We start from the raw sequence: 57,671 nt of genomic DNA on the forward strand, positions 1-57,671 counted from the left end.
AGGGCCAAAATGGTTAGTACGTAAGGAGCAATTAATAAGTAAACTGCCGGGATGTCTTCCAAAAATGGAATACTGGATCCGACAATACTTAAGCTTTGGGCGAATCCGAAGAAAATGGCAGCTCCCATTGCTCCTAGTGGATGCCATTTCCCGAAAATCATGGCTGCGAGAGCCATGAACCCTTGTCCAGTAATCGTCGCATGACTGAAATCGAGTGAAATAGACTGGGCATATACTCCGCCGCCCAAACCACCAAGAAGACCGGAAATGAAAACAGCAATATAGCGCATCTTTGTCACGTTTACACCCATTGTATCTGCTGCCATCGGGTGTTCCCCTACAGCTCTCAAGCGAAGGCCGAATGGAGTTTTAAATAGCACATACCAAGAAACAAAAGCCAAAGCAATGGCCACAATCGCTGGGTAGGAGATATTTGAGAAAATCAATCGACCGATTACTGGAATGTCACTTAACACTGGAATGTCTACTTTTTTAAAGTTCTCTTTAATGATATCTGTCTGGCCTTTATCATAAAGCATTTTCACTAAGAACAGTGATACGCCTAAAGCCAGGAAGTTAATTGCCACGCCGCTAACGACTTGATCGGCACGAAATGTGATGGAAGCCACTGCGTGAAGAAGTGACAATAACCCTCCGACAAGCATAGCCGCAATCAAAGCGACCCAAGGAGTAGCTGCGCCAAAAGTTGAAGCGAATGTTAGGTTAAACACAATAGCTGTAAACGCCCCAATGATCATTAATCCTTCAAGGCCGATATTTACTACACCGGAACGCTCGGAGAACACACCGCCTAGCGCAGTGAAAATAAGCGGAGCTGCTGCGAAAAGAGACGATGAAATAATAATGGATAAAACCGTTAATGTATCCACTTATTTCTCCTCCTTTTTAAATCGGCTAAGAAGCCATTTTATCATATAGCTAGAAGCAACAAAGAAAATAATCAAAGCAATCACAATTTCAACCAGTTCGTTTGGTACGCCTGATTCGATTGGCATATTTAAAGCCCCTACTTTTAAAGCACCGAATAGTAAGGACGCGAGTACAACACCAATGGCTGCATTTCCACCGAGAAGTGCAACGGCAATGCCATCAAAGCCTACGCCGGAAAATCCAGAGTGCAAGAAAGCATTTCCGAATGTCCCCAGCCCTTCCATTGCTCCCCCAAGGCCGGCAAACGCGCCGGAAATCACCATTGAGAGAACGATGTTGCGGTTCACATTCATACCGGCATATTGAGAAGCGTGCTGGCTGAAGCCAACCGAACGAAGCTCATATCCAAGCGTTGTTTTTTCAAGAATAAACCACATAATAATAGCTACAATTAAGCCAAGATAAATTCCATTATGAAGGGAAGAGTAATCTGTAACCGATTCGAAGAACGGAGATTTTAAACTAGCTGTTTCCTTTACTGCTTCCGTTGCATCAGCCTGATCGCTAATTACGTTTCGGATCAAATGATTCGTTACATGCAATGCGATATAATTCATCATAATCGTAACAATAACTTCATGGACGTGCAGGCGAGCTTTTAAAAATCCCGGGATAAATCCCCAAAGTGCGCCCGCGGCTGCGGCTGCCAAAAGAGATAGCGGCAAATGAATGACTTTTGGCAAATCAAACGCCACGCCAACCCAAACCGCTGCTAGCCAGCCTACCAATAGCTGACCTTCCACACCAATATTGAACAAACCTGTCCGGAATGCAAAAGCAACGGCTAGACCAGCAAATATATAAGGGGTCATTTGCCGAAGCGTTTCACCGAGATAGAATGTATCCCCAAAGGCCCCGTTCCAGAGTGCGGCATAGCCATTAATTGGGTTGTAACCGCTGATTAACATAATAATAGCCCCGGCAATTAATCCTAAAAGCACCGATACAACCGGTACGGCTATATTAGAAAACCGTTTAGACATTCATCTCACCTTCTTTCTTTCGTTTTGAACCAGCCATCAACAGTCCGAGTTCTTGTTCGGTCGTTTCTTTCGGATTCACGATCGCGACGATTTCTCCTTCATAGATAACGGCAATTCTATCGCTAATATTTAAAATTTCATCTAACTCAAAGGAAATTAAAAGCACCGCTTTCCCCTTATCTCGCTGTTCAATAAGCCTTTTATGAATAAATTCAATCGCTCCAACATCTAATCCACGAGTTGGCTGAGCCGCAATTAGAAGATCCGGATCGCGGTCTACTTCGCGGCCGATAATCGCTTTTTGCTGATTTCCTCCAGATAAGGCTCGAGCAGGTGTATATTCTGATGGTGTCCGTACATCATACTCCTTTATTAAACTGGCAGCCTTCTTATAAATTTCTTTGTAATTTAAAACACCAGCTTTAGAAAATGGCTGCTGATAGTATGTTTGCAGCACCATATTTTCACCTATCGGAAAATCAAGAACGAGTCCGTGTTTATGCCGGTCTTGAGGAATGTGTGCTACCCCCCGTTCTGTTACTTTTCGAGGTTTGAGATTGGTGATATCCTGGCCGCTAACAAGAATCGAACCGCTTTCTACCTTTTGAAGACCGGTGATCGCTTCAATCAGTTCACTCTGTCCATTTCCATCTACGCCACAAATCCCCACAATTTCTCCAGCATGGACCGCTAAATTCAATCCTCTAACAGCTTGGATGCCTCTTGAATCCTTCACGAATAAATCTTTAATTTCTAATACATTGTCTTTCGGCTGGGCTTCCTTCTTTTCGGTTTTAAACGTTACTTCCCTTCCGACCATTAAGCTTGCCAAATGATTCGGGTCCGTTTCCGCTACATTTACTGTGCCAATTCCTTTTCCTTTACGGATAACCGTAACACGGTCACAAACTTCCATAATTTCCTTTAGCTTATGCGTAATGAGAATAATAGATTTGCCTTCTTTAATGAGCGTTTTCATAATTTGAATTAACTCTTTAATTTCCTGTGGAGTTAATACAGCCGTCGGCTCATCAAAAATTAAGATCTCCGCCCCTCGATAAAGTGTCTTTAAAATTTCAACACGCTGTTGCATGCCAACAGAAATATCAGCCACTTTTGCTGTCGGGTCTACAGACAGCCCGTATTGTTCAGAAATCTCCCTAACCTCTTTTTCTGCCCTTTTAATATCAATTTTACCGCCTGATTTAGGCTCTTTTCCGAGAATAATATTTTCCGTAACAGTGAAGGTATCGACGAGCATAAAGTGCTGATGCACCATACCGATACCAAGTTCATTCGCCACATTTGGATTTGTAATGTGAACTTTCTTGCCATGTACTTTGATTTCACCTTTCTCGGGCTGATACAAACCAAACAAAACGTTCATTAGGGTGGATTTGCCTGCGCCGTTTTCACCAAGCAACGCGTGGATTTCTCCTTTGCGCAATTGAAGTGTTATATCATCATTGGCAACAAATCCGTTGAACTCTTTACGAATGCCGAGCATTTCAATAACATATTCCACCTGACTCACTCCTCGTATAAGGTCTTTTCTTGCCATACAGGCGATCGTATGAATGAACGACTAATGATTGCAAGTAGGATGTCTGACCTTCTATCCCTAGGACTTTTTGCAAAACACAACGCTTCTAAGCGTCTTTAGAAAAGCAAGAGTGCCAGCTTAAAAATCCTAACAAGCACGCACTCTTTGTTGCGTCCTTGTTACCATTTTTAAGCCGGGGCAAATCGCACTACTGTGGATTTACCCCGGGAGTAGATCTATTTGCTAGCTTTATAGCAAATTATTTTTCAGGCTTTACTGGAACGTCCACTTCACCTTTTTTAATCTTTTCTGTCCATTCTTGAACAGCTTTTTTCACTTCATCACTTAGGTTATCTTGTGTTGGAGCAATGCTTACAGCATTATCTTCAAGCCCGTATTCAAGCAGCTCGCCACCTGGGAAGTTGCCTTCTTTTGCTTTAGTTGCTAAATCTTTTACAGCGATGTCTACCCGTTTAACCATAGACGTTAATGTAACATTTTCTTCTTTTCCGTTAACCGTTACTTTTCCTTCGTCCGCTTGGTCACGGTCAACACCAATTACCCAAATATCTTTTTCAGGATTTTTTTGTTTTTCATTTTTCGCTTCTGTAAATACTCCGTTACCAGTAGCTCCTGCTGCGTGGTAAATAATGTCAACTCCTGAACCGTACATAGCAGAAGCCATTTGCTGACCTTTGTCTGCTTTATCAAATGCACCAGCGTATTCAATTTTCACAGTTGCTTTAGGATTAACCGCTTTCACACCAGCCTGGAAACCTGCTGCGAATTTGTTAATCAAGTCACTGTCTGTTCCGCCAACGAAACCAATTTTGTTCGTTTTTGTAGTCAATCCGGCAGCTACCCCAACAAGGAAAGAACCTTCATGCTCTTTAAATGTAATGCTTGCTACGTTGTCTTGACCTTTAATCACATCATCCACGATAGCAAAGTGGCTGTTTTTGCGTTGTTTAGCTACTTCTTCAATAGCTGGTTTCAATTTATAGCCAATTCCGTAAACTAGATCAAATTTATTACGAACAGCTGTATTTAAGTTCGTTTTATAATCGGCATCAGATTTTGACTGAATATAATCGAAGCCGTCTGTTCCTCTTTTCAGATCATTTTCCTTACCGAACTCCTGAAGACCTTCCCAAGCAGACTGGTTAAAAGATTTGTCGTCTACTCCGCCTACGTCAGTAACCATCGCTACAGTAAACTGATCGTCGTTCTTTTTACCATCACCTTGACTTTTCTCTTCATCACCCTTACCGCCGCCACATGCACCAAGAATCGTGCCGGCTGCTAGCACAAGAGACATGGTTAGACCAAACTTGCGTTTTGTCATTAAGATAACCTCCTAAAAATTAAAGTTAGTAGAAATGTTGGATACAAGCCTAGGACCGCTTTCTTAAGACGTGGAAACTAAATTTATCCGCTTTGAAGTAATTAACTGAATAAAGAATCGGTTGATCCATTTCATCATAATGTAACTGTTTTAAGATGAGTAAGGCGGTTTCAGGCTCACATTGAAGAATGGGTGACACTTTCTCATGATAGCCAAATGGCTCAATCTGAGCGACCGCATAGGAAATTTTTCGACTGCTTGTCCGATCGAGCAATGAAAAAAGTGATTCATCACTATAATTATAGTTTTCTGGATAATATTTTAGCGGAATTTTATCCAAACAATAAACAACAGGTTCTCCATTAGCTGTGCGTACTCGCTCGATTACAAAGAATTCTTCATCAGGACTGCAATCAAATCGGCGGCTATCTTCTTCAGTCGGACTTTGTATACCCGAATTTAGAAAGATGGTTCCCGGTTCCATATTCGCTTGAATGATCATGTCTGTCACGCTCTTCAACTGTTCAATGCCTGAAGTAAATAGCGGTCTTGCATTTACAAATGTTCCGACTCCATGCCTACGGATAATGACATTTTCTTCTTCAAGAATGCGCAGCGCCTCTCTTAAAGTGGCGCGGCTGACACCGAGCTGTTTAGCGAGCTCAAATTCAGACGGAAGCTTTTCTTTCTCTTTGTAAATCCCTGCTTCAATGTCTCTTTTTAATCGGTCAATTACTTGAAGGTATAAATGTCGGCTATCCGACTTTATTGTCATATAACCACCCACTTTCTTACAACGTCAGACCTCTGATGTATAACATTTCTACTAATTTAAGTTTAAGATAGCATTTTTTGTTCTGAATGAAAAGATAAATTCGTCTATTCCTATGATTTGTTTTGTACGTATACCATTCCCTTGCATAATTATGAAAAAACCCCAGATTTACCCTATAAGCATTTTTATAATTATTTAATTATATGTGAGAAAACTTTGAACATGGCCTACATAAAGAAGCCGCCTAATATAAAAAATTAGGCGGCCTTCCCTTATTGCATATGTTCTTCTGCCTGTTTAGCGATTAAAACTGTTCTTGGTTTACTGCCCTCATATGGACCTACGATTCCCCGCATTTCCATTTCATCAATCAAGCGGGCTGCCCGACTGTAACCGATACGAAATCGTCTTTGTAACATAGAGACAGAGGCGGTTTGCATATCTGCTACGAGTTGAACGGCTTCTTCGTATAGTTCATCTTCTACCTCAGTCGTCGCTTCCGGTGTATCTTCGGGGATCATGTCCTCTTGATATTGTGCTTTCTGTTGTGAAATCACATAATCAACAATCTCTTCTACTTCCTCATCTGATAAAAATGCTCCTTGAACACGAACTGGCTTGGATGCACCAGAAGGGAAGAAGAGCATATCGCCTCGACCGAGAAGTTTTTCCGCTCCACCCATGTCTAAAATAGTTCTCGAATCTGTCATGGAGGATACAGCGAAAGCAATTCTTGATGGAATATTTGCTTTAATGACCCCGGTAATAACATCTACAGATGGGCGCTGAGTAGCAATAATTAAATGAATCCCTGCTGCCCGCGCCATTTGGGCAAGCCTAGTAATCGAGTCTTCCACGTCGCTTGAAGCAACCATCATTAAATCTGCTAACTCGTCGACGATAACAACGATATAAGGAAGCAGCGGCTGCTTTTCGCCTGTCTCTTCATTGTGGCGCTTAACGTGTGTGTTATACCCCTCAATGTTCCTTGTTCCGCTATGAGAGAACAAATCATAGCGGCGCTCCATTTCTCCTACTACTTTCTTTAATGCCTGGGAAGCTTTTTTCGCATCTGTTACAACGGGAGCTAAGAGGTGGGGAATGCCATTATAAACGTTTAGCTCAACCATTTTTGGGTCAATCATCATCAGTTTCACTTCATGAGGCTTAGCCCTCATCAAAATACTCGTAATAATCCCGTTTATACAAACACTCTTTCCACTTCCTGTAGCTCCAGCTACGAGCAAATGGGGCATTTTATTTAATTCGGCCGATACTGCTTCTCCTGTAATGTCGCGTCCAAAGGCGATCAATAACTTCGAATCCGGCTTTTCGTTCGCGTTGGCTTCCAATACCTCCCGCAGCGAGACCATCGCTACTTCTGAGTTCGGTACTTCAATACCAATCGCTGACTTTCCTGGAATTGGCGCTTCCATTCGAATGTCCTTCGCAGCTAAAGCTAGCGCAAGATCATCACTTAAACTAACAATCTTGCTGACTTTTACTCCTATATCAGGATGCACTTCATATTTAGTCACTGCTGGTCCAAGATGGACTTGGGTTACTTTAGCTTTGACACCAAAGCTTTGAAATGTTCTCTCAAGCTTAGCTGCATTTGCATGAATTTGTTTATACTCTCTGCTTTGGTCCGTTTGCTTCGGTCTTGTTAATAGGTTAATAGAAGGAAGCTGATAATCTTTGTTTTCGACCTCTGTAAAAGTCATCGCAGGCGCTCGATCCTCTCCCGCCTCTTTTTCAGCATCCGGCGCTGCTGGCTTTACTGCCTCTTTCTGCTGTTCTTGTACAGGCTCTGGCTCTTCCTGATAGGCCCGCTCCGTGAAGCTCGAAATAATTGGCTCCGGAGCCGAGTAACTTCTCTCGTCTTTTTCCACGTGAGAAGGCGGCTCATCTAGCACATCAGATGTCCTTGCATCGTGATCGGCCCTTTCTGTCCGTCTCGATTTTCTTTCACTCTTCCAATCTCTCATATCTTGAAGAAAAACAGCCCACTGTTTTTTTAGATTTTTCCCTCCTGATGACAGCAGCTTTCCAAAAATTTCTCCAAACGACCGGCCCGTAATTAAAATCAAACCAATCATCACAAGAACAAAACTCAAAATTTTTGTACCTAGCGTATCAAAAAGAAAATAAGAGACAGCAAACAGGACGGCGCCGATCATTCCGCCTCCAAGATCATCGTTATCTGTTATACCTTCCTTTAATTCCTCTCGATATAATTCCCACGTGTTAACCATTACGCTCGGTTCTTTAAACGCTCGGCCGTTCCCGAGCTGTTCAAACAACTCCACGTGATTAAAGAGTAAAAGACTAATTATAATCACGTAAAGACCGACTTGCTTTCTCCGAAATAAAAGAGGTCTTTTGCGCTTTACCATTATGTACATACCGTAAGCAATTGCTGCAATAAAACCAATCATATACCATTGACCAAAGAAAAACCGAAAGAAATAAACAAACGCTGTGCCTACCACTCCAAGTCTGATGATACCAATTAGACTTAAAGCAATAATAATAATACCGAGTAACTCCAGCTTAACCGCTTCTTTGATTTGTGCTGATTTTTTTGTCCGCTTGGACGATTTCTTCTTCTTTTTATTTGCCATAGCTCCCACCTAATCATTGGAATAAAACAAAAAGCAAGAAAGCAGCCTATGTGGCTGCTTTCTATATTATAGCATATTTGTTCGCATCTATCTAACGATGTTTATAGAGAAATGAACTGTCCAGGCGCTACTTGCTGATTGAGATAATGAGCTGGATCTGTACTAAGAATGCGGACCACCTTATATCGATTGTCTTCACGCTCTGCAAAAAGCGGAATGCCATTCCAAGAAATCAGCTCCATATTGCTAGCTTGAGCGTCTTCCGGGTAAATGTGCTCATATGGCATGATTGTATATAAAATCATTGGATCATCGTCCCACTCTGCTCCTTGGCAGTAATTAATTCATTTAATTTCTTCATCGCTTCTCCAATTCCGCCTACTTCGTTAATTAACCCATATTCTACGGCGTCTTTTCCAACTACATTTGTTCCTATGTCCCTTGTCAGATTTCCCTTTGCCAGCATTAACTCCTTAAACTTTTCTTCAGAAATAGAAGAGTGCTGTTTAACAAAATTCACTACACGCTCCTGCATCTTATCTAAATACTCAAAGCTTTGCGGAACTCCAATCACAAGACCCGTCAGCCGAATTGGGTGAATGGTCATTGTGGCAGTCGAAGCAATAAACGAGTAATCACAAGAAACAGCAATCGGCACACCGATAGAATGGCCGCCTCCCAACACTATAGAAACAGTTGGTTTTGATAAAGAAGCAAGCATTTCAGAAATAGCGAGTCCGGCTTCTACATCTCCTCCTACCGTATTTAAAACAATCAGCAGCCCTTTGATAGATGGGTTTTGTTCAATCGCCACAATTTGTGGAATAACATGCTCATATTTGGTTGTTTTATTTTGCGGAGGCAGCTGCAGATGCCCCTCAATCTGTCCAATGATTGTTAAACAATGAACAGGAGAATCGTTTGAAAGCTGGGGAACGTTCGTCTGTCCAAGCTGCTGAATTTTTTCCATTAAAGCCGATTGATTTTTTTCCGTCTGCTCTTCCTGCTCTGTCTCTTCCATCGTTTTCTTTTCTATATCCATATCCCATTGCTCCTTTCAAAGATGGCACACTCTGACACCTAGCTTGTATATGCATATTCTTTTCATCCGTGCTGATATTATGCAAAAGGAACTTAAGAGTGTAAGACATAAAAAAAATAAGCCCGAGGGCTTATTTGAGAATGGAAATAAATGCTCATTTTCTTTATTGGACATTAGCATGCTTTCTTTTGAGAAGCTTGCCAGACACTAACGGCTCGAGATCATAAGCCATTCCGTCCAGAAAGTTAAAGAACAACCTTCCTGCCGGCTTGTCTTATGCTTGTCGCCGCTTAGCGAGCGCCCTCCGCTTTTCTATTGTCTAGCTGCGGACGCTAGCGCATACGGCGGCTTCAAAATTTTTATCGGAGTCAAAGCACGACTCCAACAAAAATTTCTCCAACCACCTATTGCGCTGGACGAGCGCCCTCCGCTTTTCTAAACTTCCATAATGATGGGCAGGATCATTGGGCGGCGTTTTGTTTTTTCGAATAGGAAAGAATTAAGCTGGTCTCTTATATCCTGCTTAATGCTTGACCAATCGAAAGATTCGCCAGCCATATTTTTTTCTACGATGTCGGTAATCAATTTTGTTGACTGCTCCATTAACTTTTCTGATTCTCGGACATAGACAAACCCGCGAGAAATAATCTCTGGACCGGATACGATTCGTTTTTGTTTTTTGCTTAAAGTGATGACAACAATGAAAATCCCGTCTTGGGAAAGAAGTTTACGATCTCTTAATACGATATTGCCGACATCGCCTACTCCGATTCCATCAATAAGTACATTGCCGGCAGTCACTTTTGAGCTCACACGCAATTTACCATTTTTATATTCAATGACATCCCCTTTTTCAGGGATATAAATATTCTCCGCTCGCACTCCCGTTTGTGAAGCCAGCTTGGCATGGGCTTTGAGCATACGGTATTCTCCCTGAACAGGAATGAAATAGCGCGGCTTCATTAAATTAAGCATAAATTTTAAATCTTCTTGAAAACCATGACCTGAAACATGGACTTTGCGATTGCCTGTTACAACATTTGCTCCAGAACGATAAAGAAGATTCACCGTTTTAGCCATTAACAGCTCTAATCCCGGCGAAGGTGTAGCCGTGATTAAAACGGTATCTCCTTCTTTAATTCTCACGTGCTTATTTGTGCCTTTGGCCATTTTTTGCAGGGCTTCGATCGGTTCTCCTTGGACACCAGTTGTTAAAATGACAATTTCATCTTCAGGATATTCACTAATTTCTTGCAAACTCACGAGGATATCTTCTTGAATATTCAAATAACCTAGCTTGATCGCCACGTCGTTCACACGCTGCATGCTCTTACCACTGACAGCTACTTTTCGGCCATTCTCATAAGCTGCATCGAACACCTGCTGGATACGAATGAGGTTGGAAGCATACGAAGCGACAATGATCCGTCCTTTAGCCATATGAAAAGCATCCGATAATTGGCTGGCAATGACTTCTTCAGAAGTTGTATGGCCTGGACGCTCTGCTTCAGTAGAATCAGACAACAGCATAAAGACGCCACTTTGACCGATTTGCGCCATCTTCCCAATATCCGGTGCATACAGTCCTTTGGCTGCCTGGTCAAATTTAAATTCACCTGTGTGCACGATCGATCCTTCTGAAGTATGGATCACGACACCGACAGAATCCGGAATACTGTGAGTTGTACGGAAGAAAGTGACCTCTACCCCATCAAAACGAAGCTTTGTATCTGAATGAACCGTGTAATACTTTACTTCTTCTTTCACATTCTCTTCACGGAGCCGCATTTTGGCTAAAGCAATCGTCAGCTTTGTTCCGTAAACAGGCGCTTTAATTTTTTGCAATACGTAGCCTAACGAACCGATCGCATCTTCATGGCCGTGTGTTAGAAAGATGCCTTTAATACGGTCCTTATTTTCAATTAAATATGAAATATCTGGGATGACAATATCGATGCCGAGCATTTCATTTTCTGGAAACATTAAACCGCTGTCTACCACGAAAATTTCCTCGTCCACCTCGATAACAGTCATGTTTTTCCCAATTTCCCCTACTCCGCCAAGCGGAATCACTTTGATCGTTTCATTTTTCTTCTTACTCACTATAAATTTCCTCCTATACTTAAGAACACCCGCCCCACATCACATTATGTTTATTATAAAGGATGAAGGAAAGTAAAGCCAATACTATCTATCCAGTAACAACTTTTATCTACCTTTCATAATAAAAAATTCCCGCAAAGCAGCTCCTTGCTGAAATCAGAACAGAAAGAGCTTTCTGCAGCTGCCTCAGCCGGGAGACCGAACTTTTCGGGAATTTTTTTATGCTATATTAATTTTTGTAAAGCAGCACGCTCAGCTTCCGTAAGCGGAACGAGCGGCAAACGAACAGACCCCACGTCCATGCCTTTTAGCTGCAAGGCCGTCTTGACTGGCACTGGACTCGGAGCAGCAAATAATTGTTTAATCAGCGGTAAAAGCTGTTGGTGCATTTTGGCTGCTTGTTCGTGGTCACCGCTTAAGAAAGAAGAAACCATTTGCTGCATTTCATTGCCGACGACATGTGAAGCAACGGAGACAATACCGTCTCCTCCAACAGAAAGAATCGGAAGCGTTAGACCATCGTCCCCACTATACACTTGGAAGTCGTCAACTGTGCCTGCAATAATTTCTGTTACTGCATCTAGATTGCCGCTTGCTTCTTTCACCGCGACAACATTAGGCAGTTTAGATAGCCTGATGATCGTTTCAGGCTCAATATTGACACTTGAACGCCCTGGAATATTATAAAGCATTACCGGTAAAGAAGTTGCTGCTGCTATCGCTTTAAAATGCTGGTATAGCCCTTCTTGATTCGGTTTGTTGTAGTAAGGAGCAACGAGCATGATAGCGTCTACCCCTGCATCTTCAGCTCTTTTCGTTAATTCAATGGACTGGCGTGTATTATTGCTGCCGGTTCCTGCCACAATAGGTACTCGTCCATCGGCTACCTTAACTGTATGACGAAATAACGCAACTTTTTCTTCTGCAGTTAAAACAGGAGATTCTCCAGTTGTCCCTGCTACAACGAGTGAGTCTGTTCCGTTGTTGATTAAGTAGTTCACTAATTGAGTCGTTCTCTCAAAATCAACATTCTCTTTTGAGTCAAACGGCGTCACCATGGCGGTTGACACCCGACCGAAAGAAATCATACTCATTTTCCTCCTTCAAACAGCCGGCTTAGTTATTTTCGTATTCAAATTGATCCTCATGTAAAAGAAAAGCGTCGTGAAGCGCATTAACAGCCGTAACGAGCTCTTCATCTTTTACGAGCACCCATATCGTTGTGTGACTATCAGCAGATTGCAAGATGCCGACGCCTTTCTCAGCTAGAGCAGTAACAATTTTGGACGTTACACCTGGTACGCCTGTCATGCCAGCCCCGACAACTGATACTTTTGCACAGTTTTTCTCTACTTCAGGCTCATAACCCATTTCTCTTAAGACGACAACGGCCCGGTCCACTCGATCACCAGCAACGGTATACACAACACCCGTCGGAGAAATATTAATAAAGTCGACGCTGATCTTCTCATTCGCCATTGCTTTAAATACTTCTGACTGTAGGTTATATTGATCCTTTTTCGCCTGTACTTTAATTTGAGCAATATTGCTTACATGGGCGATTCCTGTCACAAGACGCTCACGGATATCTGGTCCCTGATCCGGCTTTGCAATAGACGTAACAAGCGTACCAATTCCATCAGAATGAGTAGAACGAATACGCATTGGCACTTTTGCCTGCATAGCGATTTCTACTGCACGAGGATGAATAACCTTCGCTCCTTGATAAGCCATGTTACACACTTCATTATAGGTCACAACAGAAAGCGGCCGCGCCTTAGTCGCAATGCGCGGATCAGCTGTCATAATCCCTTCCACATCGGTAAAGATATCTACCCATTCTGCCTGTAAAGCAGCGCCGAGAGCAGCAGCCGACGTGTCGCTCCCCCCACGTCCGATGGTAGTCACGTCCCCCGTCTTAGCCGCTCCTTGGAAACCGGCAACGACGACAACATCATGTGAGTGGAGAGTTTTCAATAAGCGGTCACACTTCATTTCAAGGATCTTAGCATTCGTATGGTCATCATTTGTTACAAACCCTGCTTGAGCACCCGTCATAGCACAGGCTTTAATATTATGTTCTAACAACATGTTTGTAAAAACGAGACTTGATATAACTTCACCACAAGAAAGAAGCATATCTTGCTCTCTCGTTGTCAATTTCATCTCTGTTCCGTTTACTAGAGATAAGAGAGTATCTGTTGCGTAAGGATCACCTTGACGTCCCATCGCAGAAACAACAACCACAACTTTGTACCCTTCTTTAATCGCTGATTCAATATGCCGCTTGGCATGGTGGCGCGATTCTTCATTGCGAACCGATGTGCCTCCGAACTTTTGTACGATAACTTTCACTATAAACACCTCTGCATTTCTGTGGTGAGATCATCCAACGATTACTTTTCCTTTACGATCTCCATCTCAATCAACGTTTCAGCAATTTGAACAGAATTCCAAGCAGCGCCTTTGAGAAGATTATCAGAAACCACCCACATATGGAAGCCTGTATCTTGATCTAAGTCTTTACGCACACGTCCAACGAATACTTCTTTTTTACCGACACATTGTGCAGGCATTGGATATACTTGTTCATCTGGATTATCTTGCAGGACTACTCCTGGTGCATCCTTTAATTTACCTTTAATATCAGCTGCAGTTAATCCTTGAGTCTCTACTTCAAAATAAACAGACTCTGAGTGACCAGTTTCTACAGGAAGACGTACACACGTAGCCGCTACACTAAGCTCAGGCATATGCATAATTTTCTTTGTTTCATTGATCATTTTCATTTCTTCGAATGTAAATCCGTTTTCTTGGAATTTATCAATTTGAGGAATAGCATTAAAAGCGATCTGATAATGCTTTTTGTCACTTCCTACTGGCAATAGTTCTGGTGTTACTTCTTTGCCATCAAGAAGAGACTGAGTTTGGCTGTACATTTCATTGATAGCTTGTGCTCCTGCGCCAGATACCGCCTGATAAGTAGAAACAATCACTTTTTTCAAGCCATATGATTGACGAATTGGCTCAAGTGCCGCTACCATTTGAATCGTTGAACAGTTTGGATTAGCGATGATGCCATTATGCTTTCTTAAATCCTCTTTATTTACTTCTGGCACAACAAGCGGGACATTTTCATCCATGCGGTAAGCGCTTGTGTTATCTACAACAACCGCTCCTCGTTTTACTGCTTCTGGAGCAAGCTGTTTTGAGATGCTGCCTCCTGCACTAAATAAAGCAATGTCGACCCCTTCAAAACTCTCCGGCTTTGCTTCTTGTACAATAACTTCCTCACCTTTATAAAAAAGTGCTTTTCCTGCCGAACGCGCAGATGAAAGCAATGTTAATTGACGGATTGGAAACTCTCTTTCTTCTAATGTTTTTAGCATTTGTTGGCCAACTGCGCCAGTTGCACCTACGAGAGCGATGTGAAACCCTTTTGTACTCATTTTTCTTTTTCCCCTTTCAAATTCCCTATGAACAAATAAACTTGTGCATATGTAATAGTTTTTAAACAATATTAAATAGTTAAAAAAATGGAATAGCCTTTTAATAGCTACTATTTTATCACATTAAAGTTCGAAAAGAGCAACAAAATGCTGAGTTCTAAAAAAAAGAGAAAAAAGGGGGAGAAATTAACTCCCGTAACGGAATCGCTCAATAATAACTGGCTGTAATTGTTTTCCTCCTAAGGCTGCTTCAATCGTTTCTGGCAGACTCTCCATTCTTGCCACCATAGAATTTGGTTTTTTCTCTGGATCATCCTGACCAAACGGGATAAAGAAAATATTTTTTACTGGCATCAGCCTCATAATATTCATGCCATTTAATCCGAGAGCATCATTCGTTGAAATACCGAGAACCACTGGTCTTAAATTTCGCAGCGTTGCTTTAGCAGCCATTAAAACCGGGGAATCTGTCATTGCATTCGCTAATTTACTAAGCGAATTTCCCGTGATCGGGGCAATCACCATACAATCGAGCGGCGTTTTCGGACCGAGCGGCTCAGCTTCTACAATCGAATCAATGACCTTTTTTGCTGTTGCCTCTTCGATTTTCTTCACCCATTCGCCGGCTTCACCAAAGCGCGTGCCGGTTCCTTTCATCGTCGCTGTTACAATAGGCACTACATCCGCCCCAAGCTCTACTAGCTTCTTAATCTGTGGAAACACTTCTTCATACGTACAATGAGAACCCGTAATCCCAAATCCAATTCGTTTCCCTTTTAGTGACATCGTTCAATCTCCTTTCATCATGTCGATATCTTTTAACAGGTCTGTTATGACACCTGCTAAAATCTGACCTGCTGTTTTTGGGGCGACGATTCCTGGCAGCCCTAGAGCAAGGATCGATTTTATGCCTCTCTTTTTAGCAAATTGAAAATCGGTTCCACCCGGTTTGGAAGCTAGATCGATGATGAGGGTATGTGGTTTCATTTTGGCAATGGCCTGTGCTGTGATCACTAAAGAAGGAATCGTATTAATAATAATGTCGAGAGACTCTGCTTCTTTAGGAAGCTCATCAATCGAAAATGGTGTCAGCCCCATTTCAATAGCTCTTGCTAAATGTTCACTTCTCCTTGCACCAAGCTTTACATTCGCTCCTAAGCTATCGAATGTTCTCGCTACGCTCATCCCCACTCTCCCCATGCCAAGAACAGCCACAGTCGAACCGTGTATCGTAAAATCTGTATGCTGGATCGCCATCATAACCGCCCCTTCAGCTGTAGGGATGGAGTTGTAAATGGCTACATCATCTCGATCAAGCAGCCGAATCAGTTTTTTTCCTGTCTGCTCGGCTAGTTTTGTCAAAGCGGTCGGACTAATTCCGGTAAATACCACACAGTGATCCGGTGTTCTCGCAAGCATATCTTTTGTTAAGCGGAGATGATGAGGTGAAAAAACCGTTTCGACTTCACCTGTCGACTGCAAGCCAGCTACAGGCAAAACAATGACATCTAATTCATTAAAGGGCAGCTCTTCTAGCTTTTCTTTCACAGCACCGGCAAAGCTTTGTTCTAGCTGATCAAATCCCACCAGGTAGACTTTTGCATCTAGTTCCGTTAATTTACGAATGATTTCAAGCTGGCGGGCATCTCCGCCTAATACTGCCACTTGGAGTCCAGTAAGCACCGTTTTCACCTTCCCTTTCCTTCTCGCTTCTACATTGTATGAAAAAATAAAATTTCGGTGAAATGAATAAAAAAATCCCTTGCAAAATGCAAGGGATTTAGAGTGTTATATCGTAACGGCAGCCGGAAACTTACCGGCGGGACTAATAAGGGCAGCTGAATAGTCACTGCTAAAGATTTTACGGCCTAAATCATTTACTTTATCCATCGTGACTTCATCGATTAAACTAACAATCTCATCGAGTGAACGATGTTGTTTCAATAATAGCTCATTTTTGCCATTGCGGCTCATCCGGCTATTCGTGCTTTCCAAACTTAGCATTAAATTACCTTTTAATTGTTCTTTACTGTTATGAAGCTCTTTACTGCTGATTCCTTCTGCTTTTAATGCAACAAGCGTCATCTGAATCGTTTCAAATAGTTCATCTAACTGATCGGCTCCAGTGCCGCCGTATACCGTTACAAGCCCACTATCTTTGAATGAAGAATGATAGGAAAAAACGGAATAAGCCAACCCTCTCTGCTCCCGAACTTCCTGGAACAGACGGGACGACATGCTTCCTCCTAAAATATTATTTAAAACAATTAGGCTATATACATCCTTATGGCCAATCGGCAGCCCTTCAAATCCGAGACAAAGATGTGCTTGCTCTGTCTCTTTTTTTCGGACTATTTTCTCTGTAAATGTTTGAAGAGGCACGTTATAGCTTGGACGTTCTCCTCCCTCATAAGATCCGAAAAGCTTCGCAGCTTGTTTCACTAACTCATCTGAAACGTTACCCGCAATCGAAATAACAACACGATCCGGTGTATACATATCGTGCATGTACTGTTTTAATTTTTCACTCGTAAAAGAAGTAAGCGTTTCTTCCGTACCGAGAATCGGATATCCGAGCGGATGGTTTTTATAAAAGGCTTTGCTCAGTAAATCATGAACAATATCATCCGGTGTATCTTCATACATTTTAATTTCTTCGAGCACGACACTTTTTTCTTTATTCATCTCTTCTTCAGCAAAAGCTGAGTTAAAAAACATATCAGCCAGTGTATCTAAAGCATAGGCTGCATGATTATCTAACACCTTCGCATAGTAGCACGTATATTCCTTTGAAGTAAAAGCATTCACTTGACCGCCAATGCTATCAAAGCTTTCAGCAATCTCTTTCGCTGACTTCGTATCTGTGCCTTTAAAGAACATGTGCTCTAGAAAATGGGAGATACCGTTGTTTTCTGGCGTTTCATCTCTCGACCCTGTGGCAATCCAGATGCCAATCGCTGCTGATCGCACAGTTGGTATTTCTTCCATTATAATTCTGACCCCATTGTCGCAAGTAAACTTTTTTATCAATGTAATCCTCCTATTTCAGCCGCCGTAACAAGCCGAAGTTCGTTAATGACTAGATGATGATGTATGAGAAACAATTCTAGTTTCGGTTAGCAGGTTGGATACAGTATCTATTTTCAATTGTTTAGCTTTTATCTCTTTTATTAATGTATCTAAAGAAGCAGATGAGGCCTCCGTTGGATGCATTAAAATAATAGCTCCCGGATGAATACGACTCATGACCCTATTGATGAGAGCGTCAGGGGTCGGCTTCTTCCAGTCAATCGTATCTACTGTCCATAAAATGGTTTGCATTCCAAGCTGATGCGCAACTTCTACCGTCGCATCAGTAAAGCTGCCGCTTGGCGGTGCAAACAGCTGTGGGCGCGTTCCTATTGCTGATTCTATCACACTGTTTGTCTTTTCTATCTCTTCTTTAGCGCGTGCCTCACTTAGACGTGCCATGTCTGGGTGAGTATAAGAATGATTTCCTCCTTCATGACCGGCATTTATAATCAATTTTGCTAGGTCTGGGTGCTTTTTTACCCACTGTCCTTCGAAGAAAAAGGTAGCATGAATTGAATGCTTTTTCAACACTTCTAACATTTCCGGCAAGTACTCTTCTCCCCATGCCACATTAACAGCTAAACTTACCATTGGCTTTTCAGGGTGACCGCGGTAAATCGGGGCAGGAGGCAAGTCCTTTAAATGAACTTTAGGCGGTACTTGTTTGTATAGTAAACGACTTTCTTGAAATGTTCCCTCTTTTTTCATCCATTGATAGGATTTTTTCTCATCCACCTTGAGACCATTATAACCCGGTATCGCTTTCCATACTCGGTCAATTTTAGCATCTTTAGGTGCAATAAAGCGATCTTTTGCTTCCTGTTTAATTTGCTGGCGTAATGATGGCCCGCTCTGATGGACAAGCTGCGACTCATATTTTAATTGTTCAAGATAACTGCTGACCATTTTACTCTCAACGAAAAATAACATAATTATTCCAATGACTAATACACTAATCATATGTTTTATTTTTCTCATTGTCCATGCCTCCCTCCATAGTTTTAAAATTATGAAAAATGGAGGAATTATAGAACATACGAAAAAACCAGAGGGGATATCCTCTGGTTCTGTCATTAAGATTGCTGTTCTTGTTTTTCTGCTGCTTCTTTTTGTTCTTTTAATACGGTTTTGCGTGAAAGGTTTACCCGTCCTTGATCGTCAATGCCAATTACTTTAACGAGTAACTTATCGCCAAGTGAAACAACGTCCTCCACTTTGCGGACACGCTCTTCCGCGAGCTCTGAAATATGAACGAGTCCGTCTTTTCCAGGGAAGAGTTCCACAAACGCACCAAACTTCTCAATGCGTTTTACTGTACCATCATACATCTGTCCTACTTCCACTTCACGCACAATGTCTTCGATAATTTTCTTCGCAGCATTGTTTTTCTGGGCGTCCACGGAAGAAATGAAGATCGTGCCATCTTGTTCGATGTCAATCTTAACGCCTGTTTCTTCAATGATTTTGTTAATCTGCTTTCCGCTCGGTCCAATGACATCACGGATTTTATCTGGATTAATTGTCATTGTCAAGATTTTCGGTGCATAATCAGACAGCTCGCTGCGTGGTTCAGCAATAACAGATACCATATGATCTAAAATATGCATACGGCCTTTTTTCGCTTGCTGCAGCGCTTCTTCTAAAATTTCACGGCTTAAGCCTTCAATTTTAATATCCATTTGTAGGGCTGTAACACCTTTTTCGGTACCGGCCACTTTAAAGTCCATATCTCCAAGGTGATCTTCCATTCCCTGAATATCAGATAGAACAGTGTAATGTTCACCAGATTTCACAAGGCCCATCGCAATACCGGCTACTGGCGCCTTAATCGGAACACCGGCATCCATCATCGCCATCGTGCTGGCACAAATACTCGCCTGAGAAGAGGAACCATTTGATTCTAATACTTCTGATACGAGGCGAATTGTGTATGGGAAGTCTTTTTCACTTGGAACGATCGGCTCTAAAGCGCGTTCTCCTAAAGCTCCATGACCAATCTCACGGCGGCCTGGTGCCCGTAATGGACGAGTTTCACCCACGCTGAAGGAAGGGAAATTGTAATGATGCATAAAACGTTTGGACTCTTCAACGCCAAGTCCATCTAAAATCTGCACATCACCTAATGCACCAAGAGTACAAATACTTAGCACCTGTGTTTGGCCTCGTGTGAACATAGCCGAGCCGTGCGTGCGCGGCAATAAGCCTACCATAGAAGATAACGGACGAATCTCATCGATTTTCCGGCCATCTGGTCTTACTTTTTCCACTGTAATCAGACGACGGACTTCTTCTTTGACAATCTTGTCCAAGATTTGCCCGATTTGCTTCATTGTTTCTTCTTCTGCTTCTTCAGCCTTAAATTTCTCAACGACAGTCGCTTTTACCGCATTGATCGCATCTTCACGTGCATGTTTTTCCTGCACTTGGATCGCTTCGATCATTTCCTTTTCACAAAGTGAGCGAACTTGCTGTTCAAGCTCTGCGTCAACCTCATATAAAGAAATTTCAATTTTTTCTTTTCCAACCGCTTTGACGATTTCCTCCTGAAACGCAATGAGACGCTTAATTTCCTCATGACCGAACATGATCGCTTCAAGCATCACTTCTTCAGGCACTTCGTCTGCCCCTGCTTCTACCATGTTCACCGCGTCCTTTGTTCCGGCTACCACGAGATGCAGATCGCTTTTTTCCAGCTGTTCAACAGTTGGATTAATCACAAATTCTTCATCCACACGGCCAACCGTTACGCCGGCAATCGGGCCCTCAAATGGGATATCGGAAATGCTTAACGATAAGGAAGAACCGAACATCGCTGCCATTTCAGAGGAACAGTTTTGATCAACACTCATGACGATGCTGATTACTTGCACCTCGTTACGGAAGCCATCGGCAAATAGCGGGCGGATTGGACGGTCAATTAAGCGGCTGGCAAGCGTTGCTTTCTCACTTGGACGGCCTTCTCTCTTAATAAAACCACCTGGAATTTTCCCGACAGCATACAAACGTTCCTCATAGTTAACTGTTAGTGGAAAAAAATCAAAAGGCTTTGCTTCTTTTGAAGCAGTGGCTGTGCTTAATACAACTGTATCTCCATAGCGGATCAACGCCGCTCCATTAGCTTGTTTAGCGACCTGGCCAACTTCAACAGTCAGCTCACGGCCTGCCCATTCTATGGAAAATGTTTGTTTCCCTTGCTCCATAAATGAACCCCTCTCTATACCAATAAAATATTGTGTTTGCGTATCATCCTAACTATTAGCATAACATTCGGAATGATTCATGCAAAGTTATATCGTTGAATTTATCTATCTTATATATTTTCCACGGAAAAGGAGAAGTTACTCAATTGTCTTCTCATTTTATTTTGGAATTAAATACCAACCGTTTTTCTCCTAATAAAAAAGCGGGAACGAATCCCGCTTTCTGAACGACTTAGCGACGTAAGCCAAGCTTTTGAATTAATTCACGGTAACGTTGAACATCTTTGTTACGAAGGTAAGTTAAAAGGTTACGACGACGTCCAACCATTTTTAACAAACCACGGCGTGAATGATGGTCTTTTTTATGAGTACGTAAATGCTCGTTAAGTGTGTTGATTTGCTCTGTAAGCACAGCGATTTGTACTTCCGGAGAACCTGTATCACTTTCGTGAGTTTTGTATTGATTGATAATTTCATTTTTACGTTCTTGAGTTAAAGCCATTGTAATTCCTCCTTAGTTTTATAAAATCCCCTGTTACCAAGCATGCGTTGGAGCGGCGCGATGCTGAGCAAAGGTTCAAATAATGCATTTTTAATCATAACGTATGTTGCAAAAAAATGCAACTCTTTACTTCTCTTCTGCAAAATAAGCGACAGCAGCCTGCTTATCTTTGTTAATTTGAGAAACGAGAGCCTCAATGCCGTTAAATTTCTGCTCACCGCGAAGCCGGGTATACCACTTGACCGCCACTTCTTCTCCGTATATCGAACGCTCAAAGTCAAAAATATGGACTTCCACTGATAGAGTGCGCTCATCAGGATTCTTAAATGTCGGCCGATAACCAATGTTACACACGCCGTTATGCCATTCTTCCTTGACTTTCAATTTCACCGCGTAAACGCCGCTTTCGGGAATTACATAATCTTCCTCCACCTCGACGTTGGCAGTAGGAAACCCGATTTTGCGGCCGCGCTTATCACCATGAATCACAGTTCCTTTTACTTCGTAGGGCCTTCCGAGCAGACGAGCCGCCGCGTCGACATCCCCCTCGCTAAGCAGCCGGCGAATTTTCGTGGAACTGACTTTTTCCTCATCGCATTCCCATTTATTTACTGTCGTTGACGTAAATACATCACGTGAGTGAAAAGGCATCGTTTCCATTGTTCCTTTCCCTAATCGCCCATATGTATAGTCAAAACCGGCCACCACATGCTGCACGTGAAGACCAATAATATAGTCATCCACGAATTGCTGCGGCTCAAGTGCCGCAAAATCAGAAGTAAACCGAACAATGAATAAGCAGTCTACTTCTAAAGCTTCTATTCTTTTGATTTTTTCATCAATTGGGGTAATGTACTTTATTTGTTTATGTGTGTTTCCAAGAACGACGGACGGATGAGGATCAAACGTCATCACCGCACTTTTTATGCCTTGATCCCTTGCTTTTTCTACCGCCGCACGAATCACTTGCTGGTGCCCGGTATGGACTCCATCAAAAAAACCAAGAGCCATCACTAAAGGAGGCAAATCGCTTTTCTCTAAGTTATGGGGATGATGCAACATATACACTTTCACCGTTTTCACCTGTCCTCCTGTCAATCAGCTAATACTTTAACAGGCTTTACTTTTCCCGGTTTATCGGGATGCAGCTTGTAAATCGCCAGTAAAGTCCCTTCTTCAAACACTGCTGTTTCTTTTGCGTGTTCGGGCCAGCTAGCCGGAATATCCAACACCGAGCCGTTCATCACTTTCTTTGCTAATGTATCATTTATTGTCCATTTCGGCAAATGATCGACTCCTCTTTCAAATGGCTGAAGGATAGAAGAGACTGCTTCCTTTTCTTGAAGCTGCCGAAGTTCATCTAACGTGACACATTGCTTTTCACTAAACCCCCCGGATGAAGTACGGACAAGCTTTGACATGTGCGCTGGATAGCCAAGCCGTTCACCGATCATCACGGCCAGTGTTCGGATATAGGTCCCTTTGCTGCAAGCCGCCCGGAAAGAAAATTGAATGGTTTCTCCCGCAAACGATTCTCGATCATCTAACAACTCCAGCTCATGGATCGTTACCTTTCTGGAAGGCCTTTCTATTTCAATTCCTTGACGAGCATATTCATACAGGCGTTTGCCATTTACTTTCACAGCGGAATACATGGGAGGCGTTTGCGTAATTTCACCTGTGAGCGATTGCAGTACAGACAAAATGTTTGCTCGTGAAATGCTAGATTGCACTGGCTGTTGTTCTAAGATTTCACCTGAAGCATCTTCAGTAGTCGTAGAAAAGCCAATTGTGACCTCCCCTTCGTATACCTTCCCTGAATTCATAATATATTCTGCAAGCTTCGTTGCCCGCCCGAGACAAATCGGCAATACGCCTTCCACATCGGGATCAAGCGTCCCGGTATGTCCGACCTTTTTCATTTTTAAAATTTTCCGTACTTTAAATACGCAGTCATGGGAGGTCATCCCCTTTTCTTTCCAAAGCGGAAGTATTCCATCCATACAGATTCGCTCCTTTTTCAGGCATAAAAAGGCTCTGACCTCTTAAGAGGAAATGAATATAGCGCAGGAAAACGTCTATATTGCATTCACTGAAGAGGCCAGAACCTTATGATCCTTCTTATTTATCAGTGGTCTGTGGAAGGGCTGTTAATTTCTCTTAACAACGTATCGATACGGTTGCCGTATTCGATCGATTCATCCATTTCAAAGAGCAGCTCCGGAGTTTTACGCAGACGAATTCTCTGGCCAACTTCCGAACGAATAAAACCTTTTGCTTTCGTTAAAGCTTTCAAAGTGCCCTCGCGCTCTTCTTCGTTGCCCAACACTGTAATATATACCGTTGCTTGTTGAAGATCACCTGTCACTTCAACGTCTGTTACGGTAATAAAGCCAATGCGCGGATCTTTTACTCTCCGGTTTAATATATCCGTCAGCTCTTTTTTCATTTGCTCACCGACACGATTTGAACGAAGACTCATTCTTCTCACCTCACTATAGCCATTCATAGGAAACAGCGAGCCGTTCCCACTCAGGGAAAGAGTCAAGAAAATGCAAGGCATTCGCCAGCTCCCTTTCCGCCGCTTTTCTGGACGAAGCGACAGTGACAACAGCTAGTTTCGTACGCTGCCAAACATCTTGATGATCAATTTCTGCCACGGAAACATTTAATTTTTGCTTTAAACGCGTCACAGTACGCTGCAGCACTGCCCGCTTTTCCTTTAAGGAGTGCGAGTCATAAATTAAATATTCTACCTCAGCATAACCAATCATTTACGCTCAATTTCTTCCTCGATAAAGGCTTCGATAATGTCGCCCTCTTTCACATCATTGAAGTTTTTAATCGTAATGCCGCACTCATAACCTTGACTGACTTCCTTCGCGTCATCTTTAAAGCGTTTAAGCGCATCGACTTCCCCTTCAAAAATAACAATGCCATCACGGATTAAGCGAACACCGCTATCGCGGGTAATTTTTCCTTCTGTTACATAAGAACCAGCAATGGTTCCCACTTTGGACACTTTAAATGTTTGGCGCACTTCTGCCTGGCCAATAATTTTTTCTTGGAACTCAGGATCGAGCATACCTTTCATGGCTGCCTCGATCTCTTCAATTACTTTGTAGATAATGCGATGCAGACGAACATCAACCTCTTCTGTCTCAGCTGCCCGTTTCGCATTCACATCTGGACGAACGTTAAAACCGATCACAATGGCATTCGATGCAGAAGCGAGAATAATATCGGACTCAGTAATCGCACCGACTCCGGTATGAATAATTTTCACATTTACGCCTTCTACTTCTAGTTTTCGAAGAGCTGCCGCAACCGCTTCAAGTGACCCTTGAACGTCAGCTTTTAAAACGATATTTAAGTCTTTCATTTCCCCTTGTTTCATATGTTCAAACAAATTATCAAGGCTAACGCGAGATTTCTCGCTGCGCTGTGCCTGTAATGCTTCCTGAGCACGAGCTTCACCAATTTGTCTTGCTGTTTTTTCATCTTCAAATACAACAAAGCGGTCTCCAGCTAATGGAACGTCATTTAAGCCAGTAATTTCAATTGGAGTAGAAGGACCCGCAGTTTTAATACGGCGTCCAAGATCATTCACCATTGCCCGGACACGGCCAAATGTATTTCCGACAACAATAGGATCTCCAATGTTTAATGTGCCGTTTTGCACAAGCAGTGTAGCAACAGAGCCTCGGCCTTTATCAAGCTCAGCCTCAATCACTGTACCGATTGCCCGGCGGTTCGGATTAGCTTCAAGTTCCGCTACTTCTGCTACAAGCAGAATCATTTCAAGAAGCTGTTCAATACCTTCACCTGTTTTCGCGGAAAGAGGAACAAAGATCGTATCGCCGCCCCAGGCTTCTGGAACAAGACCTTGCTCCGTTAATTCCTGCATGACGCGATCCGGATTAGCTGTCGGCTTGTCGATTTTATTCACCGCTACGATAATCGGCACTTCAGCCGCTTTCGCATGATTGATCGCTTCGATTGTTTGCGGCATAACGCCATCATCTGCTGCCACAACAAGGATCGTAATGTCTGTAATTTTCGCTCCGCGGGCACGCATCGTTGTAAACGCCGCATGTCCAGGCGTATCGAGGAAAGTGATCTTCTTGTCATTGGCCTCAATTTGATAAGCACCGATATGCTGAGTAATCCCCCCAGCTTCTCCTTCGGTTACCTTCGTATGGCGAATCGAATCAAGCAAGGTTGTTTTTCCGTGGTCAACATGCCCCATGATCGTCACAACAGCCGGCCGTTCTGTTTTTTCGCTTTCCTCATTTGCTTCTTCAAAGTAAACTTCTAAATCTGCTTTATCAATTAAAATTTCTTCTTCTACTTCTACGCCGTATTCGCTTGCTATGAGCTCAATTGCATCTTTGTCAAGCTCTTGGTTAATCGTTGCCATTACTCCTAGCATAAACAGCTTTTTGATGATTTCAGATGGCTCTCGATGTAGTTTCTTGGCCAATTCTGAAACCGTCAATGAGCCTGAGAACGTAATTTTTTCAGGGAGTTCTTTTACCTTTGGCGGCTGTGGAGCAGCAACTGGTTTTGCTTGTCGCTGTTTGTTTCCTTGCTGCTTGCCTCTCCCTTGATTTTTATTATTCCCTTTTCCTTGATTAAATCCTTTTTGCTGAGAATTTTTCTGTCCACCTGGCCCTTTGTTTCCTGGCTTAGCCGGCTTGTTCGGTTTAGATGGATTAGATTTAGTTTGTTTATTTGCGTTTTCGAAAGATTTTTCCAATTTTTGTATAGCCCCCTCGTCAATAACAGTCATATGGTTAGAGACTTCTACATTCAACTCTTTGAGTTTTTCAATGACTACTTTACTTGACACGTTTTTTTCTTTTGCATATTCATGTACTCTTTGCTTACTCATATGTTCACCCCCGCATAGTATGATCGAGGAGAGTGGAAAGCTTTTTAGCAAACCCTGCGTCTACAACAGCTACGACTACCCTCGCCTCTTTGCCAATGGCCTGGCCAAGGACTTGCCGATTATCAACCCACCTTAGCGGTACTTGATAATAGGCTGCTTTGTCCTGTACTTTTTTCTTTGTGTTGGGTGATGCGTCCGCTGAAAGCAGAACCAGCTTTGCCCGGCCTTTTTGAATTTCCTTTACTGTCAGCTCTTCGCCTGAGATAATTTTGCGTGCTCTGTTGGCTAATCCCAGCAGTTTTGCCCACTGAGGTTTATTCATCAACTAGTTCGTCTCCTTTTCTACATAAGAGAGGAGTTCTTCAAATACACTGTCTGGCACATCGGCATTTAATTGTCTTGATAAAATGCCTTTGTTTTTTGCCAATTCCACAGCTTCTTTTGTTTTTGATACATACGCGCCGCGGCCGGATTTTTTTCCGGTTACATCCACTGACACTTCTCCTTCTTTTGAGCGTACTACACGGACCATTTCTTTTTTTGCCTTCATTTCACCTGTAGCGACACATTTTCTTAATGGAATCTTTTTTGGGCGGGTCATTTTCTTCACCTCTTATTCAATTTCTTCGGAGGAAAAGTCATAAGCACCTTCGTCTTCAACAGGAGATGCCACGTGGTCACGAGGATAAATTCCAGCTTCCCGGGCGTCTGTTTCACTCTTAATATCAATCTTCCAACCTGTTAATTTTGCGGCCAGACGAGCATTTTGTCCCCGCTTGCCAATAGCAAGAGACAATTGATAGTCTGGAACGATAACAGTTGTCGCTTTTGCCTCTTCATCAACTTGTACATCAACGACTTTTGACGGGCTTAAAGCATTGGCAACGAAGACGACCGGATCTTCCGACCATTTTACGATATCAATCTTTTCACCTTTCAATTCATTGACAATCGCCTGTACACGGCTTCCTTTTGGCCCTACGCAAGCGCCAACCGGATCGATTTCAGGGTTTTCTGCATATACAGAAATTTTGGAACGATCGCCTGCTTCTCGGGAAACGGAACGAATTTCTACTGTACCATCAAAAATTTCTGGTACTTCAATTTCAAATAACCGCTTTAACAAGCCTGGATGAGTTCGTGAAACAAAGATTTGCGGGCCTTTCGTTGTCCGCTCCACTTTTGTGATGTACACTTTTATACGGTCGTGGGGTTTATAGCTTTCATTGGGCATTTGCTCAGAAAGCGGTAAAAGCGCCTCGATTTTACCAAGACTAACGTAGATAAAGCGGGAGTCTTGCCGCTGGACAATTCCTGTCATGATATCTTCTTCGCGGTCGATAAACTCTGAGTAAATAATGCCTCTTTCCGCTTCTCTTACACGCTGAGTCACAACCTGCTTAGCTGTTTGCGCAGCAATACGGCCGAAATCCTTTGGTGTTACTTCAAGTTCAACAATGTCCCCCAATTCATAAGACGGGTTGATTTCGCGAGCATCCGCTTCAGAGATCTCAAGGCGGGAATCGAATACCTCATCTACCACTTCTTTACGGGCAAAAACACGCATCGTTCCTGTCTCAAGATTTAAATCAACACGGACATTTTGCGCTTGATTGAAATTTCGTTTATAAGCAGAGACAAGCGCCGCTTCGATCGCCTCAATAATTAAATTGCGTTCGATCCCTTTTTCTTTTTCCAAATATAAAAGAGCATCATACAGTTCAGTGCTCATCGGACTTTCCGCCCCCTTACATAATAATAAACTGTCAGCTTTACTTCGTTACGTCAAACGAATGTGCCGAAAGCTCGGCTGTACTCACTTTCCCTTAAGAAAAGGAGACAGCCAGACGAGCTTTCGCTATTTTTTCCAGCGGAATGGTCACTTGCTTTTTTCTCGTTTTAACTAAGTACTCAATCACAAGCTCTTCTTGTTCAAACGACAGCAAAGTGCCTTCAAATGTTTTTTCTCCGTCAATCGGTTCGTATGTTTTAACGTGCACACGCTTTCCAACCGCACGTTCATAATCCCGGATTTTTTTAAGCGGACGTTCTGCACCCGGAGAAGAAACTTCCAAAAAGTAGTTATAAGGAATAGGATCTGTCTCATCCAGCTTTTCACTTAGCCGCTCACTGACCATTCCACACTCCTCAATATCTACTCCTGTTTCTTTGTCAATGTAAACGCGAAGGAACCAGTTCTTTCCTTCCTTCACATATTCGATATCGACCAGTTCTAAGTCCAGCTCTTCAGTAATTGGTGTTACTAACTGTTCAACTGTTTCAACTACTTTGCTCATATATACCCCCTGGTTGAATAAAATCCCTGACCAAGAATGAAACTCCTTTACAAACACGAAAGAGTGGGGATGCCCCACTCTTTCAAAGAGAGTTATCAATTAGTATTTCCATTAAAAATATACCATATCCCTTTATTTTATGCAACCGGGCGCCCATTCTCCTTAAAAAAGCGAGAGCTGATTCTGATCAGGCAGGGAGGCGAGACAGCCATGATTGTCTAAATACTCGATAATCGTTTTAGATACTTTCCCGCGCTGCTGCAAGTCTTCTTTTGACAAGAATTCCCCTTCCTCCCGGGCTTTTACGATGTTATAAGCCGCATTCGTACCCAGTCCTGGTATAGAGTTAAAAGGCGGGATCAGTGAGTCGCCGTCAATGACAAATTGATCAGCACTCGAGCGGTATAGATCTACTTTTTGGAAGGTAAAGCCGCGTTCACACATCTCAAGCGCTAACTCTAATACTGTCAGCAAGCTTTTCTCTTTAGGAGAAGCTTCCAAGCCTTTAGCGTTAATTTCCTCGATAAGAGACCGGATAGCCGCTGATCCTTTTACCATCGAATCAATATCAAAGTCTTCCGCCCGTACAGTAAAGTAAGCAGCATAGTAGAGAAGCGGCAAATGGACTTTAAAGTAAGCAATCCGCACAGCCATTAATACGTAAGCGGCCGCGTGCGCCTTCGGGAACATGTACTTAATTTTTTTACATGAATCGATATACCATTCCGGTACTTTTTTGTCCCGCATTTCCTCTTCCATTTCAGCCGTTAATCCTTTACCTTTTCGGACAGATTCCATAATTTTAAAAGCGAAAGCCGGATCGAGCCCCTGGTAGATTAAATATACCATGATATCATCCCGACAGCCGATTACCTCACTTAATTCGCAAATGCCATTATGAATGAGTTCTTGAGCGTTTCCGAGCCACACGTCTGTACCGTGAGAGAGCCCTGAAATCTGCACAAGCTCAGAAAACGTTGTCGGTTTTGTATCTTCAAGCATTTGCCGCACGAAACGTGTTCCAAATTCAGGAATACCCAGGGTGCCGGTCTTGCACATAATTTGTTCTTCTGTCACACCTAATGATTCTGTACCGCTAAATATTTTCATCACTTCTGGATCATCCGTCGGGATGGTTTTCGGGTCGATGCCGGATAAATCCTGCAACATCCGAATAACGGTCGGATCATCGTGCCCGAGAATATCCAGCTTTAGCAAATTATCGTGGATAGAATGGAAGTCAAAATGTGTCGTTCTCCATTCTGATTTGTCACTATCTGCAGGGTATTGGATCGGTGAAAAATCATAAATGTCCATGTAATCAGGGACAACGATAATACCACCGGGATGCTGACCTGTCGTCCGTTTTACGCCAGTACATCCTTTTGCCAGGCGGTCTACCTCCGCTCCCCGCAACTGCAAATTATTATCTCCTGCATAACCCTTTACATAGCCGAAGGCTGTTTTATCCGCTACTGTGCCGATTGTTCCGGCACGATAGACGTACTCTTCTCCAAAAAGCACCTTCGTATAGTTGTGGGCAATCGGCTGGTATTCACCAGAAAAGTTCAGGTCAATATCTGGCACCTTATCCCCTTTAAAGCCAAGGAACGTTTCAAACGGAATATCATGTCCATCTTTTGTATACCTGATGTCACAATCCGGACAATTTTTATCAGGCAAGTCAAAGCCTGAACCGACCGAACCATCATTGAAAAACTCTGACTTTCGGCATTTCGGACACACATAATGCGGCGGCAGCGGATTTACCTCTGTAATCTCCGTCATAGTTGCGACAAAGGAAGAACCGACTGATCCCCGTGAACCAACAAGGTAACCATCATCCAAAGATTTTTTTACGAGTTTATGAGAGATGAGATAAATAACAGCGAACCCATGGCCGATGATGCTCTTTAACTCTTTCTCTAACCGTGCTTCAACGATCTCCGGCAATTCCTCACCGTAAATGCTTCTTGCCCTGTCGTAGCTCATCTTCCGGATCTCTTCATCGGCTCCTTCAATCTTTGGTGTGTACAGATCATCCTTAATAGGCTTAATTTCGGCAATTTGATCTGCCAGAGCATTCGGATTCTCAATGACGATTTTTTCTGCTGTCTCTTTTCCTAGAAAGCTAAATGCATCCAACATTTCATTTGTCGTCCGAAAGTGGACATCAGGCAATTCGTGACGGTTAAGCGGATTCGCTCCCCCTTGAGAGCTGATTAATATTTTACGGTGAATTTTATCGGTTGGATTTAAATAGTGAACATTACCCGTAGCTACTACAGGCAGCTTCATTCTTTCTCCAAGCTCTACAATTTTTTTGATAATGTCTTCGAGTGCCTGGTTATCACGAACAAGCTCTAATTCAAGCAAGTGGCTATATACTTCTTTTGGATGAACCTCAAGATAATCATAAAACTTAGCCGCTTTTTCCGCCTGCTCCATCCCTTTTTGCATCATGCTCTCGAATACTTCACCTTTGTCACAGCCAGACCCGATAATTAGTCCCTCCCGATGCTTTTGCAGCACGGACCTTGGAATTCTCGGCACACGGTAAAAATAATCAATATGTGAGATGGAAACGAGCTTAAACAAATTCTTTAACCCTACATCATCTTTTGCGAGGATGGTGCAGTGATAAGGACGGGCTCTTTTGTAGGCACCTCCGTCTCCCATATGGGTGTTTAACTCATCATGATACGTAATTCCTTTTTCATTCGCATCTTTTAGCATTCTCAAAAACAAATAGCCTGTCGCTTCAGCATCGTAAATCGCCCGGTGATGCTGAGTGAGTTCTACATCGAACTTTTTCGCCAGCGTATTCAGCCTGTGATTTTTCATTACAGGGTACAAAAAACGGGCCAATTCCAGCGTGTCAATGACTGGATTCGAAGACTTGCCAAGGTTATACCGGACATAGCCAGCATCTAAAAAGCCCATATCAAAAGAAGCGTTATGAGCGACGAGAATGGCATCCCCTGTCCAGTCTTTAAATTTCTTTAGTACCTCTTCTACTTCAGGCGCATTTTGAACGAGGTCGTCCGTAATCCCTGTCAGATTAATAGTCGTTGCAGAAAGAGGATGATGCGGATTAGCAAAGGATTCAAAGCGGTCAATAATTTCCCCATCTTTAATTTTAACCGCAGCCAATTCAATAATCGTGTCATAAACGGCTGACAACCCTGTCGTTTCTACGTCAAACACAACATATGTTTCCTCCGCAAGCAAGCGGTGAACGTCATTGTAGGCGATCGGCACCCCATCGTCTACCAAGTTCGCTTCGAGACCATATAATATTTTTATTCCATGCTTTTTACCCGCACTGAACGCATCCGGGAATGATTGGACAACCGCATGATCCGTAACGGCAATAGCCTTGTGTCCCCATTTAGCTGCCTGGGCGACCAAATTACCAATCGGCGACACAGCATCCATTTGGCTCATCGGTGTATGCAAATGAAGCTCGACGCGCTTTTCCCCTTCAGGAGCGGTATCCTGGCGCATAACAGGGGCGATTTCATTTACGTCATTGGCAATCATAACAAGATCGCGGACAAACGTATCGTTTTGTACAGTCCCTCTCGCTCTGACCCACATGCCTTTTTTCAAGCGGCCGAAAAGAGCGGCATCCTCTTTATCACGAGAAAACATTTTAACTAATATAGAATCGGTATAATCGGTAATTTTGAACGTCAACAGCGTACGGCCGCTTCGAAGCTCTTTCGTTTCGGCATCGAACACATAGCCTTCAATCGCGATCCGGCGTTCTTCATCTTGAATTTCTTCCAGCTTTTTAAATTCGGCATCGTCTTTAATCGTTAACCCGATCATAAGCGGACCACTAGCAGTCTCTGCCTCTTCCCCTGCATTCTCTTCCCGCTTCTGCATTTCAGCAACCGCCTGCATGGCTCTTTCCGCGTCTTCTTTTTGTTTAGCTTCTAAAAACTGTTGAAATTCATCATTCGTTTCTTTCTCTGTAACCGCTATATCAAACACAAGCGCAGGAAAGCCATAATTTTGATAGGTACGGCAAACCCAGTCACCGTATTTATTTTTTAACGTCATGCCTTCCGCATCATTGCCGACCGTGACGATTACTTTATTTCCTTTCACAACAGGCGGACGCCCACTTAACAAGGCAAGCATCGGAGGAGAGATACCTTCGAGCTGGCTAATGCAAAAAGTCCAATAGTCATTAATCAACTCTTCTGTGAGAGCTGCATTTCTCACTTTTATGGAAAACGAAACGTGTGCAATTTCTTTAAATGCCATATCTAGTGCATTGGCAAAAGTTTTTAACAATGGACACGGAATGATGCTTTCTGTGACAAAAGAAAAATGCCAGCGTTTTGTTTGCCGCTCCACCGTTAATTTTGCAATCTCAGCTCCCTCAAAATGTCGAACGACTGCGTCTTCCGTTAATTTCAATTGTTGCAAGAGCAATTGGAACCGCTGTCGTCTTCCCTGGGATTCTTCACTCATTTACATGCCTCCCAATTTATTGTTCTCTTCTATTTTAACAGAAAATCAGAAAGAAAAAGGCACCTGTTTTAGGTGCCTTCAAACAATTAGAAAAATACTTACTTTCTTCATTGCTCATCTGTATGGGAACGTCTAATCGACTTGGCCGTGTCGCTTGTCAACAGGTTTCTCACCCGAAAGGCAAACATGCTCACTAGCCTGTCGTTACTAAAAAGACTTCGCCTCTATTGCCAATGTCTTTACCGACTTTGTTCTCTTTTAACCACCGCCAGGGAAGCTATCATTTATATACTATTGCTTTCTCCTAGCAAAATGATGATTAGATGGTTTGGAAAATCTCATACAGCTTGGCTGCAAGCTCATTTCTCTGAACCTCTAATACTTCACCTGTTTTACGAACCTTTACCTCGACAATTCCCTCTGCTGCCTTTTTACCAACGGTTACCCGAATCGGCAATCCAATTAAGTCACTGTCAGCAAACTTTACACCTGGACGTTCAGCACGATCATCCATTAATACATCATAACGATTTTCCCGAAGCAGACTATACAGTTCTTCAGCAAGTGTACGCTGACTCTCATCCTTCATATTGATCGGCACGAGATGAACGTCAAAAGGAGCCAGTGCCTTAGGCCAAATAAATCCTTGTTCATCGTTAAACTGTTCTGCTACCGCAGCCAATGTCCGGGACACGCCGATTCCATAACAGCCCATGATCATTGGTTGTGTACGGCCATTCTCATCAAGGTATGTGGCATTCATCGCTTCACTGTAACGAGTTCCTAATTTGAAGATATGGCCTACTTCGATCCCTTTAGCAAATTTAATTCTGCCTTTTCCATCTGGAGACGAGTCGCCTTCTTGAATAAAGCGCAGGTCGGCATATTGATCGACACGGTAATCTTTTTCCGCATTGACGTTGATGAAATGGAAGCCTTCTTCATTTGCTCCACACACACCATTCGTAATGGCTTTTACAGCATGATCGGCGATAATTTTCACGCCTTCTTTTGCATGGACTGGACCAAGTGAACCAATTGTGCAGCCAAGTACTTCATTGACTTCCTCATGCTCAGCAAGCTCAACGACATCTGCTTGAAATAAATTTTTCAATTTAATTTCATTTACTTCGTGGTCTCCACGAACGAGAACAACAACATACTCACCGTCCACTTTAAAGAGAAGCGTTTTTAAACATTGCTCTGCAGAAACATTTAAAAGTTCTGCTACGCTGCTGATTGTTTTGGCATCTGGGGTAGCCACTTTTTCAATCTCGCGTTCTGCTTCTCCACTCTTTTCATACGTTGTCACGACTGGTGCCATTTCAATATTAGCCGCATAATCAGATGAATCTGAGTAAGCAATCGTATCTTCACCAATTTCAGAAAGCACCATGAATTCGTGGGTGTCTTTACCGCCCATTGCCCCTGAATCTGCAATGACTGCCCGGAAGTCTAAGCTGCAGCGGCGAAATACATTTGAATAAGCGGTATACATCCGGTCGTACACTTCTCCCAAGCTTTCATGCGATGTATGGAAAGAATAAGCATCCTTCATCACAAACTCTCTTCCACGCAATAAGCCGAAGCGCGGCCGCTTTTCGTCACGGAATTTTGTTTGGATTTGATATAACGTTAATGGCAAACGCTTGTACGATTTCACTTCATCACGAACTAAGCTTGTAATGACCTCTTCATGCGTTGCACCGAGGGCAAATTCCCGTTCATGCCGGTCTTTCAAGCGCATTAACTCTGGTCCATACGTATACCAGCGTCCAGATTCCTGCCATAATTCTGCTTGCTGCAATGCAGGCATTAACAATTCTGCCGCTCCCGCATTGTCCATTTCTTCGCGAACAATTTCTTCTACCTTGCGTAATACCTTTTTGCCAAGCGGTAAATAGCTGTACACTCCGCTCGCATTTTGACGGATAAATCCTGCTTTTAACAATAGCTGATGGCTTTTTACATCCGCATCAGCCGGTACCTCTCTTAAAGTAGGGATTAACGTTTGGCTTTGTTTCATCACATACACCTCAGACTAGTTTATTGTAAAAAGAATCGTTGAATATCATTCCATGTCACAACGATCATTAAAAGCATCAGCAAGGCAAATCCAACAAAATGGACCATTCCTTCTTTTTGACGGTCAATCGGCTTGCCTCTTAACGCTTCTACAAGGAAAAATAGCAAGCGGCCACCATCCAATGCTGGAAGCGGTAATAAATTCATAATACCTAAGTTTATGCTTAACACACCTGCCCACTTCATCAAGTTCATAATACCTGACTTAGCTACGGTATCAGTCGATACATAAATACCGACAGGGCCGGAAAGCATATCAATGGAAAATTGTCCGGTAACAAGCTTGCCGAGCAATCGAACAATCTCTACCGTCCAGAAATAAGTTTCTTTCGCTCCGTATACAATGGAGCCGAAGAAGGATTTCTCTACTGGACTATGCACACCGATAACGCCAATCTTTTGATTTTCCACTTCACGTACTTGCGGAGTCACCGGAATATCCAGCGTTTTTCCGTCTCTTTCTACTGTAAAGGCAATTTCAGACTGTGGATTCTTTTGAATAATCGTGACGATGTCATTCCAGCTCGCTACGCCTTGTCCATTAATGCTGATAACTTTGTCGCCTTCCATTAATCCAGCTTCCTTAGCTGCTCCATCAGAGGTCAGCTTGCCAAGCTCTGGCTCATTCGTCGGCATTCCCTGCATGATAGCGATTAAAATGAACACAACAAAGGCTAAAATGAAGTTAAAGAGCGGACCGGCAAAGATCGCCATAGAACGCTGGCCGAGTGTTTTCGAAGCAAATTGCCGATCCCACGGTGCGATTTGGCTTTCAATTCCGTCTTCTAACATAACAGCTTCGCGGTGGATCGGGAAGGTTTTCAGTTCTTCTTCCCCATCTTCGTAACCTCTGATAACAAGCTGATGTTCCAGATCTGCTGTCTCTACCTCAATCACCCGTGCTTCGGGATAGCGATCTTTACCAGTGACAATAATTTTAACGATTTCCTCCTGTTCATTGAACAGGACACCGATGCGATGACCCGCTTTTAAATCAGCCATCTCCGGATCTTCACCAGCCATGCGGACATATCCTCCTAATGGAAGAAGGCGAAGCGTATAAATAGTTTCTCCTTTTTTATGAGCGAAGACCTTTGGGCCGAAGCCAATAGCGAACTCTCGGCAGAGAATCCCAGCCCTCTTGGCAAAGATAAAATGGCCTAACTCATGAAAAAAAACGAGGGCGCCAAATATAACGATAAACGCTATAACAGTATTCAATATAAATAACCACCTTTTTTATAAAAGTGAGTGGACGAAGTTTCGTGTTTCCTTGTCGGTTTGCTGAATGGTTTCTAAGTCAGGTTGTGAAATAGACTGATGTTTTTCAAGAGCCCGTTCTACCATTTCATCAATTTGCAGAAAGGTAATCTTCCCGTCAAGAAAAGCAGCAACCGCCGCTTCATTAGCAGCATTCAGCACAGTTGGAACTGTGCCTCCAGCCTTGCCCGCTTGATAAGCGAGTGCAAGCATCCGAAATCTCTCTTGGTTCATCGGCTGAAAATGAAGATGGCCTGCTTCCAGCAAGTTCAAACGCCGGGCAGTGGGCAGCGGCAGCCGATCCGGATAAGAGAGCGCATATTGAATCGGTACACGCATATCAGGAGTGCCAAGCTGGGCAATTACCGAACTGTCGTGAAATTCGACCATCGAATGAATAATACTTTCTCGATGTAAAATAACATCAATTTGTTCATATGGCAAATGAAAAAGCCAATGGGCTTCAATTACTTCCAGCCCCTTATTCATCATTGTAGCCGAATCAATGGTAATCTTTGCTCCCATTGACCAATTTGGATGGTTTAATGCTTCCTGTACCGTTACATCCTTTAATTCTTCTCGTGTACGGTCGCGAAAACTGCCGCCTGAAGCGGTTAAAATGAGCCGCTCAATATTTTTTTTTCTCTCTCCCTGCAAACATTGAAATATAGCTGAATGCTCGCTGTCTACAGGCAAAAGCTCAACGTTATGTTTCTTTGCGGCCGCCATGACGAGATGCCCCGCCGTCACAAGTGTTTCTTTGTTCGCAATCGCAATTTTTTTGCCTGCCTCGATTGCTTGTAAAGTTGGACGCAGGCCGACGCTGCCAAGAACGGCATTCACTAGCATATCAGTTTCTTCAAAAACAGCCGTTTCAACAAGGCCCTCTTCTCCATACATCACTTTCAAGGAGGGAAATTCTGCTTTTAGCTTTTCTGCATCCTCTCGAAGTTCTACTGATACTAACTTAGGCTGAAAATCACCAATAATCTTTCTCGTTTCTTCTATGTTCCGGCCAGCTGAAAAAGCAGCCAATGAGAAGTCCTCACGATGCTGTTGGATCACATCTAATGTCTGACGACCGATGGAGCCAGTTGCACCTAAAAGACTTAATTTCTTCATCTCTTTCATCTCCTCAAACAAACTCTGCTATCACACTAGATGCAGTAAGTGAACAAGCGGGAAAACAAACAGCCAGCTATCTGTCCGGTCTAAAATACCTCCATGGCCTGGCAGCAGCGTTCCTGAATCCTTTACTCCATAGTGACGCTTTAAAGCCGACTCTGCCAGGTCACCAAGTTGTCCAAAGACAGATAATACAGCCGTAGCAATTAATAGCTTAGGCAAAGGGATATTCATATCGGTGAGCAATGCCATAATCAAAGCCACGACAATGGCGATCACCACACCGCCAATAGATCCCTCTACTGTCTTTTTCGGACTGATTTCTGGCCAAAGTTTGCGTTTCCCTAGAGACCGTCCTACAAAATAAGCACCAGAGTCGGTTGCCCACGTAATAAGAAGGGCAAAAAAGACAAATACGGCCCCCGCCTCTCTCGTTTCGATAAAATAGTAAAAACCGAAGCCGACATACATGGCAGCTAAAACTGTAAATCCGGCTTCTTCAAAATGGAACCTATTTTTAGAAATAACAGTGTACGCCAAAAGCAGCAATACAAATAAAGCAACAAGCTGCAGCTTATCATAGCCCAGCTGTTCAATCGTATTGGTTAAGCGTTCCGGCATCAATACGATACAAAGCAGCAAAATAGAAAGCAGCCCAGGCATTGAAGCAGGAGCAATTTTTTTCATTTTCAATGCTTCGATTAAGCCAATAATGGCCATTACATAAGCCAATATAATAAAAGGCCACCCGCCATAAAGCACAACCGGCAAAAATGCGGCCGCAGCAATAACAGCGGTTATTATACGTTGTTTCATCTCTCATACTCCTAACTCTAATGCTGATAAATGTTACGACAAACCGCCAAACCGGCGGGAACGCCGTTGAAAAGCTTCTATCGCTTCAAGCAAATGATTTTCTTTAAAGTCTGGCCAATTCACATCCGTAAACCAAAACTCTGTATAGGCCAGCTGCCAAAGCATAAAATTGCTTAAGCGAATTTCCCCACTCGTTCGAATCAGCAAATCCGGATCTTTCAAATGCTTCGTCATAAGATAGCGAGAAAAGAGCTCTTCGTTTAAATTTTCCTCTAATAGTATATCATTTTTTGCATCACGGATAATATTTTTTACAGCCGTTAAAATTTCCGCCCGGCTTCCATAATTTAAAGCAAAGTTTAATATTAAGCCATCATTATCACGTGTTTTTTCCATCGCCTTTTCTACAGCGCTCAACGTATGCTTCGGAATCTGACTTTGCTCACCCATCATTTGTACTTGAACATTTTCTTCAATGAGCTCCGGCAAAAAGGTGCCGAGAAATTCCTCAGGTAATTTCATAAGAAAATCGACTTCATGTTTCGGCCGTTTCCAGTTTTCTGTAGAAAACGCATAGAGCGTTAACACCTTTACACCGAGTTTGTTAGCTAGTTTCGTGATTCTCTTAACCGTCTTCATTCCTTCATGGTGTCCAGCAATCCTAGGCAAAGCTCTTTTCTTCGCCCATCTGCCGTTGCCATCCATAATAATTGCAACATGTTCCGGAACAGGTTCTTTTTTAATTGTTTCTATTCGATCTTCAGCATTATGGTTATCTGTTGTCTTCCATAATTTCTTTTTATTGATCATAAAATATCCTCCACGATGTAGCATCACCAAATTATAAATAAATCATTACCTATTATAATACCAAAATTACTCATTGATTACTTCGTAGAATTGGATGTATTTTTTTATTCAGCTCAAAAAAAGAAACCCTCTTGCAACGAAGAGGGTTCATACATTAAACTTCCATAATTTCTTTTTCTTTATCTTTAGCAATGCTGTCAATTTTACTAATAAAATCATCTGTTTGCTTTTGAACATCATCTGTCAGGCTGCGAAGCTCATCTTCAGTAATGTCACCAGCTTTTTCTGCTTTTTTCAGTTCTTCATTTGCATCGCGGCGAACATTACGGATCGCTACTTTTGCATCTTCAGCTTCTTTTTTAACAAGTTTCGCCAATTCTTTTCTTCGTTCTTCTGTTAAAGCTGGAAAAGCAAGACGGATAACAGACCCGTCATTCGATGGAGTCAATCCAAGATCCGACTTTAAAATTGCTTTCTCAATGTCACCCATTGCTGTTTTGTCATAAGGCTGAATGACAAGAAGACGAGCTTCCGGTATAGAAACAGAAGCAAGCTGGTTAATAGGTGTTGGAGCCCCATAATAGTCTACTGTTATACGGTCTAACAAAGAAGCATTCGCACGTCCGGCACGAATAGAAGCTAACTCTCTCGTATACGCTTGAATCGCTTTTGACATTCTTTCCTTCATCTGCTCAATTGTTTGATTTGCCATTATTCTTTCCCCCTCACAATTGTTCCAATATTTTCGCCCATTACAGCTCGTTTAATATTGCCGCTTTCTGTAATAGAGAATACGATCAGCGGTATGTCATTGTCCATGCATAAAGAGGATGCAGTAGAATCCATGACAGCAAGTCCTTGTTTAATCACATCGAGATAGGAAAGCTTGTCATATTTAACTGCCTGTTTATCAACACGCGGATCAGCGGAATAAACACCATCCACGTTGTTTTTCGCCATTAAAATCACTTCTGCTTCAATTTCAGCTGCACGCAGCGCTGCTGTAGTATCTGTAGAGAAGTATGGATTACCCGTCCCGGCAGCAAAAATAACGACTCTCTTCTTTTCAAGATGACGAATCGCACGACGACGAATATAAGGTTCTGCTACCTGTCGCATCTCAATGGACGTTTGGACACGCGTTTCGATGCCAAGCTGTTCTAGACTATCCTGTAAAGCCATTGAATTCATCACCGTAGCAAGCATGCCCATATAATCTGCTGTTGCACGATCCATGCCCATTTCACTGCCAATTTTCCCTCTCCAAATATTACCGCCGCCTACTACGACCGCTACCTCTACGTCAAGTTCGGCAATTTCTTTTACTTGTTCAGCAATTGACTTAATAACTGCTGGGTTGATACCAAATCCAGCTTCGCCTGCCAGTGCTTCCCCGCTTAACTTTAATACTACACGTTTATATTTTGGAACGCTCATGTAAACCTCCGTATGTATGGTTATTGGTTTGCCTCGGCTTTAACCTTGTGGAAAATTGCCAAACTCTAGATGAAATCCCTCACCAATAACCGGCAAGGGATTCCCATCTAACAATAACAATTTCTTTCTATTCATAAGAATGGAAAAGAATTATTTTTTCACTTGATTCATTACTTCTTCAGCAAAGTTATCTTGACGCTTTTCAAGGCCTTCGCCTACTTCATAGCGAACAAGATCCGTGATTTCTGCGCCTTTAGATTGAACAAACTTGCCTACTTTTTCATCTGGGTTTTTAACAAATGATTGGTCTACTAAGCAAATTTCTTCGAAGAATTTGCCAATACGGCCTTCAACCATTTTTGCTACGATGTTTTCAGGCTTGCCTTCATTTAAAGCTTGTTGTGTCAATACTTCACGCTCACGAGCTACTTCTTCTTCAGAAACGGCATCACGAGAGATGTATTTAGGATTTAGAGCAGCTGCATGCATCGCTACGTCTTTTGCTACGCTTGCATCTGTTGTTCCTTCAAGAACAGTTAAAACGCCAATACGGCCGCCCATGTGAAGGTATTCACCGAAAGCGCCATTGTCGCTTTTTGTTTTAATTTCAAAACGGCGAAGAGTTAACTTTTCACCAATTTTCGCAATTGCTTCGTTGATGAAATCGCCAACTGTTTGGCCGTTGTCCATTTTTTGCTCAAGTGCTTCTTCAACATTTGCAGGCTTTTTAGCTAACAAATGGTCAGCTAATTCTTTTACAAGTGCTTGGAAGCCTTCGTTTTTTGCTACGAAGTCTGTTTCTGAGTTTACTTCTAAAATAACAGCATTGTTGCCTTCGCTTTTAATGAAAGTTGTTCCTTCAGCAGCGATACGATCAGATTTTTTCGCAGCCTTAGCCATTCCTTTTTCACGAAGGAAATCAATTGCTTTTTCCATATCGCCATCAGTTTCTGTTAGCGCTTTTTTACAATCCATCATGCCAGCGCCAGTTTTTTCACGCAGTTCTTTAACCATTTGAGCAGTAATTGCCATAATCCATTTCCTCCTTTGAGTCATATGCTTCTTTATGATGCACAATTTTACTTTTTTCTTTCTAAAAAAAGGTGATAAGAGAAGGTCTACTTATCACCTTTTTATCAACTTTTACTCAGCAGCTGCTGTTTCTTCAACTTCTACTGTTTCTTCTGCTGTTTCTTCTCCTTGTTTCGCTTCAAGGATCGCATCAGCCATTTTGCCTGTTAAAAGTTTAACAGCGCGGATCGCATCATCGTTTGCCGGAATCACATAATCGATTTCATCCGGATCACAGTTTGTATCAACGATACCAACGATTGGAATATTTAATTTACGAGCTTCCGCAACAGCAATACGCTCTTTGCGAGGATCGATAATGAAAAGTGCATCAGGCAGATCTTTCATATCTCTAATTCCACCAAGGAATTTCACTAAGCGTTCGTGCTCTTTTTTCAATTGTACAACTTCTTTTTTAGGAAGTACGTCAAATGTGCCGTCTTCTTCCATCTTTTCGATGTTTTTCAAGCGTTGCACACGTTTTTGGATAGTTGAGAAGTTTGTTAATGTACCACCTAACCAGCGTTGGTTTACATAGTACATTCCTGAACGTTCTGCTTCTTCTTTAACAGACTCTTGAGCTTGTTTTTTAGTTCCAACGAAAAGAACTTTTCCGCCGTTTTCAGCTAATTCTCTTACAAACTTATACGCTTCTTCAACTTTTCTTACTGTTTTTTGAAGATCGATAATATAAATTCCATTACGCTCCTGGAAAATATATTTTTTCATTTTTGGGTTCCAACGGCGAGTTTGATGACCGAAGTGAACACCAGCTTCAAGCAATTGCTTCATTGAAATAACTGACATGTTTTGGTTCCTCCTAATGGTTTTTAATTTTTCCTCCGCTCCCATCATTTTTGATCAGAAACTGCCTGCTAGACAGCACCATCTGATCAAATCCGCGAGCGTGTGTGATAACACCGTTAGTAAATATACCACAGCCTGGCAATGCAATCAACTATTTTTGCCAGCATCAGCAAATTTCAATGCTAATTCTACTTCTGTCTTTCCTTTATTTAATTTTTGGGCAATCTCTTCTACGCTCAGCCCCTGATCTTTTAATGAAAAGATATCGTCAGGCTTTTCTTGTTGATTCGGCAGCATCTCTTTTTCTTCAGCTTGTTTCTTTTCGACTTCCTCCGACGTTTTACTTGTCATGCTATACACTTTGGCAGCCCGGACCCGCTGCATGGAAGGAACAGCAATCGACAAAGACTCTTCCTGCAATCGTGTGTCCAAATTAGTCTCTTCGACAGTTTTCGCAACAGAGCGTTTGCTATCTGAAACAGAGCCCTGTACTGCCTGTGAGACTGAAAGCTCTTTGATTAACTTCTCGTTCTCTTCTTTCATTTCCAGCAAATAAGCATTCATCATTTCTTCCATATCTGCTACCAGCTTCTCTTGCTGCTTTTTTATTTCATATAATCGATTTTGTCTCATAAACAGTAGAATAATTGCAAAAAGAGCAACAACATTAAGTATAAATGAAATAAAAATAAATAGAGTAGCCATTAGATCTCCTTACGAGTAGAACGTTTTCTTTAATGTACGGGGCCATTAATTTTTATAAGTTGATTCTTTAACTTAAATAACGCTTTTGAGTGAATTTGTGAAATTCTTGAGGTTGAGAGATTCATAACCTCACCGATTTCAGTTAATGTTAATTCCTCATGATAAAATAAGCTGAGTACGAGTTGTTCTTTCTCTGACAGCTTAGCAATTTCTCCTGTCAACTCCTGAACAAGCTCACCCTTAACGAGCACATCCTCGGGCAAATCTGCTTTGTCATCTTTTAAAACAAAACTCTTTCCTTCTGAGTCTTCGTTGTCATGCACTTGTTCGTCCATTGACAGAACATTAGAAAACAAATGCTCTGTCATCGTCTGATGTACTTCTTCTTCTGGAATATCAAGCTGTTCTGCTACTTCTGCTGCGGTAATTCTCCGAAGATGCTTTTGTTCTAGCTCTTCAATTTTTGCTTCGATTTTTTTCGCCTTTTCTCTCGTTCCTCTCGGCAGCCAGTCTTCTTTTCGAAGTCCATCTAAGATAGCACCACGAATACGAAAAGAAGCATACGTATCAAACTTTAAATCACGAGCCGGATCAAATTTTTTCAACGCATCGTATAAACCCATTAAGCCAAGACTTTTAATATCTTCCTTATTCACACTTTTCGGCAAGCTTGCGGCGATTCGTTGAGAATGGAAAGATACGAGCGGCATGTATTTCTCCACAAGCAAATTTCCTGCCTCTGGATCCTCTGATGCTTTCCAAGCAGCCCACAGCTTTTGTTCATCATATCTATTCTGTTTGGCCATATTTGATGTTTCTCCTCCTCGGATTGACCTCTCAGAGAAGTTTTTCTGAAAAAGACGGTCAGACTATTTATTCTTTATCTTCCACATTTTATTAGAAAATACCGCCAGAACGCAAATAAATTTTAAAAATAGAGAAAAAGGGACATTTATATGTCCCCAAAAGATTATAGGAAGAGTCTATTTTCAACATTTCAGGTTAATTGAAAGCAAGCGTTTGTCAACAGCCTGAAGGGACATATGTATGTCCTTCTTAAATAATGTGACTTCCTTTATTGACTGTTCTGATTTGAAGCTCACAACTATGTGGATCAAATTCAATCGTACGGCCGCTATTCCCACCGACATCTTCAGCTACAATCGGTATATGGTGTGTTTGCAGCATTTGTTTTACAGCTTCTACATTCCTCGGCCCAATTTTGAAGGAGCTGTTTTGTGAACTGAATTGAAACATTTGAGCGCCACCGGCAATCTTAGCTTTTAACCTATAGACCTGTGCTCCCTCTAATTTCAACAAGGCGATTAATTCATTAATGCCTGTGTCTGCATATTTTGCTTTGTTAATATGACCAGATTTAGCAAGCGCTGAATCTGGCAGCATAACGTGTACCATCCCGGCGACTGATGCCCGTTCATCGTAAATAACGACCCCTACACAAGACCCAAGTCCCGATGTGCGGATCACATGAGGCGGGCGGACAATATTTAAATCGGCAATTCCTACTTTTACTATTTGACCAGTACTACTCATATAAACCGACTCCAAGAGCCTCAAATATTGGTCCAAATGACAGGGGATCCGGAAGCAGGAAAAAATGCCCTTTCATTTCATCTGTATGCCCTGCTTCTACTTCCTTTAAAATCGTTTCGATGACAATTGCATAATCTCCATATTGGGAAGACTCAACAAGTCCGTAGCTAATAATAGCGCCAAACATATCGATCGCGAGCTCTGGCACGGAAGGATAGATCTGCAGGTGAGTAAAGTCCCCAAGCGCTGATAAATAAGAGCCGGATAGAATGTTTCCCAGTTCCTGCATAGCGGATAATCCAATACTTTGCTCCCCGGCTCCCTTAAAAGAAAAAGCTGGATTGCCCGTCATGTTGCTAATAAAGCTTTCTGCTTGCTGTAAAGAGAGCACAAAAAACATGTTACCCGTGACTTCGCCTTCGATTCTCAAACTTACACTGACGACTTCCTGTTCCGCTCCGCCCGCCATTTCCATCATATCGTTGAAGGAGACAATGCGGGCGCTTGGAACTTTCATGTCAATCTGCTTATTTAATAAAGTAGAAAGGGCCGTAGCAGCATGTCCAGCACCGATATTACCGAATTCTTTTAATATATCTAAGTGGGTTGTATTAATCTTTTCTATATAATTCATAATCTCTGCCTCTACTTAAAAACTCTCTCTAAATTTAATAAAATCAGCAGTCTTTTTTCAAGCTTGGCGACACCTGTAATATATTCTGCTTCCACAGCCCCCACAATGTCAGGCTGAGGCTCGATAATGCTTTTAGGAATATCCAGAACATCATTTGCACTGTCTACAACGAGACCAACTTCAATATCATCAGAAGATGCAATAATAATTCTTGTTTGTTCGTCATATTCTTTCTCTGGCAAGCCGAATCGCTTACGCAAATCGATGATTGGCGTTACAACGCCTCGTAGATTAATCACTCCTTTGATAAAAGGCACAGTCCCTGGTACGCGCGTAATGTGTATCAACTTTTCAATGCCTTGGACTTGGTGGACCGGAAACGCATATTCTTTATCCATTAATTGAAAAGCAATCACTTTGATCATGGACGGAGCTGTGATTTCACTCATTTGTTTGACCTCCTTTTCTTATTTACTCATTATTTTATTAAGGCGTTGCAGTCTACGATCAAAGCGACTTGTCCATCCCCAAGAATAGTTGCGCCTGAAATAGCAAACACATTTGATAAATAATTTCCCAGTGACTTAAGCACGACTTCCTGCTGACCAATAAAGGAATCAACGACTAAACCAGCCATTTTATCCCCTTTACGTACGATCACAATAGAGTAAAAATCATCTTCCTGAGTTTCCTTCGGTACTTCAAAGATGCGCTCTAAAAAGACGAGCGGTACAATCTTTCCTCGGAAATCAATGACCTGCTGTGTATGAGCATTTAAAACGTCTTCTTTTTTAACAATTGCCGTCTCAATAATAGAGGACAGCGGAATCGCATATTTTTCTTTTTCTACTTCTACTAGCATGACTGAGATAATGGACAGAGTCAGCGGCAGTTGAATAAGGAAGACCGAACCGGCTCCTTCGGCCGCTTCGATGCCAATTGAGCCGCCGAGAGACTCAATGGTTGTTTTTACTACATCCAAGCCTACACCGCGTCCAGAAATGTCAGATATCTTGTCAGCAGTTGAAAAGCCAGAAGCTAGAATTAATTCATAAATTTGATTATCTGACATAGAGGCTGCTTGCTCTTCTGTCACTACACCCTTTGCAAGTGCTTTATGAAGGACTTTTTCTTTGTTAATACCTGCTCCATCATCTTCAATTTCAATGAAGACATGATTTCCGCTATGATAGGCTTTGAGCTTAACAGTACCTTCTTCGGATTTGCCTTTCGCTTTACGTTCTTCAGGTGTTTCAATTCCATGATCGATCGCATTACGAATTAAGTGAACAAGCGGATCACCAATTTCATCAATAACTGTTCGATCCAATTCTGTTTCAGCACCAATAATTTCCAAATTAATCTTTTTATTCAAATCACGTGCTAGCTGGCGTACCATTCGGGGGAAACGGTTAAATACCGTTTCTACCGGCACCATCCGCATATTAAGAATAATCGTCTGCAGATCACCTGAAATTCTAGACATTCTTTCGACTGTTTCATTTAACTCCGGATTATTAAGCTCACCTGAAATTTGTTCTAAACGCCCTCTGTCAATAACGAGCTCTTCAAATAAATTCATTAGAATATCAAGCCGCTCAATATTTACACGAATAGTTTTGTTTGAAACAGCCTGTTGTTTCCCCTGCTTTGGCTCTTCTTTCTTTTCTGTTTTTTCGGGAATTGCCGTTGGCATTGGTGGTGCCGGTGCAGCAGCGGCCGCTACTTCTCTTTCTGCTTCTTCCGTTTTCAACGGCTGCGCAATAAACTCAGTCACCGTTACCCGTTCCACTTCCGAGACCTTTTTCACCTTGCTCTCAATATCCTCAGCCGGCTCTTGAGTAATCAGCGTTACCACAAAACGTTCATCAAACTGCTCTGATTCGAGCTCTTCAGTAGAAGGTGTTGACTTAATCACTTCTCCGCATTTTTCTAGTACTTCAAACACCATGAATACGCGAGCCGCCTTAAGTACACAATCGGCCCGCAGTTCTACAGCCACTTCTAAACAATTAAAACCTTGCTCCTTCGACTGCTGAATGACTGTGTATTCAAATTCATCATACTTTACAGTAGAGGAAGGACTGACGGAAGGAGAGGCTTCTGTTTGTGCAAAAGCTGCGGTGCTATTTACCGTTTCTCCATTTTCAATCTTCAAAAGTTTGTCAACGATGTCTGATACATCCCGCTTACCCGTACCGCCAGCAGCAATATCCTGCACCATCGCTTCTAAATCATCAATCGAAGCAAAAACTACATCTAAAATATCAGCCGTAACGTGAAGCTTGTGATTACGAATCGCATCAAGAACATTTTCCATTTTATGCGTTAAGTTAGCGAGATCCTCATACCCCATCGTGGCAGACATTCCTTTTAACGTATGGGCAGATCGGAAAATTTCATTAACAATCGCAAGATCCTCTGGATTCTTTTCCAATAATAACAAGTTTTCATTGATCGCCTGCAAGTGCTCCTTGCTTTCATCAATAAAAACTTCTAAATATTGATTCACTTCCATCAGCCACTCACCCTTTCTATCCTATATACTCTAAAATTTTTTCAGCAATATGTTCCACGGGAACTGTACAATCCACCAAGCGGGTAGCAATAGCGGCTCGTGGCATTCCAAATACGACACATGACTCTTCAGACTCTGCAATTGCCTGCACATTTCCTGCTTCTTTTAGCTTAATTAGCCCGTTTGCCCCATCTGCTCCCATCCCAGTCATAATAACAGCAACCTTATGAAGGCCTGTCACTTTGCTAACAGATTCAAACATTACGTCAACTGCTGGACGATGTCCGTTGATGGGAGGTGATTGATCAAGGTGCACGGTAAGCATCGCTTCCATTTTCTTCACTTTTAAATGAAAGTTTCCTGGACAGATATAAGCAACTCCTTTTTGCAGAACCTCTCCGTTTTCAGCTTCCTTAACATGAATAGCGGACAAGGAATCCAGCCTTTCAGCCAAAGATTTTGTAAATCCCGGCGGCATATGCTGAACAACAAGAACCGGCGCGTCTAAATTCTCCGGCAGCTTAGTCAACACTTTTTGAAGGGCTCGAGGTCCTCCTGTTGACGTCCCTATCACTACAAGACTTTGCTCATTTTCTCGTTTTCTGTTACTGACGGGTTTCCTATCTTTTTTATTCTGCACTGCCGGAATTTGAGTAATAGGATGCACAACTGAAGTCACGGAACGTAAATTCGCTTTGCTCGCAGCTAGTACTTTTTCAATCAATTCATCTTTAATTCTATGAAGGTCAAGTGAAATCGTCCCTGAAGGTTTTTTAATGAAATCAACGGCTCCTTTTTCCATTGCCTGAAAGGTGGTCTCTGCACCTGTCCCGGTTAAACTTGACAGCATCACAATGGGAGTTGGCATATTCTCCATAATATAACCTAGGGCATCAAGCCCATCCATCTCGGGCATTTCTACATCCATCGTCACTACATCTGGCTTAAATTCTTTAATTTTCCCAATCGCGTCTTTGCCATTTCGGGCGGTCGCTACAACTTCTAGCTCAGGGTGTAAAGACAAAAATTCAGTAATCAATTTTCTCATAAATGCAGAGTCATCAACGACGATGACTTTTTTCTCTCTCATTATTAGCGCCTGCCTTTCACAAAGAAATGACGAAGCTTAGATATAAAGCTAGCTGTTTCTGATTGGTTCAATGACTCTCCTTGTCCCTGTCTATATATTCTTACCGCCTCCTGTAGTGCCTTGGAAATTTTGGCGTTCGGATAAGCAGTAAGAAAGGGAGTCTGTGCACTGACAGCTTTTTTTACAACTGTACTTTCAGGAAGTACCCCCAATTCAAAGCTTTCTTTCCCTAAAAACTTGTGGACCGCTTGCTGCAGCCGTTTTGCAGCTTCTTGTCCTTCTCTCTCTGAATCTGCCCGGTTGCACAAAAGATAGAAAGCATTTTCTCCGCCATGAGTATAAATGTATTTCATCATGGAATAAGCATCCGTAATCGCAGTCGGCTCAGGAGTCGTAACAACTATTATATCGTCTACTGACATCAGAATATTGAGCGCTTCCTTTGTTGCTCCGGCCCCCATATCAAATAATAAAAAATCATATTGCTGCTGGAGTTCTTCCACATCATTTAGCCACCGGCTTAGATGACTTTCGTCCCACTCAATTAATTGACTAAGACCGGACCCTCCTAAAATATAGGAAATGCCTTCACTGTCTTTGTACACTAGCTCTTCAAGCGAAAGACCCTTTTCAAAAAAGTCAGCAATAGAATAAACTGCTGACTGTCCCGTCAATACATGGATGTTTCCCATCCCTATATCCATATCAAATATTAGCACTTTTTTACCATTTTGGGTTAACTCAATCGCAAAATTTAACGAAATATTTGATTTTCCTACTCCGCCTTTTCCGCTCACTACGGCTATCGTCTTGGCTCTTCTTCCTGCCAGCCGGTTCAATCTTTTCCGTAGTTCTGCTGCTTGATCATGATTTGTCATAGGCGATCACCAAAAATAATATCAGCGATTGTTTCAGGTTCAGGACGGACCAAATCGTCCGGTACATTTTGCCCATTGGTTAAAAAAGCTGCGCCCTTTCCATATTGGCACATGACATTTATAATTGCCCCATGACTCGTTGTCTCGTCCATTTTTGTAAAAATAAACTGATGGATAGGCACAGCTGAAAATTGATGGATCACCGCATGGATATCCTGTTCTTTTGAAGTGAGCGATAAGACTAAATAATTTTCCATTTTTTCAAAAGGAATCATCGCTCTTAACTCTTTAATAAATTGTTCTTCTAAATAATTGCGGCCTGCTGTATCAATATAAACAACATCATAACCTTTAAATTTTTCAATAGCCTGCTGAATGTCGGCTGGTTTATACGTTACTTCTACGGGTACTTTCAATAAATCCGCATATGTTTTCAACTGTTCAATTGCGGCAATTCTATAGGTGTCAGTCGTGATAAAAGCTGTCTTAAGTTTTTTTTCCAATACACTTTCCGCAGCGATCTTTGCGAGTGTTGTTGTCTTTCCTACACCAGTCGGCCCCACAATGTTCACAAACTTTTTTAGAAAAGGCAGCTGTTCATGCTGCAAAGGCTTAATTTTTTCAATAAGCCACTCCCTGCTCCATTCATCAACCATGTCTTCGCTAACCTGTCCTTTTACTTGCTTCCACTTTTCTAAAAGGACCTGCTTTAATTCCGTAATCAACGGATCCGCTACCTCTTGTTTTTTTAATTTTACAATTGGCAGCTTAAGCTCATCTGGATAAGCATCTAGTGATAAATGATCTACTCTAGAGAATTGTTTTACGATCTCCTTTAGTTCATTTAATTCCTTTTTCAGCATCTCTTCGCTATTTTTTTCTGTCTTAGACTGAAGGGGGGGCCTGCTGTTTGCAACAGCAGGCGTGACTGCTTCCTTTAACCGAATTGTTTCTTGCGGTGGATTAGGATCAATCGCCGCTACTACTTCGATCAATTTCTTTTTAAATAATCCTAAAAAGCCTCTGGTATACACGGTTTTCGATTGTAGAAGTACGGCCTGTTCTCCAAGTTCAGCGCGAATTTTCTTCATTGCTTCTGGCATGGACGATGCCGTGTATTTTTTCACTTTCAATCTAAGTTCACCACCCCTACGCTTTGAACTTCAACATTAGGCTCTAGTTCATTGTAAGATAAGATTGGCAATTGCGGGAAATACCGCTCAGCAAGCTGTCTTACGTACATGCGGATGGCAGGCGAGCATAAAATAATCGGTGCCTGCTGCATAAACGAAACTTGTTCTACCTGAGCTGCCATCGCTTCCAGTATTCGCTGGGAATCAGTCGGATCAAGTGATAAAAAGTTCCCGTGCTCTGTCTGTTGAACGCTGTCCGCTACCCGCTTTTCTACTTGCCCTGATAGTGTAATAACTCTTAGTGGTTCTCCTGTCTCGGCAAATTGCCCTGTGATTTGTCTTGCCAGTGCCTGACGCACATATTCTGTTAACAGATCTGTATCAGACGTCATTTTCCCAAAATCGGCTAGCGTTTCAAAGATGATTGGCAAATTTCTAATCGAAATATTTTCTTTTAACAATTTAGCCAATACCTTTTGAACTTCCCCTACTGTTAAAGGATTAGGCGTTACTTCATCTACTAAAATCGGATAAGACTCTTTTAAATGATCAATAAGCTGCTGTGTTTCCTGACGGCCGAGCAGCTCATAAGCGTTAGCTTTAATGACTTCCGTTAAATGGGTAGAGACGACGCTCGGCGGATCGACGACTGTATATCCTAAAATCTCTGCTTGTTCTTTCATTTCTTCCGTAATCCATTTTGCCGGCAAGCCAAAAGACGGTTCAATCGTATCAATGCCTTCGATTGTGTCATCGTCTTCTCCAGGACTCATAGCAAGGTAATGATCGAGCAGCAATTCACCCGAGGCCATAACGCTGCCTTTTATTTTAATTCGATATTCATTTGGCTGCAGTTGAATATTATCTCGTATGCGGACAACCGGAATGACAAGCCCTAATTCAATCGCAAGCTGGCGGCGGATCATCACGACCCGGTCGAGCAAATCGCCACCTTGGCTAGCGTCAGCTAGTGGAATGAGCCCATAGCCAAACTCAAACTCAATTGGATCAATATTTAACAAGTTCACGACGCTCTCCGGACTCTTCAATTCCTCTGTCTCCATTTCTTCTTCCGCTTCGAATATGTCCACTTCTTCTTTTTTGGGTGTACGCTGCAGCATATAGCCGCCAAAAGCGAGGGCACCAGCAATAGGAATCGTTAACACATCATTGATAGGTGTCGCGATACCAAGCAAGAAAATCGTACCGCCTGCCACATAAAGCATCATGGGAAAAGCAAGGAGCTGTGACATAATGTCTTCTCCGAGATTTCCTGTTGAAGCGGCACGTGTCACCACAATTCCTGTTGCTGTTGAAATTAAAAGAGCAGGCACTTGAGAGACAATTCCATCACCGACTGTTAATAGTGAATAACGAGCGGCGGCTTCGGCAGCTGGAAGTCCTTGCTGAACGACACCGACAATCATCCCGAAAATTAAGTTGATGATAACAATGATGATACCTGCGATCGCATCCCCTTTAACGAATTTTGTCGCACCGTCCATTGCTCCGTAGAAGTCGGATTCACGGCTGACTTTTTCCCGTCTTTCTCTCGCTTCCTGCTCTGAAATCATACCCGCATTCAAATCAGCATCAATACTCATTTGTTTCCCAGGCATCGCATCAAGCGTAAAGCGGGCTGCTACTTCAGATACCCGTTCTGATCCTTTTGTAATAACGATAAACTGGATAATAATTAAGATAAGAAAGACAACCATTCCGACGACGATATTTCCGCCGACGACGAATGTCCCAAATGTCTCGACAACGCCGCCAGCCTCCCCTTTACTCAAGATAGAACGCGTCGTCGACACATTTAGCCCCAGTCGAAATAATGTTAATAACAAGAGCAAGGATGGAAATACAGAGAACTCCAATGCTTCTCTCATATTCATTGAAATGAGCAGCACTAAAAGCGCAAGAGAAATATTTATAATAATTAACACACTTAGCAGCCATGACGGCAGCGGAATAATTAGCATCGCTACTATTAAAATGACACTTAGCAATACGGAGATGTCTCTTGCTTTCATTACTCTCTCTCCTAACAACAAAACTTACAATTTATTTTTCAGACGATAAACATAAGCCAAAATCTCAGCCACTGCTTTGAAAAACTCTTCTGGGATTGGCTGACCGATCTCTGCTTGATCGTAAAGCGCTCTTGCCAGCGGTCTGTTTTCAATCAGCTCTACTTCATTTTCACCAGCCACATACTTAATTTTCTGAGCTAAGTAGTCGACTCCTTTTGCTACGACCACTGGTGCATCAGCCTCTTTTTCATCATATTTTAAAGCGATTGCATAATGGGTTGGGTTTGTAATGACAACGTCGGCCTGCGGCACTTCCTGCATCATACGGCTCATCGCCATTTCCCTTTGCCGCTGTTTAATTTTTGACTTGATCAGCGGATCGCCTTCTATGTTTTTGTATTCATCTTTAATGTCCTGCTTTGACATACGAATGCTTTTTTCAAAATCATACTTTTGATATAAAAAATCCAGCAGTGCCAGAAAAAGAAGCGCAGCTGAAGCAGCTGCTCCCATTTGCAGCGTTAACGCCCCCACAGTCCTTAATCCGTCGGCAACGGACTTAAATGAGAGCTTTATGACTTCTTCAATATTGGACCATAAGATAAAAAAGGTAATGGCACCGACAAAAGTAATTTTTAACAGTGATTTTAATAATTCTACTAATGCTCTGACGGCAAAAATCCGCTTGAATCCTTTAATAGGATCTAACTTCTCGAGCTTCAGTTTCAACGGCTCTCCTGTTACCAAAAAACCTACTTGCAAAAAGTTCGCTGCCACCCCTGCTAGAAGAGCCACGAGCATAACCGGTCCTAATATATAGACAAGCTGCCCCATAATTTCGAGAACAATCACTTTAAGGTTAGACTCTGTCACTGGCATAGTAAGGTAATATTGAAGTGAATGCTTAAATAAATGAAGAATTTCTTTTCCAATAAAGGAAGAGCCAATGAATAAGAAGCCGAACAATGATAAAAGACTGATCGCTGTTGTGACATCCTGACTTTTTGCAACTTGTCCTTTTTTACGGGCATCCTGCTTTTTTTTCGGGGTCGCTTTTTCTGTCTTCTCTCCGGCAAAAAATTGGAGGTCTAACCGCAATTTCTCCACTTTATGTGCCCCCTAGTAATGTCATTACGTCACGCATCGTATAAAGCATCAGTTCAAATAGCTTTTGGAACATCGTAAACATCAGTCCAATGACCACTCCCATAACAACAAAGGCAACTCCAATTTTAATCGGGAAGCCCACAACAAAGATATTAAGCTGCGGCACCGTTCTGGCTACTACTCCAAGGGCCACATCGACTAAAAATAATGTTGCTACAACGGGCATAGCCATTTGAAAAGCAATCAAAAACATGGAAGTAAAGGCACGGCTTACATATCCAGCGAGACTTCCGTTGCCAAAGTGAAGGGATACCTGATCAACAGGAATGTATTGGTAGCTATAAAAAATGCCGTCTAATATTAAATGGTGGCCATTGAGTGCAAGCAATAATAATAAGGCAAACATGTAAAGGTATTGCCCCATGAGCGGACTTTGCGCCCCAGTTTGCGGATCGATTACATTGGCGATAGCAAACCCCATCTGAAAATCGATCAGCCCCCCTGCGATTTGGATAGCAGCTATCATAATGTACGCTGCTAAGCCAATGAGCAGGCCGACAAGCGCTTCCTTCAAAATTAACAAAAAGTACTCGCCATCAATTTCAAGAGGACCTGCATCTACCGTATAGTACATCGTCCAGGAAAGCAGAACAGCAAACCCGATCCGGTGCATGGCTGGCAGAGTCCGATGTGAAAATAACGGCACCGTTATAAAGAAAGTTGAAACACGGACGATAATTAATAGTAAGACAGAAAAATCAGGTATTATTTCTTCCATTCAATCAACCTACAAATCTTGTTAAATTCGTAAACATATCAAGCGTATAAGAAAGCATTTTGCTGAGCATCCAGGGGCCGAAAAAGATAAGACCAATTAAAACGGCGACAATTTTCGGAATAAAAGCCAGCGTCTGCTCTTGGATTTGAGTCGTCGCCTGAAAGATACTAACCGCAAGACCAACGACAAGGGCAATCATAAGAAGCGGGCCACAAACGATAATCGTTGTGTAAACACCTTTCTCAGCTAAAGAGATGACCATTTCAGAATTCATTATTCCACCTACTTAAAAGCTTTTCAGCAAAGATTGAATGACTAAATACCAACCGTCTACAAGAACAAATAGCAAAATTTTAAAAGGAAGAGAAATCATCACTGGCGGAAGCATCATCATCCCCATCGACATTAGAATACTAGCAACCACCATGTCAATTACGAGAAACGGGATAAAGACCATGAAGCCAATTTGAAAAGCGGTTTTAATTTCACTTAAAGCAAATGCCGGAACAAGAGAAGCTAAAGGAATATCTTCGACGGTTTTCGGCCGTTCTGCTCCCGAATAGTTTAGAAACAGCTCTAAATCTTTTTGCCTCGTCTGTTCACTCATAAACTCTTTTAGCGGCACACTTGCTTTGTCATAGGCCTGTTCAAGGTTGATCTCTTCATTAAATAACGGGGTAAGTGCTTCATCATTTATTTGTTGAAATACAGGAGCCATAATAAAGAAAGTTAAAAACAATGCAAGCCCAAGCAATACTTGCGTCGGCGGCATTTGTTGAGTTGCGAGCGCCGACCTTACGAAAGACAATACGATAATGATCCGCGTAAAACATGTCATCATAATCAAAATGCTAGGAGCAATCGATAACACAGTCAGTAAGAGAAAGAGTTTGACCGACGCCGATACATTATCAGGAGAACTATTGTTGAAAAACTCCATAAACTCATTCATCTTGCTTCTTCTCCCTGTCGTTCATTTTGGAAATGGCCTGCTTGCGCGATTGTTTTATCTCACTCAGTTTATTCTCAAATACTTGTTTAAAAGGATCCTTCTTCTCGCTTTTTTGTGTTTCTTGGCCTTTCCATTTGCTGATTAGTTTCGTCATAACATCCTGCGGTTGCAGCATTTGATCCATTTGATTGCTATAGTGATCAACAAAGCGGGATCGTTCCTCCTCATCGTCAATCTCTTGAAGCAGTTGAATATTCTCCCCCACTCCGAGAATTAGAACCCTCTCTCCTACTTTTACCAATTGAATCGAGCGGTTCCCTCCAAGTGGTGTACCTCCTAAATGCTGAATTAATTTTGTTTGCTGGTAAGAACGGCTTTTTTGATTAACGAAGCGCAGTATAAAATAAATAAGGGCGAGAACAAAAATGAGCGCTCCTATCATTTTTAAAAAGTCCCAAATCGTCACGCCAACCGCTGTCCCTGTTTCTATTTGTTGATTTTGTTTGCCCTGCTTTTCCGTCTTCGGCAGTTCTGTTTCCTGTCCACACTTTTTAGGACTTTCTAAACAGTCTTTCACATTATTGTCAAATGGCTCTGCTTGCGCAACAGAAACATTGCCTGCAAACAGAGCCATACTGAAGAGGATCAAAGCGAAAGGCTTAAAAAGTTGTTTGATCAAATAACGCACCTTCTTAAGCTTTTATGCTAAAGTTTTGGAAATTGCTTCAATAACACGATCCGGCTGGAAAGGCTTTACGATAAAGTCTTTTGCCCCCGCCTGAATCGCATCAATAACCATTGACTGCTGACCCATGGCTGAACACATAATGATTCTAGCATTTGGATCATCTGCCTTAATTTCTTTTAAAGCGGAGATGCCGTCTTTTTCAGGCATTGTAATATCCATTGTAACTAAATCTGGTTTTAATTCTTTGTATTTCTCAACAGCTTGCGCCCCATCAGAGGCTTCTCCCACTACTTCAAATCCGTTTTTTGTGAGAATGTCTTTAATCATCATGCGCATGAATGCAGCATCATCCACAACTAGAATACGATTTCCCATCGTTACTAACCCCCAGAATAAAATTAATTTAAGTTTCTTAGACGGTCGCTCTGACTTAAAATATCTGTAATGCGAACGCCGAAATTCTCTTCAATGACAACGACCTCTCCCTTAGCTACTAATCGGCTGTTGACAAGGATATCAACCGGTTCACCAGCTAGTTTATCCAGCTCGATAATAGAACCTGCTGTTAAGTCAAGAATATCTTTTACCGATCGATTCGTTCTTCCCAACTCTACCGTTACTTGCAAGGGTATATCCAACAGCATGCTTAAATTGCGTGTTTCATGCTCCTGTAGTGGCGGTGGTTCAAACGAAGCAAAAGAAGCAGGCTGGACATTGACAGGCGGCTGCTGAACAGAGGCATTCGCTGCTTGTCCATTTGCCTGTGCAGGCTGCTGGCTATTATGCTGAGTCGGAGCAGGTGAAGCTGGAGCTGTTGATTGCTGATTCACCGTTTGAGCCGGCTCCGGCTGAGCTTGAGGCTCCTTCGCTATTTCTGGTGCAGGCGCTTCTTCAACCGAAGGGTTCATTAATTCATGAACAAGCC

54 protein-coding genes (2 of these 54 running past the window's edge) are annotated in these 57,671 nt (G+C 42.4%); all 54 read right to left on the minus strand.

The features are described from left to right. Positions 1–890 carry the 5' portion of an ABC transporter permease gene (locus A8F95_RS15965; protein WP_049661614.1) on the minus strand. The gene continues 70 nt to the left of window position 1, outside the view, so 890 of the gene's 960 nt are visible here — the first part of the coding sequence; its start codon is at positions 888–890; its stop codon lies beyond the left edge, outside the window. After that, positions 891–1,934 (minus strand): ABC transporter permease, encoded by a 1,044-nt coding sequence (locus tag A8F95_RS15970; protein WP_065411435.1) that lies wholly within the window; start codon positions 1,932–1,934, stop codon positions 891–893. Further along, entirely contained in the window at positions 1,927–3,459 is a 1,533-nt protein-coding gene (locus A8F95_RS15975; protein WP_065411436.1) for an ABC transporter ATP-binding protein, read from the minus strand. The genes A8F95_RS15970 and A8F95_RS15975 overlap by 8 nt, the downstream gene beginning before the upstream one ends. A gap of 277 nt (positions 3,460–3,736) precedes the next feature. After that, positions 3,737–4,822, minus strand: coding sequence for a BMP family lipoprotein (locus A8F95_RS15980; protein WP_065411437.1), 1,086 nt, complete (start codon positions 4,820–4,822; stop codon positions 3,737–3,739). Positions 4,823–4,871: 49 nt separating this feature from the next. Beyond that, entirely contained in the window at positions 4,872–5,597 is a 726-nt protein-coding gene (locus tag A8F95_RS15985; protein ID WP_065411438.1) for a GntR family transcriptional regulator, read from the minus strand. 272 nt (positions 5,598–5,869) lie between these two features. Next, on the minus strand, positions 5,870–8,221 hold the full coding sequence (locus tag A8F95_RS15990; RefSeq protein ID WP_065411439.1) for a DNA translocase FtsK: 2,352 nt from the start codon (positions 8,219–8,221) through the stop codon (positions 5,870–5,872). Positions 8,222–8,322: 101 nt separating this feature from the next. After that, the gene (locus A8F95_RS15995; RefSeq protein WP_065411440.1) at positions 8,323–8,526 is read right to left on the minus strand and encodes a YlzJ-like family protein; all 204 of its coding nucleotides are present in this window, start codon (positions 8,524–8,526) and stop codon (positions 8,323–8,325) included. Then, the gene (locus A8F95_RS16000) at positions 8,523–9,242 is read right to left on the minus strand and encodes a ClpP family protease (RefSeq protein WP_095407485.1); all 720 of its coding nucleotides are present in this window, start codon (positions 9,240–9,242) and stop codon (positions 8,523–8,525) included. Before A8F95_RS16000 ends, A8F95_RS15995 begins: the two co-directional genes overlap by 4 nt. A 456-nt stretch (positions 9,243–9,698) precedes the next feature. Beyond that, complete coding sequence (locus A8F95_RS16005) at positions 9,699–11,366, minus strand: ribonuclease J (RefSeq protein ID WP_065411441.1); 1,668 nt, start codon at positions 11,364–11,366, stop codon at positions 9,699–9,701. A 224-nt stretch (positions 11,367–11,590) separates the two neighbouring features. Continuing rightward, positions 11,591–12,454 (minus strand): 4-hydroxy-tetrahydrodipicolinate synthase, encoded by an 864-nt coding sequence (gene dapA, locus A8F95_RS16010; RefSeq protein ID WP_065411442.1) that lies wholly within the window; start codon positions 12,452–12,454, stop codon positions 11,591–11,593. A 28-nt stretch (positions 12,455–12,482) separates the two neighbouring features. Further along, positions 12,483–13,721 (minus strand): aspartate kinase, encoded by a 1,239-nt coding sequence (dapG, locus tag A8F95_RS16015; RefSeq protein ID WP_065411443.1) that lies wholly within the window; start codon positions 13,719–13,721, stop codon positions 12,483–12,485. A 41-nt stretch (positions 13,722–13,762) separates the two neighbouring features. After that, positions 13,763–14,815 (minus strand): aspartate-semialdehyde dehydrogenase, encoded by a 1,053-nt coding sequence (asd, locus tag A8F95_RS16020; RefSeq protein ID WP_065411444.1) that lies wholly within the window; start codon positions 14,813–14,815, stop codon positions 13,763–13,765. 186 nt (positions 14,816–15,001) lie between these two features. Further along, positions 15,002–15,601: a dipicolinate synthase subunit B gene (locus A8F95_RS16025; protein WP_065411445.1), complete on the minus strand. Its 600-nt coding sequence runs from the start codon at positions 15,599–15,601 to the stop codon at positions 15,002–15,004. Positions 15,602–15,604: 3 nt separating this feature from the next. Next, the gene (dpaA, locus tag A8F95_RS16030) at positions 15,605–16,498 is read right to left on the minus strand and encodes a dipicolinic acid synthetase subunit A (protein ID WP_065411593.1); all 894 of its coding nucleotides are present in this window, start codon (positions 16,496–16,498) and stop codon (positions 15,605–15,607) included. A gap of 105 nt (positions 16,499–16,603) precedes the next feature. Continuing rightward, complete coding sequence (locus tag A8F95_RS16035) at positions 16,604–17,845, minus strand: M16 family metallopeptidase (RefSeq protein WP_065411446.1); 1,242 nt, start codon at positions 17,843–17,845, stop codon at positions 16,604–16,606. Positions 17,846–17,887: 42 nt separating this feature from the next. After that, entirely contained in the window at positions 17,888–18,865 is a 978-nt protein-coding gene (locus A8F95_RS16040) for a polysaccharide deacetylase family protein (RefSeq protein ID WP_065411447.1), read from the minus strand. Positions 18,866–18,960: 95 nt separating this feature from the next. Further along, positions 18,961–21,087 (minus strand): polyribonucleotide nucleotidyltransferase, encoded by a 2,127-nt coding sequence (pnp, locus tag A8F95_RS16045; RefSeq protein WP_065411448.1) that lies wholly within the window; start codon positions 21,085–21,087, stop codon positions 18,961–18,963. A gap of 232 nt (positions 21,088–21,319) precedes the next feature. After that, positions 21,320–21,589 carry a 30S ribosomal protein S15 gene (gene rpsO, locus A8F95_RS16050; RefSeq protein ID WP_049661588.1) on the minus strand — a complete coding sequence of 90 codons (270 nt, stop codon included), beginning with the start codon at positions 21,587–21,589 and terminating at the stop codon, positions 21,320–21,322. Between the two features lie 126 nt (positions 21,590–21,715). Next, positions 21,716–22,663, minus strand: a complete 948-nt coding sequence (ribF, locus tag A8F95_RS16055) for a bifunctional riboflavin kinase/FAD synthetase (protein WP_065411594.1) — start codon at positions 22,661–22,663, stop codon at positions 21,716–21,718. A 20-nt stretch (positions 22,664–22,683) separates the two neighbouring features. After that, a complete protein-coding gene (gene truB, locus A8F95_RS16060; protein ID WP_065411449.1) occupies positions 22,684–23,592 on the minus strand; it encodes a tRNA pseudouridine(55) synthase TruB in 909 nt (302 codons plus the stop codon). 125 nt (positions 23,593–23,717) lie between these two features. Next, positions 23,718–24,071 (minus strand): 30S ribosome-binding factor RbfA, encoded by a 354-nt coding sequence (gene rbfA / locus A8F95_RS16065; RefSeq protein WP_049661585.1) that lies wholly within the window; start codon positions 24,069–24,071, stop codon positions 23,718–23,720. Between the two features lie 13 nt (positions 24,072–24,084). Next, positions 24,085–24,363 carry a DUF503 domain-containing protein gene (locus tag A8F95_RS16070; protein ID WP_049661584.1) on the minus strand — a complete coding sequence of 93 codons (279 nt, stop codon included), beginning with the start codon at positions 24,361–24,363 and terminating at the stop codon, positions 24,085–24,087. Continuing rightward, on the minus strand, positions 24,360–26,483 hold the full coding sequence (gene infB / locus A8F95_RS16075; protein WP_065411450.1) for a translation initiation factor IF-2: 2,124 nt from the start codon (positions 26,481–26,483) through the stop codon (positions 24,360–24,362). The genes A8F95_RS16070 and infB overlap by 4 nt, the downstream gene beginning before the upstream one ends. A gap of 4 nt (positions 26,484–26,487) precedes the next feature. Further along, positions 26,488–26,805, minus strand: a complete 318-nt coding sequence (locus tag A8F95_RS16080; protein WP_065411595.1) for a YlxQ family RNA-binding protein — start codon at positions 26,803–26,805, stop codon at positions 26,488–26,490. Between the two features lie 3 nt (positions 26,806–26,808). Next, positions 26,809–27,084: an RNase P modulator RnpM gene (gene rnpM / locus A8F95_RS16085; protein WP_065411451.1), complete on the minus strand. Its 276-nt coding sequence runs from the start codon at positions 27,082–27,084 to the stop codon at positions 26,809–26,811. Between the two features lie 12 nt (positions 27,085–27,096). Next, positions 27,097–28,215: a transcription termination factor NusA gene (nusA, locus tag A8F95_RS16090; protein WP_065411452.1), complete on the minus strand. Its 1,119-nt coding sequence runs from the start codon at positions 28,213–28,215 to the stop codon at positions 27,097–27,099. 94 nt (positions 28,216–28,309) lie between these two features. After that, positions 28,310–28,780: a ribosome maturation factor RimP gene (gene rimP, locus A8F95_RS16095; protein ID WP_065411453.1), complete on the minus strand. Its 471-nt coding sequence runs from the start codon at positions 28,778–28,780 to the stop codon at positions 28,310–28,312. Between the two features lie 162 nt (positions 28,781–28,942). Further along, positions 28,943–33,265: a PolC-type DNA polymerase III gene (locus tag A8F95_RS16100; protein ID WP_065411454.1), complete on the minus strand. Its 4,323-nt coding sequence runs from the start codon at positions 33,263–33,265 to the stop codon at positions 28,943–28,945. 319 nt (positions 33,266–33,584) lie between these two features. Next, positions 33,585–35,291 (minus strand): proline--tRNA ligase, encoded by a 1,707-nt coding sequence (locus A8F95_RS16105; protein WP_065411455.1) that lies wholly within the window; start codon positions 35,289–35,291, stop codon positions 33,585–33,587. A gap of 20 nt (positions 35,292–35,311) precedes the next feature. Then, complete coding sequence (rseP, locus tag A8F95_RS16110) at positions 35,312–36,571, minus strand: RIP metalloprotease RseP (RefSeq protein ID WP_065411456.1); 1,260 nt, start codon at positions 36,569–36,571, stop codon at positions 35,312–35,314. Positions 36,572–36,589: 18 nt separating this feature from the next. After that, positions 36,590–37,732: a 1-deoxy-D-xylulose-5-phosphate reductoisomerase gene (gene dxr, locus A8F95_RS16115; protein ID WP_065411457.1), complete on the minus strand. Its 1,143-nt coding sequence runs from the start codon at positions 37,730–37,732 to the stop codon at positions 36,590–36,592. A 30-nt stretch (positions 37,733–37,762) separates the two neighbouring features. Further along, on the minus strand, positions 37,763–38,551 hold the full coding sequence (locus A8F95_RS16120; RefSeq protein WP_065411458.1) for a phosphatidate cytidylyltransferase: 789 nt from the start codon (positions 38,549–38,551) through the stop codon (positions 37,763–37,765). Positions 38,552–38,584: 33 nt separating this feature from the next. Further along, positions 38,585–39,361 carry an undecaprenyl pyrophosphate synthase gene (locus A8F95_RS16125; protein WP_065411459.1) on the minus strand — a complete coding sequence of 259 codons (777 nt, stop codon included), beginning with the start codon at positions 39,359–39,361 and terminating at the stop codon, positions 38,585–38,587. 154 nt (positions 39,362–39,515) lie between these two features. Beyond that, a complete protein-coding gene (frr, locus tag A8F95_RS16130) occupies positions 39,516–40,073 on the minus strand; it encodes a ribosome recycling factor (protein ID WP_049661565.1) in 558 nt (185 codons plus the stop codon). Beyond that, a complete protein-coding gene (gene pyrH / locus A8F95_RS16135) occupies positions 40,073–40,798 on the minus strand; it encodes a UMP kinase (RefSeq protein WP_049661564.1) in 726 nt (241 codons plus the stop codon). Before pyrH ends, frr begins: the two co-directional genes overlap by 1 nt. 150 nt (positions 40,799–40,948) lie before the next feature. Beyond that, positions 40,949–41,830: a translation elongation factor Ts gene (tsf, locus tag A8F95_RS16140; RefSeq protein ID WP_049661562.1), complete on the minus strand. Its 882-nt coding sequence runs from the start codon at positions 41,828–41,830 to the stop codon at positions 40,949–40,951. A 111-nt stretch (positions 41,831–41,941) separates the two neighbouring features. Then, the gene (rpsB, locus tag A8F95_RS16145; protein WP_065411460.1) at positions 41,942–42,676 is read right to left on the minus strand and encodes a 30S ribosomal protein S2; all 735 of its coding nucleotides are present in this window, start codon (positions 42,674–42,676) and stop codon (positions 41,942–41,944) included. A gap of 147 nt (positions 42,677–42,823) precedes the next feature. Continuing rightward, positions 42,824–43,381, minus strand: a complete 558-nt coding sequence (locus tag A8F95_RS16150) for a hypothetical protein (protein WP_065411461.1) — start codon at positions 43,379–43,381, stop codon at positions 42,824–42,826. 29 nt (positions 43,382–43,410) lie between these two features. Beyond that, positions 43,411–44,187, minus strand: a complete 777-nt coding sequence (locus tag A8F95_RS16155; RefSeq protein WP_049661558.1) for a FliA/WhiG family RNA polymerase sigma factor — start codon at positions 44,185–44,187, stop codon at positions 43,411–43,413. A 250-nt stretch (positions 44,188–44,437) separates the two neighbouring features. After that, positions 44,438–44,935, minus strand: coding sequence for a chemotaxis protein CheD (locus A8F95_RS16160; RefSeq protein WP_065411462.1), 498 nt, complete (start codon positions 44,933–44,935; stop codon positions 44,438–44,440). Further along, positions 44,928–45,569 carry a chemotaxis protein CheC gene (locus tag A8F95_RS16165; RefSeq protein WP_065411463.1) on the minus strand — a complete coding sequence of 214 codons (642 nt, stop codon included), beginning with the start codon at positions 45,567–45,569 and terminating at the stop codon, positions 44,928–44,930. Before A8F95_RS16165 ends, A8F95_RS16160 begins: the two co-directional genes overlap by 8 nt. An 11-nt stretch (positions 45,570–45,580) precedes the next feature. Beyond that, positions 45,581–46,018, minus strand: coding sequence for a chemotaxis protein CheW (locus A8F95_RS16170; protein ID WP_049661553.1), 438 nt, complete (start codon positions 46,016–46,018; stop codon positions 45,581–45,583). Positions 46,019–46,047: 29 nt separating this feature from the next. Then, on the minus strand, positions 46,048–48,087 hold the full coding sequence (locus A8F95_RS16175; protein WP_065411464.1) for a chemotaxis protein CheA: 2,040 nt from the start codon (positions 48,085–48,087) through the stop codon (positions 46,048–46,050). Between the two features lie 16 nt (positions 48,088–48,103). Further along, on the minus strand, positions 48,104–49,177 hold the full coding sequence (locus A8F95_RS16180) for a protein-glutamate methylesterase/protein-glutamine glutaminase (protein WP_065411465.1): 1,074 nt from the start codon (positions 49,175–49,177) through the stop codon (positions 48,104–48,106). A 2-nt stretch (positions 49,178–49,179) separates the two neighbouring features. Beyond that, positions 49,180–50,055 carry a MinD/ParA family protein gene (locus A8F95_RS16185; protein ID WP_065411466.1) on the minus strand — a complete coding sequence of 292 codons (876 nt, stop codon included), beginning with the start codon at positions 50,053–50,055 and terminating at the stop codon, positions 49,180–49,182. After that, positions 50,052–51,182, minus strand: coding sequence for a flagellar biosynthesis GTPase FlhF (gene flhF, locus A8F95_RS16190; RefSeq protein WP_342669966.1), 1,131 nt, complete (start codon positions 51,180–51,182; stop codon positions 50,052–50,054). Before flhF ends, A8F95_RS16185 begins: the two co-directional genes overlap by 4 nt. A 2-nt stretch (positions 51,183–51,184) precedes the next feature. Beyond that, positions 51,185–53,221 carry a flagellar biosynthesis protein FlhA gene (flhA, locus tag A8F95_RS16195; RefSeq protein ID WP_065411468.1) on the minus strand — a complete coding sequence of 679 codons (2,037 nt, stop codon included), beginning with the start codon at positions 53,219–53,221 and terminating at the stop codon, positions 51,185–51,187. A 24-nt stretch (positions 53,222–53,245) separates the two neighbouring features. Further along, the gene (gene flhB / locus A8F95_RS16200) at positions 53,246–54,328 is read right to left on the minus strand and encodes a flagellar biosynthesis protein FlhB (protein WP_065411469.1); all 1,083 of its coding nucleotides are present in this window, start codon (positions 54,326–54,328) and stop codon (positions 53,246–53,248) included. A gap of 1 nt (position 54,329) precedes the next feature. Further along, entirely contained in the window at positions 54,330–55,106 is a 777-nt protein-coding gene (gene fliR / locus A8F95_RS16205) for a flagellar biosynthetic protein FliR (protein ID WP_065411470.1), read from the minus strand. 4 nt (positions 55,107–55,110) lie between these two features. Next, positions 55,111–55,380, minus strand: a complete 270-nt coding sequence (fliQ, locus tag A8F95_RS16210; RefSeq protein WP_065411471.1) for a flagellar biosynthesis protein FliQ — start codon at positions 55,378–55,380, stop codon at positions 55,111–55,113. A gap of 12 nt (positions 55,381–55,392) precedes the next feature. Further along, positions 55,393–56,058 (minus strand): flagellar type III secretion system pore protein FliP, encoded by a 666-nt coding sequence (gene fliP, locus A8F95_RS16215; protein ID WP_065411472.1) that lies wholly within the window; start codon positions 56,056–56,058, stop codon positions 55,393–55,395. Next, positions 56,051–56,737 carry a flagellar biosynthetic protein FliO gene (locus A8F95_RS16220; protein ID WP_077247408.1) on the minus strand — a complete coding sequence of 229 codons (687 nt, stop codon included), beginning with the start codon at positions 56,735–56,737 and terminating at the stop codon, positions 56,051–56,053. Before A8F95_RS16220 ends, fliP begins: the two co-directional genes overlap by 8 nt. 21 nt (positions 56,738–56,758) lie before the next feature. Continuing rightward, complete coding sequence (locus A8F95_RS16225; RefSeq protein ID WP_041099994.1) at positions 56,759–57,121, minus strand: response regulator; 363 nt, start codon at positions 57,119–57,121, stop codon at positions 56,759–56,761. Positions 57,122–57,144: 23 nt separating this feature from the next. Next, positions 57,145–57,671 carry the 3' portion of a flagellar motor switch phosphatase FliY gene (gene fliY / locus A8F95_RS16230; RefSeq protein ID WP_425415014.1) on the minus strand. 682 nt of this gene lie beyond the right edge of the window, so the window shows 527 of its 1,209 coding nt (coding positions 683–1,209); its start codon lies beyond the right edge, outside the window; it ends in the stop codon at positions 57,145–57,147.

The sequence above is a fragment of the Pseudobacillus wudalianchiensis genome, assembly GCF_001685015.1.
Lineage (GTDB): Bacteria > Bacillota > Bacilli > Bacillales > Domibacillaceae > Pseudobacillus > Pseudobacillus wudalianchiensis.

Bases quoted from the DNA above. Each gene is read 5' to 3' on its own strand.
- A8F95_RS16100 (WP_065411454.1), bottom strand. From the start codon at position 33,265: ATGAGTGAAGAATCCCAGGGAAGACGACAGCGGTTCCAATTGCTCTTG.
- rbfA (WP_049661585.1), bottom strand. From the start codon at position 24,071: ATGAGTCTTCGTTCAAATCGTGTCGGTGAGCAAATGAAAAAAGAGCTG.
- infB (WP_065411450.1), bottom strand. From the start codon at position 26,483: ATGAGTAAGCAAAGAGTACATGAATATGCAAAAGAAAAAAACGTGTCA.
- A8F95_RS16155 (WP_049661558.1), bottom strand. From the start codon at position 44,187: ATGGCCAAACAGAATAGATATGATGAACAAAAGCTGTGGGCTGCTTGG.
- A8F95_RS16180 (WP_065411465.1), bottom strand. From the start codon at position 49,177: ATGAGAGAGAAAAAAGTCATCGTCGTTGATGACTCTGCATTTATGAGA.
- A8F95_RS15995 (WP_065411440.1), bottom strand. From the start codon at position 8,526: ATGATTTTATATACAATCATGCCATATGAGCACATTTACCCGGAAGAC.
- rpsO (WP_049661588.1), bottom strand. From the start codon at position 21,589: ATGGCTTTAACTCAAGAACGTAAAAATGAAATTATCAATCAATACAAA.
- A8F95_RS16225 (WP_041099994.1), bottom strand. From the start codon at position 57,121: ATGGGAAATCGTATTCTAGTTGTGGATGATGCTGCATTCATGCGCATG.
- fliQ (WP_065411471.1), bottom strand. From the start codon at position 55,380: ATGAATTCTGAAATGGTCATCTCTTTAGCTGAGAAAGGTGTTTACACA.
- A8F95_RS16175 (WP_065411464.1), bottom strand. From the start codon at position 48,087: ATGGAAGTGAATCAATATTTAGAAGTTTTTATTGATGAAAGCAAGGAG.
- A8F95_RS16170 (WP_049661553.1), bottom strand. From the start codon at position 46,018: ATGAGTGAAATCACAGCTCCGTCCATGATCAAAGTGATTGCTTTTCAA.
- asd (WP_065411444.1), bottom strand. From the start codon at position 14,815: ATGAGTACAAAAGGGTTTCACATCGCTCTCGTAGGTGCAACTGGCGCA.
- A8F95_RS16165 (WP_065411463.1), bottom strand. From the start codon at position 45,569: ATGAATTATATAGAAAAGATTAATACAACCCACTTAGATATATTAAAA.
- dapA (WP_065411442.1), bottom strand. From the start codon at position 12,454: ATGATTTCTTTCGGTCGGGTGTCAACCGCCATGGTGACGCCGTTTGAC.
- A8F95_RS16025 (WP_065411445.1), bottom strand. From the start codon at position 15,601: ATGTCACTAAAAGGGAAACGAATTGGATTTGGGATTACGGGTTCTCAT.
- A8F95_RS16125 (WP_065411459.1), bottom strand. From the start codon at position 39,361: ATGATCAATAAAAAGAAATTATGGAAGACAACAGATAACCATAATGCT.
- rimP (WP_065411453.1), bottom strand. From the start codon at position 28,780: ATGAGCAAAGTAGTTGAAACAGTTGAACAGTTAGTAACACCAATTACT.
- rnpM (WP_065411451.1), bottom strand. From the start codon at position 27,084: ATGACCCGCCCAAAAAAGATTCCATTAAGAAAATGTGTCGCTACAGGT.
- A8F95_RS16160 (WP_065411462.1), bottom strand. From the start codon at position 44,935: ATGAGTAGTACTGGTCAAATAGTAAAAGTAGGAATTGCCGATTTAAAT.
- A8F95_RS16150 (WP_065411461.1), bottom strand. From the start codon at position 43,381: ATGGCTACTCTATTTATTTTTATTTCATTTATACTTAATGTTGTTGCT.
- A8F95_RS16070 (WP_049661584.1), bottom strand. From the start codon at position 24,363: ATGATTGGTTATGCTGAGGTAGAATATTTAATTTATGACTCGCACTCC.
- A8F95_RS15985 (WP_065411438.1), bottom strand. From the start codon at position 5,597: ATGACAATAAAGTCGGATAGCCGACATTTATACCTTCAAGTAATTGAC.
- A8F95_RS16000 (WP_095407485.1), bottom strand. From the start codon at position 9,242: ATGGAAGAGACAGAGCAGGAAGAGCAGACGGAAAAAAATCAATCGGCT.
- fliR (WP_065411470.1), bottom strand. From the start codon at position 55,106: ATGGAAGAAATAATACCTGATTTTTCTGTCTTACTATTAATTATCGTC.
- A8F95_RS15980 (WP_065411437.1), bottom strand. From the start codon at position 4,822: ATGACAAAACGCAAGTTTGGTCTAACCATGTCTCTTGTGCTAGCAGCC.
- A8F95_RS16185 (WP_065411466.1), bottom strand. From the start codon at position 50,055: ATGACAAATCATGATCAAGCAGCAGAACTACGGAAAAGATTGAACCGG.
- nusA (WP_065411452.1), bottom strand. From the start codon at position 28,215: ATGAGCACTGAACTGTATGATGCTCTTTTATATTTGGAAAAAGAAAAA.
- A8F95_RS16040 (WP_065411447.1), bottom strand. From the start codon at position 18,865: ATGAGAAAAATAAAACATATGATTAGTGTATTAGTCATTGGAATAATT.
- frr (WP_049661565.1), bottom strand. From the start codon at position 40,073: ATGGCAAATCAAACAATTGAGCAGATGAAGGAAAGAATGTCAAAAGCG.
- A8F95_RS15970 (WP_065411435.1), bottom strand. From the start codon at position 1,934: ATGTCTAAACGGTTTTCTAATATAGCCGTACCGGTTGTATCGGTGCTT.
- fliP (WP_065411472.1), bottom strand. From the start codon at position 56,058: ATGAATGAGTTTATGGAGTTTTTCAACAATAGTTCTCCTGATAATGTA.
- A8F95_RS16105 (WP_065411455.1), bottom strand. From the start codon at position 35,291: ATGAAACAAAGCCAAACGTTAATCCCTACTTTAAGAGAGGTACCGGCT.
- A8F95_RS16080 (WP_065411595.1), bottom strand. From the start codon at position 26,805: ATGAATAAACCTCAGTGGGCAAAACTGCTGGGATTAGCCAACAGAGCA.
- pyrH (WP_049661564.1), bottom strand. From the start codon at position 40,798: ATGAGCGTTCCAAAATATAAACGTGTAGTATTAAAGTTAAGCGGGGAA.
- A8F95_RS16120 (WP_065411458.1), bottom strand. From the start codon at position 38,551: ATGAAACAACGTATAATAACCGCTGTTATTGCTGCGGCCGCATTTTTG.
- dxr (WP_065411457.1), bottom strand. From the start codon at position 37,732: ATGAAGAAATTAAGTCTTTTAGGTGCAACTGGCTCCATCGGTCGTCAG.
- A8F95_RS15990 (WP_065411439.1), bottom strand. From the start codon at position 8,221: ATGGCAAATAAAAAGAAGAAGAAATCGTCCAAGCGGACAAAAAAATCA.
- truB (WP_065411449.1), bottom strand. From the start codon at position 23,592: ATGGATGGAATACTTCCGCTTTGGAAAGAAAAGGGGATGACCTCCCAT.
- flhA (WP_065411468.1), bottom strand. From the start codon at position 53,221: ATGAAAGCAAGAGACATCTCCGTATTGCTAAGTGTCATTTTAATAGTA.
- tsf (WP_049661562.1), bottom strand. From the start codon at position 41,830: ATGGCAATTACTGCTCAAATGGTTAAAGAACTGCGTGAAAAAACTGGC.
- pnp (WP_065411448.1), bottom strand. From the start codon at position 21,087: ATGGAGCAAGGGAAACAAACATTTTCCATAGAATGGGCAGGCCGTGAG.
- rpsB (WP_065411460.1), bottom strand. From the start codon at position 42,676: ATGTCAGTTATTTCAATGAAGCAATTGCTTGAAGCTGGTGTTCACTTC.